33 protein-coding genes, 1 tRNA gene and 1 rRNA gene are annotated in these 44159 nt (G+C 58.9%); 32 read left to right on the forward strand and 3 right to left on the reverse strand.

Annotated elements, in window-relative coordinates:
* The first annotated feature begins 104 nt into the window (after nucleotides 1–104).
* From rrf to uvrB, 4 genes are all read left to right on the forward strand, one after another.
* A 5S ribosomal RNA gene (gene rrf / locus SFLMC1_RS05725) occupies nucleotides 105–220 on the forward strand.
* A 193-nt stretch (nucleotides 221–413) separates the two neighbouring features.
* The gene (coaE, locus tag SFLMC1_RS05730; protein WP_152074901.1) at nucleotides 414–1055 is read left to right on the forward strand and encodes a dephospho-CoA kinase; all 642 of its coding nucleotides are present in this window, start codon (nucleotides 414–416) and stop codon (nucleotides 1053–1055) included.
* Nucleotides 1048–1629, forward strand: coding sequence for a lytic transglycosylase domain-containing protein (locus tag SFLMC1_RS05735; RefSeq protein ID WP_152074900.1), 582 nt, complete (start codon nucleotides 1048–1050; stop codon nucleotides 1627–1629). The genes coaE and SFLMC1_RS05735 overlap by 8 nt, the downstream gene beginning before the upstream one ends.
* Nucleotides 1630–1680: 51 nt before the next feature.
* Nucleotides 1681–3921: an excinuclease ABC subunit UvrB gene (gene uvrB / locus SFLMC1_RS05740; protein WP_152074899.1), complete on the forward strand. Its 2241-nt coding sequence runs from the start codon at nucleotides 1681–1683 to the stop codon at nucleotides 3919–3921.
* 65 nt (nucleotides 3922–3986) lie between these two features.
* On the opposite strand, the gene SFLMC1_RS05745 is transcribed toward uvrB, so the two are convergent.
* From SFLMC1_RS05745 to SFLMC1_RS05755, 3 genes are all read right to left on the reverse strand, one after another.
* A complete protein-coding gene (locus SFLMC1_RS05745; RefSeq protein WP_152074898.1) occupies nucleotides 3987–5627 on the reverse strand; it encodes an NAD(P)/FAD-dependent oxidoreductase in 1641 nt (546 codons plus the stop codon).
* Between the two features lie 79 nt (nucleotides 5628–5706).
* On the reverse strand, nucleotides 5707–6978 hold the full coding sequence (locus SFLMC1_RS05750; RefSeq protein ID WP_152074897.1) for an NAD(P)/FAD-dependent oxidoreductase: 1272 nt from the start codon (nucleotides 6976–6978) through the stop codon (nucleotides 5707–5709).
* A complete protein-coding gene (locus SFLMC1_RS05755) occupies nucleotides 6979–7809 on the reverse strand; it encodes an Mrp/NBP35 family ATP-binding protein (protein WP_152074896.1) in 831 nt (276 codons plus the stop codon).
* A gap of 259 nt (nucleotides 7810–8068) precedes the next feature.
* Here SFLMC1_RS05755 and uvrA point away from each other — a divergent pair, with 259 nt between their 5' ends.
* From uvrA to SFLMC1_RS05895, 28 genes are all read left to right on the forward strand, one after another.
* Entirely contained in the window at nucleotides 8069–10948 is a 2880-nt protein-coding gene (gene uvrA / locus SFLMC1_RS05760; protein WP_152074895.1) for an excinuclease ABC subunit UvrA, read from the forward strand.
* Nucleotides 10949–11081: 133 nt separating this feature from the next.
* On the forward strand, nucleotides 11082–11582 hold the full coding sequence (ybaK, locus tag SFLMC1_RS05765) for a Cys-tRNA(Pro) deacylase (RefSeq protein ID WP_138375029.1): 501 nt from the start codon (nucleotides 11082–11084) through the stop codon (nucleotides 11580–11582).
* A 3-nt stretch (nucleotides 11583–11585) separates the two neighbouring features.
* Nucleotides 11586–13889: a murein biosynthesis integral membrane protein MurJ gene (gene murJ / locus SFLMC1_RS05770; RefSeq protein WP_226814309.1), complete on the forward strand. Its 2304-nt coding sequence runs from the start codon at nucleotides 11586–11588 to the stop codon at nucleotides 13887–13889.
* Between the two features lie 6 nt (nucleotides 13890–13895).
* On the forward strand, nucleotides 13896–15836 hold the full coding sequence (gene uvrC, locus SFLMC1_RS05775) for an excinuclease ABC subunit UvrC (protein ID WP_306437658.1): 1941 nt from the start codon (nucleotides 13896–13898) through the stop codon (nucleotides 15834–15836).
* 365 nt (nucleotides 15837–16201) lie between these two features.
* Nucleotides 16202–17815 (forward strand): ABC transporter substrate-binding protein, encoded by a 1614-nt coding sequence (locus SFLMC1_RS05780; protein WP_152074893.1) that lies wholly within the window; start codon nucleotides 16202–16204, stop codon nucleotides 17813–17815.
* Nucleotides 17816–17970: 155 nt separating this feature from the next.
* Nucleotides 17971–18927, forward strand: a complete 957-nt coding sequence (locus SFLMC1_RS05785; protein WP_152074892.1) for an ABC transporter permease — start codon at nucleotides 17971–17973, stop codon at nucleotides 18925–18927.
* A gap of 3 nt (nucleotides 18928–18930) precedes the next feature.
* Complete coding sequence (locus tag SFLMC1_RS05790; protein WP_152074891.1) at nucleotides 18931–20946, forward strand: dipeptide/oligopeptide/nickel ABC transporter permease/ATP-binding protein; 2016 nt, start codon at nucleotides 18931–18933, stop codon at nucleotides 20944–20946.
* Complete coding sequence (locus SFLMC1_RS05795) at nucleotides 20947–21774, forward strand: ABC transporter ATP-binding protein (protein WP_006236159.1); 828 nt, start codon at nucleotides 20947–20949, stop codon at nucleotides 21772–21774. It begins immediately after the preceding gene.
* A gap of 80 nt (nucleotides 21775–21854) precedes the next feature.
* A complete protein-coding gene (locus SFLMC1_RS05800) occupies nucleotides 21855–22832 on the forward strand; it encodes an acetylxylan esterase (protein WP_152074890.1) in 978 nt (325 codons plus the stop codon).
* Complete coding sequence (locus SFLMC1_RS05805; protein ID WP_152074889.1) at nucleotides 22825–23676, forward strand: acetylxylan esterase; 852 nt, start codon at nucleotides 22825–22827, stop codon at nucleotides 23674–23676. The genes SFLMC1_RS05800 and SFLMC1_RS05805 overlap by 8 nt, the downstream gene beginning before the upstream one ends.
* Nucleotides 23677–23744: 68 nt before the next feature.
* A complete protein-coding gene (locus tag SFLMC1_RS05810; protein WP_089573615.1) occupies nucleotides 23745–24665 on the forward strand; it encodes a dihydrodipicolinate synthase family protein in 921 nt (306 codons plus the stop codon).
* A 171-nt stretch (nucleotides 24666–24836) separates the two neighbouring features.
* Nucleotides 24837–25799: an ROK family protein gene (locus tag SFLMC1_RS05815; RefSeq protein WP_152074888.1), complete on the forward strand. Its 963-nt coding sequence runs from the start codon at nucleotides 24837–24839 to the stop codon at nucleotides 25797–25799.
* A 142-nt stretch (nucleotides 25800–25941) separates the two neighbouring features.
* Nucleotides 25942–26628 (forward strand): N-acetylmannosamine-6-phosphate 2-epimerase, encoded by a 687-nt coding sequence (locus SFLMC1_RS05820; protein WP_152074887.1) that lies wholly within the window; start codon nucleotides 25942–25944, stop codon nucleotides 26626–26628.
* Between the two features lie 101 nt (nucleotides 26629–26729).
* Nucleotides 26730–27650: an RNase adapter RapZ gene (gene rapZ, locus SFLMC1_RS05825; protein ID WP_022094878.1), complete on the forward strand. Its 921-nt coding sequence runs from the start codon at nucleotides 26730–26732 to the stop codon at nucleotides 27648–27650.
* A 6-nt stretch (nucleotides 27651–27656) separates the two neighbouring features.
* The gene (gene whiA / locus SFLMC1_RS05830) at nucleotides 27657–28586 is read left to right on the forward strand and encodes a DNA-binding protein WhiA (protein WP_152074886.1); all 930 of its coding nucleotides are present in this window, start codon (nucleotides 27657–27659) and stop codon (nucleotides 28584–28586) included.
* Nucleotides 28587–28779: 193 nt separating this feature from the next.
* Nucleotides 28780–29805 (forward strand): type I glyceraldehyde-3-phosphate dehydrogenase, encoded by a 1026-nt coding sequence (gene gap, locus SFLMC1_RS05835; RefSeq protein WP_152074885.1) that lies wholly within the window; start codon nucleotides 28780–28782, stop codon nucleotides 29803–29805.
* Between the two features lie 139 nt (nucleotides 29806–29944).
* Nucleotides 29945–31135 carry a phosphoglycerate kinase gene (locus SFLMC1_RS05840; protein WP_022094881.1) on the forward strand — a complete coding sequence of 397 codons (1191 nt, stop codon included), beginning with the start codon at nucleotides 29945–29947 and terminating at the stop codon, nucleotides 31133–31135.
* Complete coding sequence (gene tpiA / locus SFLMC1_RS05845; RefSeq protein WP_152074884.1) at nucleotides 31128–31895, forward strand: triose-phosphate isomerase; 768 nt, start codon at nucleotides 31128–31130, stop codon at nucleotides 31893–31895. The genes SFLMC1_RS05840 and tpiA overlap by 8 nt, the downstream gene beginning before the upstream one ends.
* A 5-nt stretch (nucleotides 31896–31900) precedes the next feature.
* The gene (gpmI, locus tag SFLMC1_RS05850; RefSeq protein WP_152074883.1) at nucleotides 31901–33454 is read left to right on the forward strand and encodes a 2,3-bisphosphoglycerate-independent phosphoglycerate mutase; all 1554 of its coding nucleotides are present in this window, start codon (nucleotides 31901–31903) and stop codon (nucleotides 33452–33454) included.
* A 165-nt stretch (nucleotides 33455–33619) separates the two neighbouring features.
* On the forward strand, nucleotides 33620–33874 hold the full coding sequence (gene secG, locus SFLMC1_RS05855; protein WP_152074882.1) for a preprotein translocase subunit SecG: 255 nt from the start codon (nucleotides 33620–33622) through the stop codon (nucleotides 33872–33874).
* Between the two features lie 292 nt (nucleotides 33875–34166).
* Nucleotides 34167–35843: an ABC transporter substrate-binding protein gene (locus SFLMC1_RS05860; protein WP_226798306.1), complete on the forward strand. Its 1677-nt coding sequence runs from the start codon at nucleotides 34167–34169 to the stop codon at nucleotides 35841–35843.
* 157 nt (nucleotides 35844–36000) lie between these two features.
* Nucleotides 36001–37038 (forward strand): ABC transporter permease, encoded by a 1038-nt coding sequence (locus SFLMC1_RS05865; protein ID WP_152074880.1) that lies wholly within the window; start codon nucleotides 36001–36003, stop codon nucleotides 37036–37038.
* 14 nt (nucleotides 37039–37052) lie between these two features.
* Entirely contained in the window at nucleotides 37053–37988 is a 936-nt protein-coding gene (locus SFLMC1_RS05870; RefSeq protein ID WP_152074879.1) for an ABC transporter permease, read from the forward strand.
* Between the two features lie 2 nt (nucleotides 37989–37990).
* Nucleotides 37991–39082 (forward strand): ABC transporter ATP-binding protein, encoded by a 1092-nt coding sequence (locus SFLMC1_RS05875; RefSeq protein WP_152074878.1) that lies wholly within the window; start codon nucleotides 37991–37993, stop codon nucleotides 39080–39082.
* A complete protein-coding gene (locus SFLMC1_RS05880; RefSeq protein WP_152074877.1) occupies nucleotides 39083–40111 on the forward strand; it encodes an ABC transporter ATP-binding protein in 1029 nt (342 codons plus the stop codon).
* 590 nt (nucleotides 40112–40701) lie between these two features.
* Nucleotides 40702–40791 (forward strand) — tRNA-Leu (locus SFLMC1_RS05885).
* Nucleotides 40792–40850: 59 nt separating this feature from the next.
* Complete coding sequence (locus SFLMC1_RS05890; RefSeq protein WP_152074876.1) at nucleotides 40851–43196, forward strand: GAF domain-containing SpoIIE family protein phosphatase; 2346 nt, start codon at nucleotides 40851–40853, stop codon at nucleotides 43194–43196.
* 81 nt (nucleotides 43197–43277) lie between these two features.
* On the forward strand, nucleotides 43278–44024 hold the full coding sequence (locus SFLMC1_RS05895) for an anti-sigma factor antagonist (RefSeq protein WP_152074875.1): 747 nt from the start codon (nucleotides 43278–43280) through the stop codon (nucleotides 44022–44024).
* Nucleotides 44025–44159: the final 135 nt, after the last annotated feature.

Genomic DNA, 44159 nt, shown 5'->3' on the forward strand with positions numbered 1-44159 from the left:
CGGGCACGAGGATGCCCCCGAGTCAGATCTCCCCTATACGCCATGCGGCCCCCAGGGCACGTGAGTGAGACACCGGACACCGTAACGGTGGGCGCCGCCCACCGGTCAGCGGCCAGAGCATGGGGGGCACGCCCGGTCCCGTTCCGAACCCGGAAGCTAAGCCCCATCGCGCCGAGAGTACTGCGGGTCCGGCCCGTGGGAGGCCAGGGCGCCGCTGACCGGTGGACGGCACCGAGCCGTCATGTGACTTGAAGAAGGGGGAGGCCTCGCGGCCTCCCCCTTCTTTGCGTTTGATAGAGACCTGTAATACAAGAACTCGCCTTCATTTAGCTTGTCTTACTGTTTGGCTGTATTTTGAGCCCTTCTTTTGTATTTGCGCGATAATAACTCCCATTGGCGTTAGGGAGGACTTGATGTTTACCGTTTTTGTCTTGGGCAATATTGCTTCGGGTAAGTCGACTGCCTGCCGCTATCTCGAATCTCATGGCGCCATGCTTATCGATCTGGACGAGCTTGCCAAATCGCTGTATGTGCCAGGCTCCGATATCGTCAATGCCCTCGCGGAAGAATTCGGTTGGGACATTCTGGACGGGGAGGGCGGCATTCGCCGCAATGTCCTCGCTGCTCGAGCTTTCGCCTCTCCTGATACAGTTGCGCGGCTCAATGGCATCGTTCACCCGGTTCTTGTCGAACAGCTGTCACTGAGGATTCTTGATCCGGTCTGCTGCACGGTTTCGTCTCCCCGTTATCCCTTTGCGGTGGTCGAGGTTTCTGCCCCGACTGGTTTTGAGGATGCTTTTGGCCTGGCTGATGAAATTCTGGTTATCAGTGCTCCTTTAGCAGTTCGTCGCGAGCGTGCCATTCATCGTGGTATGGAGCCCACTGATTTTGATGCGCGGTCTGCATGTCAACCTGATGAGGCTTCACTTTGCAATCTCGCTACGACGGTAATCGATAATGCGGCGGGCGACAACTCGCTCTTTGAACAACTGGACGCATGGCTTTTGCACCATGGCTTCGGGGATGTAGTGGATAAGGAGGAGGCCGATGTCTAGGACACGTTTCTTTACGTGGTTTCGCGTGGCGCCACTTGCCGTTGTGTTCGTCTTTGGCCTTATTTCGCTCGTCTACTCGTATGCTCCTGCCGCCTTCTTTAAGCCTTTGTATCCGATTGACTACGAGGCGTACGTAAAGCAATCGAGCATTTCGCACAATCTAGATCCGTATCTGGTGTGTGCTGTCATAAAGTCGGAATCGAATTGGGATCCCGAGGCTGAGTCGAATCAGGGCGCTCGGGGGTTGATGCAGCTGATGCCTGAGACTGCCCAGGATATGATTGCCTTGGGTCTTGTCGATGGTAGTGAGTATTCAGCCGACAATCTTAACGATCCCGCTACGAACATCGAGTTTGGCTGTGCGTATCTTTCGTATCTTCTAACGTATTTTAACGGGTCGACGGACAGCGCTATTGCCGCATATAACGCGGGCATGGGCAATGTAGACGGTTGGGCACAGCAGGACACATCGCTTCACAACGCGATTACCTTTCCCGAGACGCAGGCGTATCTGATTCGCGTCAATAATGCCTGGGTTCGATATAAGACGCTCTATCCCGATCGGTTCGTATAGGACTAGGCCTGCCGCCTGCGTATGCTGCAGATGTATGAGTTAGGAGTATCCATGGCGGAATTTGAAGTTGAGCGTGTTGGAGGAGAGCTCAAACGTTTTGGCGTTGAGGGCTCTGAGGTGCCGTTTAAGGTCGTGTCCCCATACGAGCCCGCTGGTTCCCAGCCTAAGGCCATTGAGTCGCTTGTACAGGGCGTGAGGGATGGAGACCGCTATCAGGTTTTGCTGGGCGTGACTGGTTCGGGCAAGACCTTCACGATGGCTAAGACTATTGAGGCCCTGGGGAAGCCGACGCTGGTCATGGCTCCCAATAAAACGCTTGCCGCTCAGCTCGCGAGCGAGCTCAAGGAATTCTTCCCTGACAACGCCGTGGTCTATTTTGTGTCGTACTACGATTACTATCAACCCGAGGCGTATGTGCCGCAAAGCGATACGTATATCGAGAAGGATTCCTCGATTAACGAAGAGGTCGAGATGCTGCGACATCAGGCGACCGCATCGCTGCTATCTCGACGCGATGTGATCGTCGTCGCATCGGTCTCGTGTATCTATGGCATTGGCTCTCCCGAGGACTATGCGGGCCTAGCTCCGAATGTCGACAAGAAAGTGCCGCTCGAGCGTGATGACTTTATCCATGCGCTTATCGATATCCAGTACGATCGCAATGACTATGATTTGGCACGTGGCACCTTCCGCGTGCGCGGCGATGTCGTTGACGTGTATCCGCCCTATGCCGAGCATCCGTTGCGGTTTGAGTTCTTTGGCGACGAGGTCGAGCTGATTGCCGAGATCGATGAGGTCACCGGCGAGATGCTGCGTGAGTACGAGGCTATTCCCGTGTGGCCGGCCTCGCACTACGTGACTGAGAAGCCCAAGGTCAAAGCGGCTCTGAAATCAATCAGTGAAGAGTGCGAGAAGCGTGTGGCCGAGCTCAAGGCGACCGATAAGCTGCTCGAGGCACAGCGTCTGCAGCAGCGCACCGACTATGATCTCGAGATGCTCGAGACCATGGGTTTTTGTAACGGTATCGAGAACTACTCGCGTCATCTGGACGGTCGAAAACCGGGCGAGCCGCCGTTTACCCTGATCGATTACTTTCCTAAGGACATGCTCTGCATCATCGACGAGAGCCATGTAACGGTGCCGCAGATCCGCGGCATGCACGAAGGCGACCGTTCGCGTAAGGTGACCTTGGTGGAGCATGGTTTTCGTCTGCCTTCGGCACTCGATAACCGTCCGCTTCGTTTCGATGAGTTTGAGGCGAGGATTCCCCAGTTCATCTACGTTTCGGCCACGCCGGGCGACTATGAGCTGCGGGTGAGCCAGAACGACGTTGAGCAGATCATTCGTCCGACCGGTCTGCTCGACCCCAAAATTGACGTGCGTCCGGTTCGTGGCCAGATCGATGATCTCGAGGATGAGATTCGCGAGCGTGTGGCCCGCAAGGAGCGCGTGCTGGTGACCACGCTCACCAAGCGCATGGCCGAGGACCTGACCGACCATCTGCTTGATGCCGGCATTAAGGTCAATTACATGCACTCCGATACAGCGACGATGGACCGTGTCGAGATCCTGCGAACGCTGCGTGAGGGAAAGATTGATGTTCTCGTTGGCATCAACCTGCTTCGCGAGGGTCTAGACCTTCCCGAGGTCTCGCTGGTGGCAATTCTCGACGCTGACAAGGAAGGCTTCTTGCGCAACCGCCGTTCGTTGATTCAGACGATTGGCCGTGCGGCCCGTAATGCCGACGGCGAGGTCATCATGTATGCAGACGTTGTGACCGATTCGATGAAAGAAGCCATCGAGGAGACGCAGCGCCGTCGCGAGATTCAGATGGCATATAACAAAGAGCATGGCATTGTTCCCAAGACGGTCCGCAAGGCCATTAACGACATTTCGAACTTTATTGCCGAGGCCGAAAAGACCGTGGGCTCGAAGGGACGCTCGAGAGGCGATTCGCTGGGTCACGGTGCGTTCTATACACCCGACGAAAACGGCGAGGGCGCCGCGCCGGAGACGGTAGCACCCGAGCAGACGCTTGCCGAGCAGCTGGAAGGGTTACCGCATGACGAGCTCGTGCGGATTGTCGAGACCATGGAGGAGGACATGCGTAACGCTTCCGCCGCCATGGACTTTGAGGAGGCGGCACGTCTGCGCGATGCCGTCGTTCAGATTCGGGCGATGCTTGAGGGCGCATCTGAGGACGAAACGATCGAGCGTTTGCGTTCGCAGGCTCGCAAGGGCTCTACCTTTGCTTCGGGCAGAAAACGTCAGGGTGCACGATTCGGGAAGTAGCAAACAGGCCCCGAGTTCCCTGTGGAGCTCGGGGCCTGTGTCGTTTGGACACGGGAGTCCGTGCACTAGAGGTCTGCTATCAGCGCCTCAGCGCAACGGATGCCGTCGGTGGCGGCACTCATGATGCCGCCGGCATATCCGGCGCCCTCGCCGCAAGGGTAAAGGCCCGGAGTCGACACGGCGTGGCATGTTCGATCGCGGGTGACGGTGACCGGGGAGCTCGAACGCGTCTCCACGCCAGTGAGGACCGCATCGGGGCGGTCGTAGCCACGCAGTTTCTTACCGAGCAGGGGGATTCCCAAACGAAGCGATTCGACGATATGCTGCGGGAGGGCATCGTCGATCGCCGTCCAGGTCACGCCAAGTGGATAGGTTGGTTTTACCTTTCCGGGTGCCGCGCTGGCGCGTCTAGCAAGGAAATCTCCGACGAGCTGTGCCGGCGCGTTCCAGTTGGAACCACCCAGGCGATAGGCGGCTCGCTCGCAGGCGCGCTGGAGCTCAATGCCCGCGAGCGGATCATCGCCGGGAAGGTCGTCAGGTGTGACGTTAACGAGTAGGGCGGCATTTGCGTTGCGCCCGTTGCGGGCATTGAGGCTGGCACCGTTGACGCACAGATGACCCTGCTCGGAAGAAGCCGCGACAACCTGTCCACCCGGGCACATGCAAAACGAGAACACGCTGCGGCCGTTGGGGAGATGGGCGACAAGCTTGTAGGGGGCTGCTCCGAGTGCCGGGTGCCCCGCCGAAGGGCCATATTGGGCACGGTCGATGTCGCGCTGTGGATGCTCGATGCGCACACCCATGGCAAAGGTCTTTTGCGCGAGGGCAACGTTATGTTCTTTGAGAAGATCGAATACGTCGCGGGCGGAATGGCCGCAGGCGAGAATGAGGTGCTTTGTGGCGATTGCCTCGCTTGCGATTTCTTGGGGCGTTTGGACATCGACGCCGGTGATGGCGCCAGATTCATCGGTTCGAATATTGACGAGCTTTGTTCGATAGCGGACGGTTCCACCGAGCTGCTCGATGCGCTGGGAAATGTTGGTGACGACGGTGGGGAGGATGTCGGAGCCAATGTGCGGCTTGGCGTCCCACAGGATGTCGCGAGGTGAGCCCGCTTCGACGAAGGTCTCGAGAATCAGTCGATGGGCAGGATTCTTGGTTCCCGTGTTGAGCTTGCCGTCCGAGAAGGTCCCTGCGCCGCCCAGGCCAAATTGGATATTGCTTTCGGGGTCGAGGATACGCTCCTTAAGAAAGAGATCAATCGTTTCCGAGCGACGAAGTGCCGGGTCGCCGCGCTCGATGAGCAGGGGTTTAAGGCCCGCTTCGGCAAGGGTTAGGGCGGCGAAGAGACCGGCGCAACCGGCGCCGACAACGATGGGGCGCTCCTTGGGTGCATTCGAGACGGGGTTGGGGAATGAAGGAGCCTCGCCGTCTACCATGCGGATGCGCGAGCGGTTGCGCTCGGCGACGCGGTCGACCACCTCCTGCTCGAGTCGGGAGCTTGTCAGCTCAACTCGAAAGCTCAAAATAAAATGGACATCTCGCTTTTTACGGGCGTCGATTGACTTGCGATGGAGCTCAATGGCTTTAATCTGGGAATCCTCGCATCGCAGGGCTCGTTTGACGGCGCGTCTACCAATAGCGAGGCAGGCGGTTTCGTCGCCGGCCTCATCGAGTGACGCGTGGACTTGGGTGATTTCGATCATCGAGGTCTCCTTAGATGCAAGAAAGAGGCCGTCCGGTGTCCCAGACGGCCCGAATGCGCTTTGATTATAGACTGCGCGGCTATAGGCTGCTTGCAGCGCGAATACCCGAGATCCAAGCCCACGCAAGGTTGAAACCGCCGCAATCGGCATCGATGTCGAGCGCCTCGCCACAGATGTAAAGTGGGGCGCCTGCCGCGTTATTCACGCAGAGGCTGGGAGCCGAGACGCTCTCGATGGGCACGCCGCCGCGCGTGACCTGGGCCGAACGCTCCTCTGTCGTTCCCTCGACGAGCAGCTTAAAATGCTTGAGGATTGAGACCAGATGGATGACATCGTTGGAGCCTGGATGACGCTGTTCGAATGCGGTGCAGACAACGTGAGAGAACTGCGGGGCGAGCATGCCGTCGAGCCAGCGGGGGTCGCGGGGTGAAAAGCCGCCGAGCAACTCAACTCGCTGGTTGAGCATATCGAGCAACTCGTCTTTGGAGAGGTCGGGGAAAACGTCGAGCAGAATCGTGTCGCCGCGCTGGACGCGACGGGAGAGGTTAAAGGCGGCAACGCCCGAGATGCCAAAGGTTCGGAAGAGCACTTCGCCGTCTTCGCGCCAGAGCTCCTCGTGATTGCGGGTGAGCGTCAAACGGGCGCGGACGCGCAGGCCATCCAGTGTCTTGAGCGCAGTCTGGTCGCCGAAAACCGATGCCGACACAGGGCAGAGGACAGGGCGCTGCGGTGTGAGGGAAAGATTGAACGTCTTCGCGATGTCGGCAGGGCTGCCGCCTGTAGCGATAATTACGGCCTTTGCCTGCAGCGTCTCGTTCGTGCGAGGGGTGTCGGCGAGCGCCTTCCGAAGCGAGCGGAGTTCCGATTTTCGGTCGTCGTGCTTTTTTGCCTTGAGCGCTCGCGCGGGGCGGTCTATTTGGAGTGCCCAGCCCTCGGGGGCTTTGCATGCCGAGACAACGTTTGCTCCACAGATCAAGGTGATACCCAGGTGATTGCAAGCGTTGAGAAGCGCATCGCGCACCGATTCGGCACGAAGGGAACGCGGATACAGCCGGCCCTCCTCGGAGGTCGTCATGATGCCCAGCGAGGAGAAGAAACTGCTGAGCTCTTGTTCAGGCTGGGGACCCATGAAGGATTCGACGAATGCGGGGTGGTTGTACCGCTGGAAATCAATTGATTCGTTGGAAAGGTTGCAGCGGCCGTTGCCGGTCGTAAGGAGTTTAAGGCCGCAGGCAACATCGCGCTCAACGATGCAGGCGCTTTTGCCAGCGCGTGCGGCCGTAACGGCGGCGGCGAGACCCGAGGCCCCGCCGCCGATTACCAGGACGTCATAGAAGGCGTTCGTGTTCACTTATGCCTCGTCGGTCTCGTGCGGGGCAATGGCCTCGACGGCAGAGACGGCCTTGGGCAGCATGCCATCGGGCAGCGCGGTCTCGACTTCACCCTTATCGCAGGCCTCGGCGAGTGCCGGATTGATGGGAAGCTGACCCAAGATGTCGAGGTTGTAGCGCTCGGCGACTTCGGGGAGCTTGCTCTTGCCAAAGACCTCGATCTTCTTGCCGCAATCGGGGCACTCGATATAGCTCATGTTTTCGACGATTCCCAGAATGGGGACGTTCATCTTCTCGGCCATGTTGACTGCCTTGGCGACGATCATCGAGACCAAGTCTTGCGGGCTCGTGACGATGACGATGCCATCGACGGGCAGCGACTGGAAGACCGTGAGGGCGACGTCGCCCGTTCCCGGAGGCATGTCGACCAGAAGGTAGTCGATGGGGCCCCATGAGGTTTCGCTCCAGAACTGCCTGATGGCACCCGCGATAACCGGACCGCGCCAGAGGACGGGGTCGGTTTCGTTTTGGAGCAGCAGGTTAGAGCTCATAACCTTGACGCCGTGCTCGGAGATTTCGGGCAGCATAAGGTTGCCGAGGGCATGGACGTGACGTCCACTCATGCCGAACATCTTAGGGATAGAGGGGCCGGTAATATCGGCATCGAGGACGCCGACCTTGTGACCGTGGCGGGAAAGCTCCGTGGCGATGGCGCCGGTGACGAATGACTTGCCGACACCGCCCTTACCGGAAAGCACGGCGATAACGCGCTTGACCTCGGACAGCGTATTCTCCTCAAATTGCGACGGCGCCGTTTGCCCGCCGGCTGCCTGTGCGTGCTCGCAACCCATGTTTGACTCCTTTGTATATGTTGGGGCCGGAGCCCCGCGGTGTGACACGAGCGCCATTGTACCCTCGTTTGCGAGCGGGAGTCATTCATGATGCGTGGTAGGCGATCGACGGTATTCGAACGTACGGACCGTGCATGCAGTCTGCGGCGTCAGACAACGCAAAAGGTCTGCGAATCTTGTATTGCGAACATCTGTGCGCGTGGAGTGCGCTAAACTCATCGTCAGTGTGATTTGAAGTTGTAGGAGGCAAGGAGCTTCCATGTCTGATTCTTCTATCGTTATTCGCGGCGCGCGCGAGCATAACCTGCGCGATATCGATGTTTCCATTCCGCGTGACCAGCTCGTGGTCATAACCGGTCTTTCCGGATCGGGCAAGAGCTCACTGGCGTTCGATACCATCTATGCCGAGGGCCAGCGCCGTTACGTCGAGAGCCTTTCGAGCTATGCGCGTCAGTTTTTGGGCCAGATGGACAAGCCCGATCTGGACTCGATTGACGGCCTGTCGCCGGCTGTGTCGATCGATCAGAAGACGACGTCCAAAAACCCACGCTCGACGGTGGGCACCGTAACCGAGATTTACGACTATCTGCGTCTGCTGTTTGCCCGCGTGGGAACGCCGCACTGTCCTGAGTGCGGTCGTGTCATTGAGCGTCAGACGACCGATCAGGTCGCCGATAAGGTGCTGGCGGCGGGGGAGGGCCGTCGCGCGTTTGTGTTGGCGCCGGTGGTTCGTGGACGCAAGGGCGAATATGCCAAGCTGTTTGAGGACCTGCGTGCGGAGGGCTTTAGCCGTGTGCGCGTCGACGGCGAGGTGCGCTCGCTTGACGACCCTATCGACCTGGACAAGAAGTTCAAACACGACATTGAGGTCGTGGTCGACCGTATCGTGATTCGAGAGAACTCCCTGGGTCGCATTGCCGAGTCCGTTGAGCAGGCGACGGCGCTGGCGCACGGTAACGTGAACGTGTACATGCTGCCCGACCGCGACACTCCCGAGGGAACCGAGGGCGAGCTGCTGGAGTATTCGCTGGCACTGGCGTGCCCGGAGCATGGACATTCCATCGATGACCTGCAGCCGCGCGATTTCTCGTTCAACGCGCCCTATGGTGCATGTCCCGAGTGCGATGGCCTGGGCTTTAAAAAGACAGTCGATGCCGAGGCGCTGATTGAAGACCCCTCAAAGTCGATTGCCGACGGAGTCTTTGGCAGCCTGTTCGGCAACTCCAACTATTATCCGCAGATTTTTGCTGCGGTCTGCAAACACTTTAAGGTGAGTGCCGATACGCCATGGGAGGACCTGCCCCCGCGGGTACGTCGTGCGTTTTTGGATGGCATGGGCGACACGAAGATTTCGGTCGACTATCAAAAGCTCGATGGGCGTCGCAGCCAGTGGGACACGAAGTTCTCGGGTGTGCGCAACATCCTGTACGAGCGCTACAGCGAGACGACGAACGAGAACACCAGGGCTCGCTTGGAGAAATACATTCGTGAAGAGCCGTGCTCGAGCTGTCACGGTGCTCGCCTGCGTCCCGAGATGCTTGCCGTCACCGTGGGCGGCAAGTCCATTTACGATGTCTGCTGCCTGTCGTGCCGCGAGTCGCTCGAGTTTTTTGAGGGCCTGGAGCTTACCGAGCGTCAGCAGTTTATCGGCGGGCGCATCGTCAAGGAAATCCTGGAGCGCCTGCGTTTTCTGGTCGATGTCGGACTCGACTACCTGACGCTCGATCGCGCCTCGGCGACGCTTTCCGGCGGCGAGGCCCAGCGTATTCGCCTGGCGACGCAGATCGGCGCCGGCCTCATGGGCGTTCTGTACATTCTGGACGAGCCGTCGATCGGCCTTCACCAACGCGATAACGAGCGCCTGATCAGGACGCTCGAGCGCTTGCGCGATATCGGTAATACCGTTATCGTCGTCGAGCACGACGAAGATACCATTCGTGCTGCCGACTACGTGATCGATATGGGTCCCGGTGCGGGCGTTAACGGCGGACACGTGGTTGCCGCGGGAACGCCTGCCGATATCATGGCGTGCCCCGATTCCATGACGGGTGCTTATTTGACCGGCAAGCGGATGATCCGCGTGCCCGATGAGCGCCGCAAGCCCGGCCGCGGCTGTCTTAAGATCACGGGTGCCCGCGCTAATAACCTCAAAAACGTTACCGCCAAGATTGAGTTCGGTACGCTCACGGTCGTTACCGGTGTTTCGGGATCGGGCAAGAGCTCCCTGGTCACCGATACGATTGCGCCCGCGCTTACGAATGCCATCCATCGTTCGACGCGTCCCGTGGGGCCGTACAAGAAGATTGAGGGCATCGAGTGCATCGATAAGGTAATCGATATCGACCAGTCACCGATCGGTCGCACGCCGCGTTCGAACCCTGCGACCTATATTGGCCTGTGGGATGATCTGCGCGCGCTATTTGCAAGCACGCCGGAGTCGAAGGCGCGCGGCTACTCACCGGGACGTTTCTCCTTTAACGTGAGCGGCGGTCGCTGCGAGGCGTGCAAGGGCGATGGCCAGATCAAGATCGAGATGCACTTCCTTCCCGATATCTATGTCCCCTGTGAGGTATGTGGCGGCAAGCGTTATAACCGTGAGACACTCGAGGTTACCTACCGCGGCAAGACAATCTCGGACGTGCTCGACATGAGTGTCACCGAAGCATTGGCTTTCTTTGGGAATATCCCGCAGATTAAGCGCAAACTGCAGACCCTATATGACGTGGGTCTGGGCTATGTGAGCTTGGGCCAGCCCGCTACGACGCTTTCGGGCGGCGAGGCGCAGCGCGTGAAGCTCGCCAAGGAGCTTCATCGTCGTCAGACAGGCAAGACGTTCTACATTTTGGACGAGCCCACAACCGGGCTTCATTTTGAGGATGTTCGCCAGCTGCTCGACGTGTTGCAGCGTCTGGTCGATGCGGGCAACACGGTTCTGGTGATCGAGCACAACCTTGATGTCATCAAGGTTGCCGACCGCCTGATCGATATGGGCCCCGAGGGTGGCAATGGTGGCGGAACCGTTGTGGTCTCAGGCACGCCGGAGCAAGTCGCGGCATGTTCGCAGAGCTACACGGGCAAGTTCTTGGCGCCGCTGCTCAAGCGTGACCGGGAGCGTCAGGCGCAGCTCGACGCGCAGTAAAGAGACGTTGCAGTACCGACGCGCCACCGATTCCTTCTGATTCGGTGGCGCTTCTGTGTGTCGAGATGGCATATGCGGCGGAATTGGCCCTATACTTAATCCTTGCGTCGCTCTGCGAGGGAAAGGATGTGCCATGGCAAAGGCTGTTAAGACGCCAAAAACCAATGCGATGCGCGAGCTGGAAAGCGCCGGCATCTCCTATGTTCTCCATACGTACGAAGACGATGGCGATGAATCGTCAGGTCTGGGCGTCGCGATTTCCGAGCAGCTTGGCGAGGAGCCCGGTCAGGGATTTAAGACCCTGGTCTGCACGACGCCGTCCAACGACCATGTCGTGTGCTGCATTCCTGTTGCCGACGAGCTCGACCTCAAGGCCGCCGCGCGCGCCGCAGGCGAAAAGTCGCTGACCATGATGCATGTCAAAGATCTGCTTGCCGCGACGGGGTATGTCCGCGGCGGTTGCAGCCCGGTCGGTATGAAAAAACGCTTCCGGACGCTGATCGATGAGACATGCGTCCTTTGGGATACCATTTTTATCTCGGGCGGCAAGCGCGGCTATCAGCTTGAGCTTGCTCCCGATGACTTAGTTGCATTTTGCGGGGCGACGGTTGCCCCGATCACGAGAGAGGACTGAGCGATGCCGCAGGAAGAATCAAAGTCCGGAGCTCACTTTGCAAAAGGGTCGGCTCCTCAGGCGCCTGCGCCCGAGGCCGCTTCGTTCGATGATGAGATTCGAAACGCTTGGTCCGCTGCCGCTGACCCGGGCGAGACGGCCGTGTACTTGCGTGCCGCCGGTGCCGGCACGGCGCTTCCCCGTACGGTTCTTTCTTCGGCTCGTCCCGATGAGACGGCTGTCTTTTTGGCCGCCGCTCAATCTAGCGCCAGCGTGATGCCGATCGCCTCCGAGGCTCCTCGTGCGCCGCGTCCCGATGAGACGGCGGTGTTTTTGATGGCAGCCCAGGGAAAGAGCACGCCGCAGAGCGCTCCTGCCGCTCGTTTTGCCAAGCCCGCGGCTCATGATGATGGCGAACCGCTTCTTTCGGATGACGAATGGTCGCCGCTTGGTTCGACCGATCCCGTCGAGGGCGTGGCCATCGACGGCGATGACGATTGGGACCCTCTGTCGTTTTCTGCCCGAACCGTCGCCGCCAAAGAAGTTGACACGGTGTTTGGCAACCACGCCATATTCGATGATGATGCCGTATCCGGTAACAACATGCCAAACAGCGATGACGCCGCACCTGCTGATGACGCCGTTTTGGTTGACGATCCCTTTTCGATGACCGGCTCCTTTGCCGTCGTGGACGATTTACTGCCACAAGATGAGGTCCATGAGGACTCTCAGGACGACGAGGACGATATGGGTTCGTCGGACTACTCCACGGTTGGTCGTTCTGCTGGCCTCATGACCGTGCTGACCATCGTGTCGCGCGTCACCGGGTTTATCCGCACGTGGGCCATGGCGGCCGCCATCGGCATGTCGCTGCTCTCGTCCTCCTATCAGGTTGCCAACAACCTGCCCAACATGCTCTACGAGCTCGTGATGGGCGGCATGCTCGTTACGGCGTTTTTGCCGGTGTATATGGGAGTGAGGCGCGAGCAGGGCCGCGAGGCATCGAACGAGTATGTCGGCAACCTGCTCGGTATTCTGCTTCTGCTGCTGGGCGGCATCTCGCTGCTGGGCACCGTGTTTGCCCCCGGCTTTATTTGGACGCAGTCGTTCCTTTCGGGCGATGGCGGCAGCATGGACACCGCTGCGTTCATGTTCCGCTTCTTTGCTATCCAAATTCTGTTTTATGGCTTGGGCTCGGTGTTCTCGGGCGTTCTCAACGCACACCGCGACTACTTCTGGTCGACGTTTGCCCCGGTTCTCAACAACGTCATCGTCATCGCCAGCTTTATGGGCTTTGCTCCCGTGTCTGCACAATTTGGCGAGCAGGCCGGTATTATCTTGATCGCAGCTGGTACGACCCTCGGCGTCTTTGTCCAGATGGCCTGCCAGATTCCCGCGCTTGGCAAGCATGGCGTACATCCTCATATCCATATCGACTTTAGGGACCCCGCGCTGCGACAGACGATTGCGCTTGGTATCCCGACGCTGCTCGCCACGGTGTGCATGTTTGTCTCGACCTCCATTACCAATGCCGCCGCGCTGGTGGTGCAGCCCGAGACCGGCCCTTCCGTCATCGCGTATGCGCGCCTGTGGTACACATTGCCCTATGCGCTGATCGCCGCTTCGCTTTCGACGGCACTCTATACCGAACTCTCTCACGATGCGCAGGAGAAGGATTACGACAGCGTCCGCACGGGCATTTCGCGCGGTGTCGCCCAGATGCTCTTTTTCCTGATTCCGTTTGCGCTGTACCTGATCGTCTTCGCCCGTCCGCTCAACATGATCTACTGCGCCGGCAAGTTCGATGAATCCGGGGTGGCGCTGGTGTCGGAGTTCCTTATCTATCTGGCACTTTCCCTGCCGCTCTATGGCGTGGTCGTGCTGATGCAGAAGAGCTTCTCGGCCCTGCTCGATATGAAACCTTATAGCCGCTATTGCCTGTATTCCGCTATCGGTCAGGCCGGTTCGGTGCTGCTGTTTGGCGTGGTGCTGGGCTACGGTATGCCGGCTATTGCGCTTTCGTACGTCGTTGATTACGTGGTCTTGGTCGGATGCTCACTGTGGTGGCTGCGCCGTCGTCTGCATGGCCTTCAGGTCAAGTCTATCCTGCACGGCGGCTTCTTCGGCCTCTTGTTCGGTGGCTTGGGCGCTGCCGTGGGTGCCGGCGTCATGTGGGCACTCGAGCACTTTGTCGGAGTGCTTGGCAGCTCGATCCTCATTACCCTGGGCTACGTTTGTGTTGCAGGCGTCGTCTCGCTTGCTGTAACTTTCGGTCTTGCCTTCGTCTTTAAGATGCCCGAGGTCTCGGCGCTGCTTCGTCGCAAGTAGGTGCGCGTGGCAGGTCACGACAACATTCCAACACTTGCCGAACAGGTTTCGCGCGTTCCCACGCAACCCGGCTGCTACCTTTGGAAAGATGCCAAGGGCGATGTCATCTATGTGGGCAAGGCAAAAAACTTGCGTGCCCGTATGCGTCAATACGTGACGCTGCAGGACGAGCGTCAAAAGATCCCGCTCATGATGCAGCTGGTGGCGAGCTTCGACTATATCGTGGTGGAGACCGAGCACGAGGCACTGGTGCTCGAGCGCAATCTGATTGGCCAGTACCATCCGTACTTTAACGTCGATCTCAAAGACGACAAAAGCTATCCCTTTATCGCCATTACCAAGAGCGACTTGTTTCCGGCTATCAAATACACGCGAGAGCGTCATAAACCGGGAACGCGCTATTTTGGCCCCTATACCGATAGCCGTGCGGCGCGCGAGACCATCGATACGCTACGCAAGGTTATTCCTATTTGCTCGGCATCCTGTGCGGAATGGCGCCGCTGCCGCCGCATCGTCGAATCTCATAAGGGCGAAGAAGACATCGTCAATATGATTTGCGCGCAAAACGGGCGTCCCTGCTTTGACTACCATGTCGGGCGCGGGCCGGGCGCATGCGTCGGCGCGATTTCCCCCGCCGACTATGCCAAGAACGTCAAGCGTGTCGAACGTTTCTTGTCGGGCCATCGCAAGGATGTCGTCGACGAGCTCACGTCCGAGATGACGGAGGCAGCCGAGACGCTTGATTTTGAGCGTGCAGCGCGTGTCAAGCGTCGCCTGGAAGTCATCAGGGGCCTGGACGATCGCCAACAGGTCGTTTTTCCGTCAAGCGTCGATATCGACGTCATCGGCTTCTATCGCGAAGAGACTATCTCTGCCGCCTGTGTCTTTGTCGTTCGCGAGGGCCGAACGGTTCGAACTTGTGAGTTTATCCTCGATAAAGGCCTGGATGTCGACGAGGAAGAGCTTCAATCGGGCTTTCTTAAGCGCTATTACGACGAGACGGCTGATATTCCGGCCGAGATCAACCTCTCTGTCGAGCTTGAGGATGCCGAAGCGTTGGGGGAGTGGCTTGCGGGCAAGCGCGAACGCTCTTGCCATCTCCACAGGCCGCAGCGCGGCGAAAAGCACCGCCTGCTCGATATGGCTTCCAAAAATGCGCGCCATGCCCTCATGCGCTACATGATGCGCACGGGGTATGCTGACGACCGCACCAATCGGGCGCTCCTGGAGCTCGAAAGTGCGCTGGCGCTGCCTGCGCCGCCGTTGCGCATCGAGTGCTTCGATATCTCGACGTTGCACGGTACCTTTACCGTCGCCTCGATGGTGGTATTTACCAACGGCCGTGCCGACAAGGGCCAGTATCGTCGCTTTAAAATTCAGGCCGAATTGGACGAGGCGAACGACTTCGTATCGATGTCCGAGGTCCTGGGGCGCCGCTATGCTCCCGAGCGCATGGCGGACGAGCGCTTTGGCTCGCGCCCCGATTTGCTCGTCGTCGATGGCGGCAAGCCGCAATTGACCGCCGCAATTAAGCAACTTGAAGCGCTCGGCCTCGATATACCAGTTTGCGGCTTGGCAAAGGCCGATGAGGAGGTTTTCGTACCGTGGGACGAGACTCCCGTCGTGCTGCCGACCGGCTCCGCTTCGCTTTATCTGATCAAGCAGGTTCGCGATGAATCCCATCGATTTGCGATTACGTTCCACCGCGAGTTGCGCGATAAGGCGATGACGGTTTCGGTGCTTGACGACGTTCCAGGCGTGGGACCCACCAGAAAACGTGCCATTATGCGCCATTTTGGCTCGATGAAGCGTTTGCGTGCGGCAAGCGAGCAGGAGATTGCAGAAGTGCGAGGCGTTCCGGCCGATGTCGCCAAAGCGGTCCACGAGGCACTTGTTGCATGGAATGCCGAGCGCACCCAGACATCCGCCAACCGTTCCGAAAACTAAACGCGCTTCTAAACAACTGATATACATGATGGGCCGATTTTCAATCATTTGTTTCACGGTTATTACCTGCCGATTTCGGGTTTTATTAACGCTAAAACGTTTGACTAGCTATGGTGAACAACACTGCTATCCTGCGGGTTGACGAAGACTGATATCTCACCTCGCCGATACATACTGTCTGTCGAATCATTTGTCAATGAATTCGGTGAACGGTAGTAAATACCGTTCAAGCGTATGTATGTATCGGTCGCCGAGCGCGACTCCTCAGTTGGGTTTGTCGGTAGGTAAGGTATATGTCGTCCGCAAGTTGCGCGGGGGCAAGTCTAGGTGCTCCCGGGTAAGATTCTCTATTGATAGGAGAAGACATGGCCATCATCAACAAGGGTATGTCCAGGCGTTCGTTTCTCGGCCTCACCGGCAGCGTCGCTGCTGTCGCCGGCCTTGGTCTCACTGGCTGCGGTGGCAGCTCTAGTGACAAGGGTTCCGCTTCTGGGTCCACCGATTCCGCCAACCGTGGCGGCGGCGTGATCACCGCTGGTTCCGCTTACGCTCCGTCCAGCTTCGACCCCGCCAGCACCGGCTCCGCCGTGGGCCTGGGCGCTAACTGGCACGTCATCGAGGGCCTCTACGGCATCGATTACCACGACTACAGCACTTTCAAGGAGCTCGCCACCGATGACCCCAAGTCCGTGGACGACACCACCTTCGAGGTCACCATCCGCAAGGGCGCCAAGTTCTCCGATGGCACCGAGGTCACCGCTGACGACGTCGTCGCCTCCTACACCGCTTGCGCCGCTTCCGCTACCTATGCTCCGTTCTTCAGGCCCTTCGAGTCCATCGAGGCCAAGGACGCCAGCACCGTGACGGTCAAGACCAAGGTCCCCAACTTCTCCCTGCTCAAGGATCGTCTGGCCATCATCCGCGTTACCCCGGCCACACAGACCGAGGAGGATCGCGCCAAGCAGCCGATCGGCTCCGGCCCCTGGATGTACGACTCTATCTCCGATACCGAGATCACCCTGGTTCCCAACCCCGAGTACAACGGTGAGTATGCTGCCGAGGACAAGAAGATCCAGTACAGCATCCTGACCGACCCCACCGCTCGCGTTACCGCGCAGCAGGAGGGCTCCACGCTCGTTATGGAGCTCGTCACCGCCGACGCCGTCGACCAGCTCGAGAGCGCTGGTTGCAAGGTTGACAACGTTCAGGGCTTCGGAACTCGATTCGTTATGTTCAACGTCGCCAAGGGGCCTTGGAACAACGTTAAGGTCCGTCAGGCCGTCATGTATGCGCTCGATACCGAGAAGATGATCAACAACACCTTCGCCGGCCTTGCCACGGCTGCCAGCTGCTATCTGCCCAAGAGCTTCACGAACTACCATGAGGCTTCCACGGTCTACAAGACTGACGCCAAGAAGGCCAAGAAGCTCATTGATGAGTCTGGCATCACCCCGGGCGCCATCACCCTGCGTACCACCGACAACGAGCAGATCAAGGGTATGGCCGCCCAGGTCAAGAACGATCTTGACGCCCTCGGCTTCGATGTGACCATCCAGACCGATACTTCGGCTGCTACCTATGCTGCTATCGATGGCGGCGAGGCCTACGACATCCTTCTCGCTCCTGGCGATCCGTCCTGCTTCGGCGCAGATCCCGACCTGCTGCTCAACTGGTGGTACGGCGACAATGTCTGGATGCAGACCCGTTGCCCGTGGAAGGAGTCCGCTGAGTGGGAGAAGCTCCACGGTCTCATGGACGAGGCTCTTGCTGCCGAGGGCGATGAACAGCAGAAGAAGTGGAACGAGTGCTTCGACATCATTGCCGACAACGCCGTCCTTTACCCTGTCGTACACGTCAAGACCGTCTCCGCTTCCTGGAACGATCCGTCCACCGCGCCCAACGGCGAGGCCCTCGATGGCTTCAAGGGCATCGGCACGACGAGCATGTCCTTCAGGGGCGTTGCGACCGTCAAGGCCTAAGACTCATTTGAGTTGAGTGTGGGATGTTGGACATAGGGACGCATCCTCATATGTGAGTCAACGACCCGGGCGACTTCGATGTCGCCCGGGTCTTGTAATGAGTATCTATACTCATATACCAGTTGGTCCTACCGACAAAAGAAAGGGGAGAGAACGTGAATAGCTTTCTACGTTTGATTGGAAGGCGCCTCGTGGCACTGCCAATCATGGCATTGGGCGTCACCGTATTGGTGTTCTTCCTTATGTCGTTCTCCAAGACCGACCCCGCCTATACGGCGTTGGGTGACGGTGCCTCGCCCGAGGCGGTTGCCGAGTACCATGAGAAGTATGGTCTGGACGACCCCTGGCCCGTGCGCTACGTGCGTTACATGGGCGATCTGATCCACGGTGACATGGGCACTTATGGTGCTGCCCGCAACTCCGTTGCCAAGCGCATCTCCACGGCCCTGCCCGTCACGATGCAGCTGACCTTCATCGGCCTTGCCATCGGCGCGGTTGTCTCGTTTTTGCTCGGTGTCATCGCGGCGCTATATCGCGATAAATGGCCGGACCAAGTGATCCGCGTCTTTTCCATCGCCGGCTTGGCAACCCCGTCGTTCTGGCTTGCCGTTTTGTTGATTCTGCTGTTCTCTTCCTACCTTAAGGTGCTTCCGGCGTCTGGTGCCCTTCCTCACTTCACCACCAACCCGGCTGGTTATATGGGGCGCATGATCATGCCCGCCATTGCTCTTGCCTTCCCGCTGACGGGCCAGATGACCCGTATCGTGCGTACCGCCATGGTCGAGGAGCTCGACAAGGATTACGTCCGCATGGCCCGTGGCGCCGGCGTTCCCGAGAAGGTCGTCGTCGGCATTAACGTTTTGCGTAACGCGCTGATCACCCCGGTTACCACACTCGGTCTTAAAATCGGTTACCTTATGGGCGGTGCTGTCGTCATCGAGGTCATCTTCAACCTCCCCGGCATGGGTACTGCGATCCTGCAGGGCGTTCAGGGCAACGAGGCGAACCTGGTTCAGGGCGTCGTCATCGTCGTTGCTCTTGCCTTCATCATCATCAACATCGTGGTTGACATGCTCTATCTGCTCATCAACCCGCGCATCAGGACGGTGTAGATTATGGTAAAGATTCGAGAGAAGCAAACCGAGCAGCTCGAAAAGGCTGCCTCCAAGGGGCTCAAGCTCGGTGGCTGGAAGAAGATGACACTGTCTTCTAAGATTGCCGCCGTCGTGCTGGTGCTGGTCGCCCTGACCGCGATTCTGGCGCCCCTTCTTGCCCCCTATAGCCCGGTCGAGATCTTTACGGCTCGCCAGGCTCCCGGCAACGGATTTATCTTCGGTACCGACGATAAGGGCCGCGACATTCTGTCGCGTATGCTCTACGGTGGTCGTTACTCGCTGATTATCGGCTTTGGCGCCACTGCCATGGCTCTGGTCTGCGGCTCGGTCGTGGGCGCCCTCGCGGCAGTTTCGCGCAAGGCAGTCTCCGAGACGATCATGCGTATCCTGGACATCATCATGTCCATCCCGGGCATCGCCCTCGCGGCCGTCTTCGTCTCCATCCTGGGCAACTCCGTGCCGTCGATCATCTTCGCCATCGGCTTTATGTATACTCCGCAGATTGCCCGTATCGTGCGCGCCAACATCGTGTCCGAGTACGGTGAGGACTATGTCCGCGCGGTCATCGTGTCCGGTGCCAAGGCTCCGTGGATTTTGATCAGGCACGTCCTGCGTAACTGCATCGCCCCGATCATGGTCTTCACCGTTACCCTGGTCGCCGACGCCATCATCTTCGAGGCCTCGCTGACCTTCATCGGTGCTGGTATTCAGGAGCCTACCGCTACCTGGGGCAACATCCTCGCCGACGCTCGCGGCGGCGTGCTTGCCGGCCGTTGGTGGCAGGCACTGTTCCCGGGCCTGGCCATCATGATCACCTGCCTGGCGCTCAACATCCTGTCCGAGGGCATTACCGACGCCATGGCCGCCGCTCCCTCCGCCGCCCTGGATCCGACCGACTCCTCCAAGCGCCGCGAGGCCGACCTGCTGGTCTCCGACCCCGTTCGCGCCTACAAGGAGCAGGCTCAGTCCCTGTCCGCCCGTCTTGGCGCTCTGCGCGATGTCGAACTCAAGCGTAACGACCGCCATGTGCCCGATGAGTCCGTTGAGCCGATCCTTTCGGTCCGCGATTTCTGCATCCAGTTTGAGCACCACGGTGACATCAACGTCGTCGATCATGTCAACTTTGATGTCCGTCCTGGCCAGACCATGGGCCTGGTCGGTGAGTCCGGCTGCGGTAAGTCCATCACCACGCTGGCCATCATGGGTCTGACCGACGATGATGAGCATCTTTCCGGTGAGGTTCTCTGGGAGGGCCGCGACCTGCTCAAGATGAGCAAGAAGGAGTGGTTCGGCCTGCGCGGTACCGATATCGCCATGGTCTATCAGGACGCCCTGTCCTCGCTCAACCCCTCCATGCTCATTTCCGCCCAGATGAAGCAGCTCACCAAGCGCGGCGGTACCCGTAGCGCCGAGGAACTCCTGGAGCTCGTGGGCCTCGACCCCAAGCGTACGCTCGAGAGCTATCCGCACGAGCTTTCCGGTGGTCAGCGTCAGCGCGTTCTGATCGCTATGGCCCTTACCCGCGACCCCAAGCTGGTCATCTGCGACGAGCCCACGACCGCTCTGGACGTTACCGTCCAGAAGCAGGTCATCAAGCTTCTTAACGACCTTCAGGCCAAGCTCGGCTTTGCCATGATCTTCGTTTCGCACGACCTGGCGCTGGTCGCCGAGGTCGCCCATAACATCACGGTTATGTACGCCGGCCAGGTTATCGAACAGGCGCCTACCAAGGAGCTGCTCACCAACCCGATCCACGAGTACACCCGCGGCCTTCTGGGTTCCGTCCTGTCCATCGAGAGCGGTTCGGGCCGCCTGCACCAGGTACCCGGCGCCGTTCCGAGCCCGCGCGATTTCCCCAAGGGCGATCGTTTCGCGCCCCGCTCGAGCCATCCTCGCATTGGCTTGGACACCCGTCCGGTCTTCAAGCGCGTGCCCGGCACCGAGCACTTCTATTCCGAGCTCCCCGACGAGGTGCTCAAGGCAAATGGTTTGACCCCTCACGCGGAGGTGATGTAGATGAGCGAGACCGCAGTCAACGGCGTCGAGCCGATCATCTTCCTTGATGACGTCCACGTCACCTTTAGGACCCGTACCGGCTCGATTCTGCACCCCAACCTGGTTCACGCCGTCCAGGGTGTAACGATTAAGCTCATGCCCGGCCAGACGATCGGCATCGTCGGCGAGTCCGGTTGCGGAAAGTCCACCACCGCCAACGTCATGTGTGGCCTGCAGGCCCCCACGAGCGGCAAGGTCTACTTTAAGGGCAAGGACGTTACCAAACGTACCGCCGAGGATCGTCGCCACATGGGCCGCGTCATCTCGGTCGTGTTCCAGAACCCGGCCACGGCGCTCAACCCCCGCATGGTCGTTCGCGAGCAGCTGCTCGACCCTATGCGCGTCCACAACCTGGGTACCGAGGCCGAGCAGGAGAAGCGCGTCAAGGAGCTCTTGGAGCTCACCGGTCTGCCCAGCTCCGCCGCCGAGGTTCTTCCCGGCCAGCTTTCGGGCGGCCAGCGCCAGCGCGTCGCAATTGCCCGTGCCCTGTCGCTGAACCCCGATGCCATCATCGCCGACGAGCCCACCTCGGCTCTGGACGTTTCGGTCCGCGCGCAGATTCTGAACCTGCTGACCGACCTTAAGAAGGAGCTCGGCCTGGCCATGGTGTTCATTAGCCATGACATCCAGACGGTCCGCTATATCTCTGACGACATCATCGTTATGAATGGCGGCAAGATCGTCGAGCAGGGCGAGGCCAAGCAGGTCTTCCAGCACCCTCAGGACCCCTACACCAAGATGCTGCTCGGCGCTGCGCCGTCGCTGCTGCATCCCAAGCTCGGCGAGTAGCCTCGCTTTCCCTCCCGTGCGCCCGGCTCCCTTGCCGGGCGCACCTCCGTTGCGATTTCGAAAGGTTGGGTTCACGAGCCATGCCAAGTGCTCAGGAGCTACAACGGCAATTTGGTGGATATCGAGGCGCTATGCCCCGTCCATCGGATTTCGATCTCTTTTGGAAGGACCGCATGGCCGAGGCCGACGCCGTCGAGCTCGACTACGCGATCGAGGCGGCTTCGGTTGCGGATTCTGCGACCTGTTGGTTTTTCGACCTCTGGTATACCGGCATGTGTGGTGCACGCCTGCATGCCAAGTACCTCAAGCCGGTCTCGGAGGAGCCCATGCCGCTGGTGCTTCAGTTCCATGGATATCCGGGTGCGAGCCGCAGCTGGTTTGAGCAGGCGTCGTTTGCGGGTATGGGCATGGCGCTCATCGCGCTCGATTGTCCTGGCCAAGGAGGCCCCTCCGAGGACATTGGCGGATTTGAGGGCACGACGGTCGCGGGCCATATCGTCGCCGGTATCGACGGCGACCCGGCCAACTTCTACTATGTCCGCCTACATCAGGATATACGTATTCTGTGCCGTATCGTTCGCGAGCTCGAGGGCATCGATCTTGCCCGCGTTTTTGTGAACGGCGCATCGCAGGGCGGCGGTTTGGGTATTGCGACCTGCGCGCTCAATAGCGATTTGGTTGACCGCGCGGCCATCCTCTATCCCTTCTTATCGGACTTCCGCCTGGTTTGGGATCTGGACGCCGACGATATTGCCTACGAGGGTCTGCGCTATTGGTCGCGTTGGTTTGACGAGGACTCGACTCGTATCGAGGAGGCCTATGCCAAGCTGGCGTACTTCGATTCCAAGAATTTTGCCCCCATGGTCAAGTGCCCCGTGCTGTTTGGCACGGGCACGGCCGATATCGTCTGTCCGCCGGCAACGCAGTTTGCGGTGTACAACAACCTGTCCTGCGACAAGCGTCATGAGTTCTTTGAAGGCTTTGGCCACGAGGAGATTCAGGATTTTGACGACCTGATCATTCCGTTTTTCTGTGAGGGAGGGGAGGCTCATGTCTAAGTGCGAGAGCAATGTTGACGAGCTGATGGTCCCCGGGCTCGTGGGAATTCCTGGAACGGTTTCGTCAAGGCTCGCAGAATATCGGGACTGGCACGGTGATGTCCAAGCAGATGTTTCTGATTTAGAGACATGCGCTTCGAATCTTGAGATTCAAGGCCTGGCTATTACGGCGATTGATTTTGCCAATCCGTGCGCGCGCTACTCCGAGGTTTCCTTTGAGCTCGGCGGGTATGTCGTGCACGGCCGTTTGATTGAGCCTGCTGGTCGTGCCCGAGTATCTGAGCGCGTGCCGCTGTGCCTGATGTTCCACGACATCGATCGGCCTGTGCGCGGCTGGCATCACATGACGAGATTTGCCGCCATGGGGTATGCCGTCCTCGCGCTGGATGACGATGTTGCCGGTGCGGACGACCTGCAGCGGGGGATTGCTTCGCCCGCTTTTGTCGAGCGCGTCCGTTGGGGTTGCGCGATGGCGAAGGTGGCTCGCGATTTTGACGGCATCGACCCAGGCCGCATCTTTGCGTGCGGCGAGGGCCTTGGTGGCGGTGTCGCTTTGGCGGTCTCCGCCTTGGATACGTGTGGCCTTGTCTGCACGGCGGTTGCCAATCCGCTGCCCGGCGGCCTCGAGGCGCTGTCGTCTCGTGTGCGCGGCTCGGTGCTCATGGGCACATCGCTTATGGATGCCATGAGCGATCCCAAGGGCCAGTTTGCCGTATTCAACGGTCTTGAGTGTGACCGAAGGCATATCATCTATGCCAAATACGCTCACGAGCGTATCAATGCGTTCGAAAACGAAGTCGTCGACTTCTTTAACCAAACGTTTTATCCGTGTTCTTTGGCCTAGACGGCCTGGACACTGCCAACAAGAGTGGGCGGCATAGGGCTGCCCGCCAGACAACTAAGGAGATTCTTGTGGCAACTCAGAAATTCACCGGCGTTATCCCTCCCGTCGTTGTTCCCGATACCGAAGACCACCAGCTCGATGTCGCATCCTTTGAGCGCAGCATCAACCGCATGATCGATGCCGGCGTCGATGGCCTGTTCTTCCTGGGCTCCTCGGGCGAGGTCGTCTTCTCCACCGACGAGCGTCGCCGTCAGATCATCGCCGAGGCGGTGCGCATCGTCGACCACCGCGTTCCCGTTCTGGTCGGCATCATCGACACCGAGACCGAGCGCATGATCGAGCACGGTAAGGTCGCTCAGGAGCTGGGCGCCGATGCGCTTGTCGCCACCTGCCCGTTCTATGCCCTGCAGGGCATGACCGAGGTCGAGGAGCACTTCCGCATCCTTCATGAGGAGCTCGACCTGCCCATCTTTGCCTACGACATCCCCGTGTGCGTCCACACCAAGCTTCCCTGGAAGCTCCTTGCCAAGCTCGGCGCCGAGGGCGTCCTTGCTGGCGTCAAAGATTCCTCGGGTGATGACATCTCGTTCCGCTACCTCGTTCAGGAGAACGAGAAGAACGGCCACCCGATGAGCATCCTCACCGGTCACGAGGTCGTCGTCGATGGTGCTTACCTCGGCGGCGCCGATGGCTCCGTTCCGGGTCTCGCTAACGTTGAGCCCGAGGGCTACGTGCGTCAGTGGAAGGCCGCTCAGGCCGGCGACTGGGCTACCGTCAAGGCCGAGCAGGATCGCCTCAACGAGATTTCGCACATCTGGGATGTTACCTCGGGCGTCCAGGGCTATGCCGGTGGCGTCGGCGCCTTTAAGACCGCTATGAACCTCATGGGCATCTTCGACAGCCCGACCATGCCGCGTCCGGTGAAGGCCATGACCGGCGAGAACGTCGAGGCGATTAGGAAGGTCCTCCAGGACAACGGTCTCCTGTAAAGCTTTCCCAGGAACCCGATCTTGGGGCTCAAGTGGTCGGGCGTGACCCATTAGGTCAACGCCCGACCACTTTCACCCCAACCTCGGGCATCTGGGCAACCTTTATCAACCTGTGGCAATAATTCTGCCCTTATTTCCTGTAGTTGTTTTTTATCTCCGAAGGAGAGCGACATGGAGAACAAGTACGTCTGCTCTGTCGATATCGGCGGAACTAAGATCGCGACCGCCATCATGGAGTACCCGGCTGACGGCAGCGTGCCCCATCCCGTTTTTGAGGCCGAGGTTCCTACCGAGGCCCAGGAGGGCGGCGAAGCCGTCTTCCAGCGTATCGAGGCGTCCATCAAAGCCGCTCTTGAGGCGAATCCCGATGTCGAGGTCCTCGGTGTCGGTATCGGTGCCGCAGGTGTCGTCGATCCCAAGACGGGTGCCATCGCGTATGCCAACGAGATCATGCCCGGCTGGTCCGGCGTTCAGTTGGGGCCGCGCCTGCGCGAGGACCTCGGTCTTCCCGTTGCCGTGGTGGGCGATGTGCAGGCTCATGCGCTGGGCGAGGCCCACTGGGGCGTCGGCAAGGGCAAGTTCTCCGTCTTGTGCCTGGGCATCGGTACGGGCATCGGCGGCGCATATGTCGAGAACGGCCGCGTGATGCAGGGTTTCCATGGTGCCGCCGGCCATATGGGCCACATCGAGTGCTCGGCTGCCGCCGGCATTCCCTGCGCCTGCGGACGTTCCGGTCATCTTGAGTCGGTTGCTTCGGGCACTTCCATTGGTCGTATGTACGATGAGCGCTTTGGCCGTGTCGACCCCAGCCGTCCTTCGGTCGGTCGCGATGTGAACGACCTGTGCCGTGCGGGCGACGCAAAGGCGACCGAGGTCATCCACGATGCCGGCTTTGCTCTGGGTGCCAGCTTAGGCTCGCTTGCCAACATCTTGGATCCCGAGGTCATCGTGCTTTCGGGGGGTGTGATTCACCAGGGTCCCGATTGGCGCTCACAGACGTGGAAGGATTCGGTGCACGAGGGCTACGCCAGCCAGGCGCTCGACCCGCTTCAGGACACGCCGATCCTCATTGGTTCTCTGGAGGGCGACGCGCCGCTCATCGGTGCCGCCGAGCATCTTCTTGCTTCGCTATAGTTTGAAATCTACTAAGTGAGCCTTCTGAGGTGCCGCAGATTGACGTGAAAGAGGAGCGAAGCGTACTTTGGTACGCGAGCGACGGTTTGAACGTCAAGGTGCGGTGCCTCAGAAGGCCGTTTTGAGAAAGGTTGAGATCGAAATGGCCGTTGATCCTTTGATTCAGTCTCTGAAGGGTAAGCTCGTCGTGAGCGTTCAGGCGTATATGGGCGAGCCGCTTCGTACGCCCGAGACCATGGCTCAAATGTCTCGTGCTTGCGAGCTCGGCGGCGCCGCCGCCATTCGCTGCCAGGGCCTTGCCGACATTGCCGCCATTAAGGGTCGCTGTGAGGTTCCTGTTATCGGCCTGTGGAAGGATGGCCACGAGGGCGTTTATATCACGCCGACGCTGCGTCACGCTCGCGCCTGCGTTGCGGCGGGTGCCGATATCGTGGCGATCGACGCCACCGATCGTCCGCGCCCCGATGGCAAGTCGGTCGAGGATACCTTCCGCCCGCTGCACGAGGAGGGCGTGCTCCTGATGGCGGATTGTGCCACCATCGAGGACATTCGCCGTGCGGTTGATATGGGCTTCGACCTGGTATCCACCACGCTTTCTCATGGTGTTGCCGCTATCGATTGCACCATGGCCGACGGTCCCGATCTGCCGCTCCTGCGCCAGGCGACCGAGGAGTTTCCCGGCCTTCCCATCATCTGCGAGGGCCGCGTGCATACGCCCGAGGAGGCCCGTGCCGCGATTGATGCAGGCGCCTGGGCCGTTGTCGTGGGCACCGCCATTACGCACCCCACGAGTATTACGAGTTGGTTCAAAGCTGCGCTTGAGGCGTAAGACGGACCTCGTATCCGCTCGGGGCGGTATACTCAATAAAGGCAATTGACCGCGCGGGATCCGGGTTGCTGGGTCCCGCGCTTGTTTTTAGGAGGCAGCACATGCAAAAGGGAGATGCCATGGATGCGGCGGAGCGCTCGGAGCGCATCCCCGATATCGTCATCATCACCGGGATGTCCGGATCGGGCCGCACACAGGCCATGCACGTGTTCGAGGACATGGGCTACTTTTGCATCGACAACTTGCCTCCGCGTCTCATCGCCCAGCTTGCCGAGCTCGTCGGCATCAATACGGGCGTGGGCAGGCATCTTGCCGTCACCTGCGACCTGCGCAGCCAGGGCTTGTTCGATGAGCTGCTCGATGCGGTCGCCGCGCTCGAAGAGCGCGAGATGAGCTGCGACATCGTGTTTCTCGAGGCCTCTGACGAGGTGCTGATTCGCCGCTACAGCGAAAATCGTCGCCGCCATCCCATTGCCAAGCCGGGGGAGACGACGGCCGATGCGATTCAGCGTGAACGTCTGCAGCTACAGGGCGTGCGCGACCGAGCCGATATGATTATCGACACGAGCCGTCTGCGCACCTCTGCCCTGCGCAACAAGCTGCGTATGGCGTTCTCCGAGTTGTCCGACCAGCAGCTCATGGACGTCCACGTGTTCTCGTTTGGCTTTAAGCACGGCATGCCCGTCGAGGCGGACATTATGATCGACGTCCGCTTCCTGCCCAATCCGTTCTACGATCCCGAGATGCGCACGATGACCGGTCTCGATAAGAAAGTCTCCGACTTTGTTCTGGACCATCCCAAGACCCAGGAGTTTTGGAAGGCCTGGACGCAGCTACTCGATACGGTCATGCCCGGCTATATCGCGGAGGGCAAGCCGCAGCTTTCCATTGCCATCGGTTGCACGGGCGGCCAGCACCGCAGCGTTGCCATCGCCGAGGCCACGGCACGTTATTTGGAAGGCGCCCAGTATCACGTGAGCATTTCCCATCGCGACCTGTCGCGCGCCAACACGAAAGCATAGGCCTGCATGTCGTTTACCGCCGAGGTGCGTGACGAGCTCGCGCGCTGCGAACCCGAATGTGAATACTGCGATTTGTCGACGCTTGCCGCCCTGACGCGCGTGAGCGGTACACTTTCGCTGGCCGGCTCCGGGCGGTATCGTTTGACGGTCGCGACCGAGACGGGCGCCGTCGCGCGCACGATGATCACGCTGACGCATCGCATCCTTAAGCTCAAAACGGAATTCACCGTTCGTAAATCGGTTTTGCACAAGGTCCGTAACTATCTCATTACCCTGCCCGATCAACCCGACCTGGACAAGGCTCTGGTGCTGCTGGGCATTCTCGAGCGCAGGGGAGGGCTCGTCGCTGGTGTTCCCCGGCACGTCGTTGCCCGTCCCTGCTGCAGGCTTGCCTACATCCGCGGCGCGCTCATCGCCGGCGGTTTCGTGGCCGATCCCCGCGGCGACTTTCATTTGGAGATCGCGGTGCAGGGCGAGCAGTATGCCCGGGGGATTTGTGATCTATTGGAGCAGATTGGGGTCCATGCGCGCGTTAACGCGCGACGTGGATCCTTTGCCGTCTACATTAAGAGCGCCGAGGAGATCGAGCAGCTCCTAAAGCTGGTCGGCGCCAAGCGCAGCGTTGCCGAGATCGAGGAAGCGCGCGCGGTAAAATTGGTTAAGAACGACGTAAACCGTCGCGTGAATGCCGAGCTGGCCAATCAGACCAGAAGTGCGGGTGCCGCCCAGCATCAGCTTGCGTTGATCGATGAGCTCGAACAGCGGGGTTTGCGTGACACGCTTCCGGACGCCTTGGCGGTCTTTTGTGACCTGCGCGAGCACTATCCCGATCTGTCGCTGCGTGATTTGGGGGAGATGGCTGACCCTCCCTTGTCGAAGTCGGCCCTCTACCATCGAGTTTTGAGGCTTGAAAAGCTCATTGAAGCGAGCAGGTAGTTTAAAGCGCCTGCTTATATAGGGATTGAACTGCTGTTTTACTCTTTAAAACGTTTTAACGCAAATTTGATTTTCAATTTCGAGCATTCTCGTGAAATTCAAGTCAAAAAAAAGGTATATTAGGCGAGTGGTTAGTTTGTGGGCCTCAACGGCGGGCGCTGTAGCTTGCGGGGGCCTTACGAAAGGAGACACAATGGCAGTAAAGGTTGCTATTAACGGCTTCGGTCGCATCGGTCGTCTGGCTTTCCGTCAGATGTTCGGTCATGAGGGCTCCGAGATCGTCGCTATCAACGACCTCACCTCTCCCGATATGCTCGCTTACCTGCTGAAGTACGACTCCACGCAGGGCAACTACGCTCGCAATCACGAGGTCGTTGCTGGCGAGGATTCCATCACCGTTGACGGCAAGGAGATCAAGATCTACAAGGAGGCCGACGCCAACAACCTGCCTTGGGGCGACCTCGACGTCGACGTCGTTCTCGAGTGCACCGGCTTCTACACCAGCAAGGCTAAGGCCCAGGCCCACATCAACGCTGGCGCCAAGAAGGTCGTCATCTCCGCTCCGGCCGGCAATGATCTGCCCACCATCGTGTACAACGTCAACCACGAGACGCTGACCGCTGAGGACAACATCATCTCCGCTGCTTCCTGCACCACCAACTGCCTCGCCCCGATGGCCAAGGGTCTGAACGACTTCGCCCCCATCGTGTCCGGCATCATGACCACCATTCACGCCTGGACCGGCGACCAGATGCCGCTCGACGGCCCGCAGCGCAAGGGCAACAAGCGTCGTAGCCGTGCCTGCGCCGTTAACATCGTCCCCAACACCACCGGTGCTGCCAAGGCTATCGGCCTGGTCCTCCCCGAGCTCAACGGTAAGCTCATCGGTGCCGCCCAGCGCGTCCCGACGCCGACCGGCTCCATCACCAACCTCTACGCTGTCGTTGACAAGAAGGTCACTGTCGACGAGGTCAACGCCGCTATGAAGGCCTACGCTGCCACCATCTCCGAGACCTTCGGCTACAACGAGGACGACATCGTCTCCACCGACATCATCGGCGAGACCCACGGCTCCATCTTCGACGCCACTCAGACCATGTGCTCCGACCTTGGCAACGGCCAGACCCTCGTTCAGGTCACCTCTTGGTACGACAACGAGAACTCCTACACCTCTCAGATGGTCCGCACCATCAAGTACTTCGAGAAGTTCGTTGCCTAATTTGGCTTTTGCGAATAGCTCGTTGAGCGTCTAAAGAAGGGCGCGGCCTTATAGGGCTTACACCCTAGGGTCGCGCCCTTTTTATAAGAAATCGTCTGCCGTAATGGGAGGCAGACACGTACGAAAGGTAGAAGCAAACATGGCCTTTACCAAGAAGACCGTCCGCGACATCGATGTCGACGGCAAGCGCGTTCTCGTCCGCGTTGACTTTAACGTGCCTATTAAGGATGGCGTCGTTGGCGACACCACCCGCATCAAGGCTGCCCTGCCCACCATCAACTACCTCGTTGAGCACAACGCTCGCGTCATCCTCATGAGCCACCTCGGCCGTCCCGATGGCACCGGCTTCCAGCCTGAGCTCTCCCTTGAGCCTGTCGCCAAGAAGCTCGCTGAGCTCTCTGGCCTCGATGTTGCCTTTGTCGCCGACACCTACGGCGAGAAGGCTGCCGAGGCTGTCGCCGCTGTCGAGCCGGGCAAGGTCCTCGTTCTCGAGAACGTCCGTTTCGACAAGCGTGAGAAGAAGAACGATCCCGAGATCGCCAAGAAGCTCGCTTCCTATGGTGACGTCTTCGTTCTCGATGCCTTCGGCACCGCTCACCGCGCCCAGGGTTCCGTCGTGGGCCCCGCCGCTTACCTGCCTGCCGTCGCCGGCTTCCTGCTCGAGAAGGAGGTCGACACGCTGACCGGCATCTTCGCCGAGCCCGAGCGTCCTTTCGTCGCTATCGTCGGCGGTTCCAAGGTTTCCTCCAAGATCGGCGTTCTCGATCACCTCATCGACTCCGCTGACACCCTGATTATCGGTGGCGGTATGGCCTACACCTTCTTCCTGGCTCAGGGCCTGTCCGTTGGTCAGTCCCTCAAGGAAGAGGACTGGGTCGAGCGCGCCGGCGAGATGCTCAAGAAGGCCGAGGAGAAGGGCGTCAAGATCCTGCTCCCCATCGACAACCGCGTTGCCGATCACTTTGGCGAGGACGCTGTCCCCGAGGTTGTCGCTTCCGACGCTATCCCCGACGATCGTGAGGGCATGGACATCGGCCCCAAGACCGAGGAGCTTTACGCCGAGGCCGTCAAGGGCGCCAAGACCGTGTTCTGGAACGGCCCCATGGGCGTCTTCGAGTTCGACAACTTCGCTCACGGCACCCAGGCTATCGCCGAGGCTGTTGCCGAGGCCGACTGCACCTCGATCATCGGCGGTGGCGACTCTGTCGCAGCTGTCAACAAGTTCAACCTGGCCGACAAGATGAGCTGGATCTCCACCGGTGGTGGCGCTTCCATGGAGCTCGTCGAGGGTAAGGCCCTGCCCGGAGTGGAGGCGCTTCTCGATGCCTAATCGCACCCTTCTTATCGCTGGCAACTGGAAGATGAACAACGACGTCGCCGAGGCCGCCAAGCTCGCCGACGAGCTGGCTCAGGCTCTGCCCGAGGTTCCGGCTGGCGTCGAGGTACTCGTCTGCCCTCCGACCATCGACATCACCACGGTTCATGACCGCATTCAGGCTGCCCCCATCGCCCTCGGTGCACAGAACGTGTACTGGGAGGCCAAGGGTGCCTTCACCGGTGAGTCCTCTTGCGACATGCTCAAGTCCGCTGGCTGCACCTACTGCATCATCGGTCACTCCGAGCGTCGCGACTACTTCCACGAGACCGACGAGGACCAGAACAAGAAGGCCAAGGCTCTCGTTGCCGCCGGTCTTGTTCCCGTCTTCTGCTGCGGCGAGTCCCTCGAGGTCCGCGAGGCCGGCACCTATGTCGAGCACGTCGTGAACCAGGTCAAGGCTGGCCTTGCTGGTCTTGAGATCACCTGCCCCAAGCAGATCGTCGTCGCTTACGAGCCCATCTGGGCCATCGGTACCGGCAAGACCGCTACCGCCGAGGACGCTCAGGAGGTCTGCGGCGCTATCCGTGAGACTCTTAAGGAGATGTTCGGCGAGGAGCTCGCCGATGGCATCCGTGTTCTCTACGGTGGCTCTGCCAAGCCTGGCAACATCGCCGAGCTCGTCGCCAAGCCCGACGTCGACGGCGCCCTCGTGGGCGGCGCTTCGCTCAAGGCTGCCGACTTTGCCTCTATGGTTGTTAAGGCAGGCGAGTAGGTCATATGGCACAGCGTCATCTTCCTGCACTCCTGATTATCATGGACGGCTGCGGCCTGGCCCCGGACGACGGCGAGAACGCCGTCGCCGCTGCCAAGACGCCTTTCCTCGATAGCCTGTATGAGAAGTATCCCCACACCACGCTCGGCGCTTCGGGCGAGGACGTGGGCCTTCCTGACGGTCAGATGGGCAACTCCGAGGTGGGTCACCTCAACATCGGTGCCGGCCGCATCGTGTTCCAGGAGCTTTCGCGCATCAACAAAGCCATCCAGGACGGATCCATCGCCAAGAACGAGGTTTTCGTCAAGGCTATGGATGATGTCAAGGCCGAGGGCAAGACCCTTCACCTTATGGGCCTTATGAGCCCTGGCGGCGTTCACTCCCACATGAACCACGTCGAGGCTTTGGTCAAAATGGCTGCCCAGCATGGCGTCAAGACCGTTCGCGTCCATGCCTTCATGGACGGCCGTGACGTCGACCCGCAGTCCGGTGCCGGCTACATGAGCGAGTTCTGCGCCTTCCTGGCCAAGATCTCCGAGGAGACCGGTTGCGACGCTCGCGTTGCCACCGTCTCGGGCCGTTATTGGGCCATGGACCGCGATAACCGCTGGGAACGCATTCAGCGCGCCTACGACGTCATGGTCAATGCGTCCGATGCCGATACCGACCCCGTTGCCGGTATCAAGGCCTACTACGAGAAGGATCCGCGCGGCGACGAGTTCGTCGAGCCCTTTGCTGCCCACAATGAGGGCATCCATGAGGGCGACGCGGCTATCTTCTTCAACTTCCGTCCCGACCGCGCCCGTCAGATGACCCGCGTGTTCACGGACAAGGAGTTCGACGGCTTTGAGCGCGAGCAGATCAAGCTTTCGCATTTTGTGACGATGACCGAGTACGATCCGACGTTTGATGTGGAGGTCGCCTTCCCCAAGACGTTCCCCGAGAACGTCCTGGCCGACGTCATCGCCGCCAATGGCCTGAAGCAGCTGCACACCGCCGAGACCGAGAAGTACGCCCACGTGACGTTCTTCCTCAACGGCGGCATCGAGGAGCCCAAGGAGGGCGAGGAGCGCGTACTCGTCGCTTCCCCCAAGGTTGCTACCTACGATCTGCAGCCCGAGATGAGCGCTCCCGAGGTTACCGAGAAGCTCGTCGCCGCTATTAACGAGGATCGCGCTGATTTCTACATCGTGAACTTCGCGAACTGCGACATGGTTGGCCATACCGGCGTGTTCGATGCTGCCGTCAAGGCTGTCGAGGCCGTTGACGATGCCCTGTCCAAGGTTGTCCCGGCGATTCTCGCCAAGGACGGCTTTGCGCTGATCACCGCCGACCACGGCAACGCCGACCACATGTTTGACATCGCTTCCGACGGTTCCAAGCATCCGTTCACGGCTCACACCACCAACCGTGTGCCGTTCATCATCGTTGATGAGAAGGCCAAGCTCACCGGTATCGAGGACGGCCGTCTTTCCGATATCGCTCCGACCATGCTCACCATGGCCGGTCTTGAGCCTTCCGCCGAGATGACGGGTCGCGTGCTCGCCACCGAGGCCTAAGAGAAAGCTCCAAGCGTTTCTTTGCAAAGGGGGTTGCCCATATTCGGGCAACCCCCTTTTTGGTATTTCTGCCATTTCTACCCCGTCCCCAAATGGCAGGTGGGGGAGTGTCGGGGGTTGTGGTACAGTACTGGCGTTTGAATTGTTCTATTAAGGAGCTTATCTATGGGTCCGTTCCAGATTCTTCTGTTTGTCGTTTGGGCTGTCTCTGCCGTGGCGCTGACGATTCTCGTCCTGATGCATTCCGGTAAGGGCACCGGCGTTTCGGATATAATCGCTAGCTCGCTGTATAACTCCAGCTCTGCCACGGGCGTCATGGAACAGAACCTCGATCGCCTGACGGTAATTATGGCCATCGTTTTTGCCGTGTGTGTCGTCCTGTGTATGTTCTTCTTCCCGCAGGGCATCGTCGGCTACTAAGTACGAACCACATAAATACATGAAAGGGTTCCGCAGTGCGGGACCCTTTTTGTTTACAAATTTGTAACAGAGCCAAAATATCCCCACATACTTCGCCCAACTAAAGAAATTCTCGACCGTTAACCGGAATCAGCGCCAAATCGTGCATAAAATGCGCTACTGTATTGCAAAACGTTGTCCTGTTGTGCATAACCAGCCATAGCAGCGGGCGGCGTTTTGATGGTTCGGATCGGATTGTCTCGACATATGTCCGGCTGAACATTTCTTTGTCCTATCTCATAAGGAGGATGGCATGGCTGATTCTATGTTCCACCAGCCCGTTATGGGTCGTCGCGCCTTTGTCGGCGGCACCCTTGCTGCGAGCTCCATGGCTTTTCTTGCCGCATGCGGCAAGAAGGGCGGCGACGCTTCCGGTTCTGAGTCCGGTTCGACGCTGAACTTCTACATCAACAACCCGGTCTGCATCGACCCCTACAACGTCCAGGAGGATCAGGGCACTCAGGTCGAGTACCAGCTGTTTGACGCTCTGACCGAGTACGACTTCGAGAAGGGCGAGATCGTCCCGCTGGCTTGCGAGTCCTTCGAGGCCAACGACGACGCCACCGAGTTCACCTTCAAGCTCAAGAAGGCCAAGTTCCATAACGGCGACGACGTCACCTCCAAGTCCTTCAAGCTTGGCTGGGAGCGTCTGGTCAACACCAAGTCGGCCATCGCTAAAGAGTATGGTCCTTCCGAGATCTCCTATCACCTTTCCATGGTCGAGGGCTATGACGATCTGGTCGCTGGCAATGCTACCGAGCTGACCGGTGTCACCTGCCCCGATGATAAGACCCTCGTCGTTAAGTTGTCCTCTGCTTACGCCGATTTCCCCTACGTCGCCTCTCATCCGGCTCTGTCCCCGGTTCCCGAGTGCGCCGAGTCCGATGCCAAGTCGTTCTACCTCGCCCCGATCGGCAATGGTCCCTTCCAGATGGACGGCAAGTGGGAGGATGGTCAGGAGATCAACCTCAAGAAGTTCGACGATTACTATGGCGACAAGGCCAAGATCGACGCCATCCACTTCCAGATCATCAAGGACGTTGAGACCGCTTACAAGGAGTTCCAGGCTGGCAACCTCGATGTCTGCGACGTTCCCGTTGCACAGATCGATGCCGCCAAGAAGGATCGTGGCGAGTCCAAGGATGGCTACACCATGGGTGACGGCCAGCATATGCTGCTCGGCGCCGCGCCTGCCACCTACTATCTGGCCTGCAACAACACGGCCGAGCCGTTCAACAACGCCGACCTGCGCAAGGGTATCTCCCTTGCTATCAACCGTGAGGCCATCTGCAAGACCATCTTCAAGGGTACCCGCACCCCCGCCGACGGTATCGTTCCTCCGGGAATCGCCGGCTACAAAGAGGGCGCTTGGGAGTTTGCTGCCTACGACGTCGACAAGGCTAAAGAGTACCTCGATAAAGTTGCTCCTGCTGGCGCCAATGGCGACCGTGGCATTAACGTGACCCTGTCCTACAATCAGGACGGTGGCCACAAGGAGATCATGGAGTCCATTATCGGCGACCTCGCCAAGGTTGGCATTAACGTTACTTCCGATACCCCCGAGTGGTCTGCCTTGCTCGAGCAGTATTCGAACATGAACTATCAGTTTGGTCGTCTGGGTTGGACCGCTGACTATCCGATCATGGACAACTTCCTGTACCCGCTGTTCGACTCCGACTCTCTCGGTGGCGACAACAAATCCGGTTACAATAACCCCGCGTTTGATGCCAAGGTCAATGAGGCTCGCACTACCGTTGATGACAAGGAGCGTATCGCCAAGATGCAGGAGGCCGACGCAATGGTCTCCGCCGACTGCCCGGTCATCCCGGTGATGTTCTATACGCACACCCTCGCCGGCTCCGATCGCATCAAGCACCTCTATGTCGATCCGCAGAAGCACGCCGATCTGAGTACCGCTGAGCTCGCCTAAGGGTTTTGCAGCTTCCATGATGGTCAAGTTTTTACGTAGACCTCATGGGAAACATACAGTTCTCCCTAACCTAGGGTAGACTGGCTTGTGGTAATTTTGGGATGCCGGTCTGGCGATCGGCATCCCATTTAGGTTAATCCCTAGATAGGGGAGTGGTATGGGTAAGTACATCGTTAAACGTGTGCTTCAGTTCATCCCGGTATTTTTGGGCGTTACGCTGATTCTGTTCGCCCTCCAGAATATCGTGCCGGGAGATCCGATCAAGCTGATCGGTGGAGACAAGGCTCTGTCCCCCGAGGTGGAGCTTCAGCTTCGCGTCCGCTATCACCTGGTCCAGTCGGACGAGGACGGCAACGCGATCCTTGACGAGAACGGCGACCCCGTTCAAACGTCGCTCGTGGACCGTTACTTGTATTACATGAACGGCCTGCTTCATGGCGATTTGGGCAATTCGTATCAGCGCAAGCTGCCGGTTACGGAAATCTTTGCCCAGAAGTATCCGTATACGATCAAACTTGCCGCGTGCGCCATCGTACTCGAGGCAATCATGGGTATCGGTGCGGGTATCATTTCGGCGGTAAAGCGTTATTCCTTCTGGGATATTTTGGTAACGCTCACCACGTCGATCCTCGTTGCCGTCCCGGCCTTCTGGCTCGGTATGTTGCTGCAGCTGTTCTTTGGCGTCGTGCTCAAGGACGCCACGGGCGGTGCGTTCTCCATGCCGATCTCGGGTGCCGGCGGTGCCAGCTCTCAGTATCAAGATTGGATGCACTATGTGCTTCCGACCATTACGCTGGCTTCGGTTTCGACCGCCTATGCCGCCCGCATTATGCGCTCGCAGCTGCTCGACGTCATGAACCAGGATTACATCCGTACGGCAAAGGCCAAGGGACTCTCCAATCGCGCGATCATCATCAAGCATGCGCTTAAGAATGCACTCATCCCGGTCGTTACCTATATTGGTGTCGACTTTGGCGCCATGCTTTCGGGCGCCATCCTGACCGAGACGGTCTTTAACTGGCCCGGCATCGGTTTTGAGGTCTACCGCGCTATCAGCATGCGCGACTGGCCCGTCGTGATGGGCGGCGTTACGCTCATCGTCGTCGTCGTTATGGTGATTAACCTGCTCGTCGACATCAGCTATGCATTCCTCGACCCGCGCATCCGCCTTGGCGGTCCGTCGGATAAGGCCTAAGGGAGGTACGTCTCATGCAGGAAACTGATTCTCAGTCTCAGGAGCAGGCTACCGCCACCGAGGCCGCGTCTGCTCCCGCTAAGTCCCGCACACTGTGGGGTGACGCTTTCAAGCGTCTTCGTAAGAACAAGCTCGCCGTCATCGGCGTCTGTTGGATCGTCATCGTCGTTCTCATTGCGCTGACTGCCGATCTGTGGGCCCAGCCTTGGCTCGGTTCTCCGACTGCCTCCGACTCGACCACCATGGCGAAGACGGCGCTTATGGCTCCGTGTGCCGAGCATCCGTTTGGCACCGACGCTCTTGGCCGCGACATTTTGGTCCGTGTTATCTACGGTGCACGCGTTTCGCTTTCCGTCGGTATTATGGCGACTGCCATCTCGACGGTCATCGGTCTAGTCATGGGCGCCCTCGCCGGTTTCTACGGCGGCATCTGGGATACGATCATCATGCGCTGTGCGGACATCTTCCTGGCGTTCCCGTACGTGCTGTTCGTCGTCGCCATGATCGCCGTCATCGGCCGTGGCCTTCAGAACGTCTTTATCGCCATCGGTATTCTCGGCTGGCCTTCGATTGCGCGTGTCTTCCGCTCTGCAATTTTGACGGTCAAGGAAAACGACTATGTTGACGCTGCGCGCGCGATGGGTGCATCTGATGCTCGTATTGTCGTGCGTCACATCTTCCCGAACTCCGTTGCCTCCATCGTGGTCTACGCGACCATGAATATCGGTGGTGCCATTCTGACCGAGTCCGCTCTGTCCTACCTTGGGATGGGCGTTATTCCGCCTACGCCTTCTTGGGGCTCGATGATTCAGGACGGTCAGCAATATCTGATGACCGCCCCCTGGATGATGATCATGCCCGGTCTGGCAATTCTTACGACGGTGCTCGCCTTCACCCTGCTGGGTGACGGTCTGCGCGACGCCCTCGACGTCAAGATGAAGGACGCATAAGGATGAAGAAGAACAAGAACTATGTGGACCTGAAGGACCAGCCGGTTCCCGAGGGCCAGCATCTGCTCGAGGTCGATGACCTTAAGATGTATTTTCATACCGAGGATGGCGTCGTTCGCGCTGTCGACGGTGTGTCCTACACGCTCGATCGCGGCGAGACCCTTGGTGTCGTCGGTGAGTCCGGCTCCGGTAAGTCCGTGACCGCCATGACCATCATGGGCCTTATCTCGATGCCTCCGGGAAAGATCGAGGGCGGTGACGTTCGCTATCGCGGTCGCTCCATCCTCGAGATGACCGAGGAAGAGATGCAGCACATTCGCGGCAACGATATCGCGATGATCTTCCAGGATCCTATGACCTCCTTGAACCCGGTCTATAAGATCGGCAAGCAGGTAGGCGAGGGCCTTCGTCTGCACCGTGGCTACTCCAAGCAGGAGGCACTCAAGCGCGCCACCGAGCTTTTGGAACTCGTTGGCATTCCTGAGCCCGAGAAGCGCGTCAATGAGTATCCGCACCAGTTCTCTGGTGGCATGCGTCAGCGTGTCATGATCGCCATGGCCCTTGCCTGCGACCCCGATATTCTGATTGCCGACGAACCCACGACTGCTCTGGACGTTACCATTCAGGCTCAGATTATTGAGCTTATGCAGGAAATGCAGAAGAAGAACGGCAACGCCATCATCATGATTACCCATGACCTGGGCGTTGTCGCCGATATGGCCGACAAGATCATGGTTATGTACGCCGGCCGTCCCGTCGAGTTCGGTACTGCTGAGGAAATCTTCTACGAGAGCCGCCATCCCTACACCTGGGGCCTTATCCGCTCCATCCCGGAGCAGGCTATCGATGAGAAGAAGCCGCTGACGCCGATTCACGGCAACCCGCCTTCGCTCATGAACCTGCCCGAGGGCTGCGTGTTCTCGCCTCGTTGTCCCTATGCGACCGATAAGTGCCGCAAGCAGCGCCCCGAGCGTGTTGTCATCGAATCCGGTCACTATTCTGCGTGCCACTACGCCGGCGACCCCGAGTTCCTCAAGAACGCTCCTGAGACGTCCCGTACGCGCAGGGATTTCAAGAAGGGAGGCGAGGCGTAAATGGCAGACAAAAACACGCGCACTCCGCTGCTGAAGGTCGAGCACCTCTCTAAGGAGTTCCCTGCAGAGTCCGGCATGTTCGCCAAGCGTTTTTCCAAGCGCGTCGTCTCTGCTGTAAATGACATCTCTTTTGAGATTTATCCTGGCGAGACCTTTGGTCTGGTTGGCGAGTCTGGTTGCGGCAAGTCCACGACGGGCCGCACCATCATGCGCTTGACCAAGCCGACCGCTGGTAAGGTGTTCTTCCAGGGCAAAGATGTTGCCGAGATGAGCAAGCACGAGATCAAGGACATGCGTCGTGAGATGCAGTTTATCTTCCAGGATCCTTATGCTTCGCTCAACCCTCGTATGACTATCGGCGAGATCGTCTCCGAGCCCATGACCATCCACGGCGTGGGAACCAAGGAGGAGCGCATTGAGCGTGTCCGCGAGCTTCTCGACGTTGTCGGACTGAACCCCGAGCACATCAACCGCTATCCTCATGAGTTCTCTGGCGGTCAGCGTCAGCGTGTCGGCATTGCCCGCGCATTTGCGCTGAAGCCCAAGCTGATTATCTGCGACGAGCCGGTTTCCGCTCTGGATGTATCCATTCAGGCCCAGGTTTTAAACCTGCTCAAGGAGCTCCAGGACAAGTTTGGCACGGCGTATTTGTTTATCGCCCACGACTTGTCCGTCGTGCAGCATATCTCCGATCGCGTTGCCGTCATGTATCTGGGTAAGATGGTCGAGGTCTCGGACTGGAAGACGCTCTACAGCGAGCCTCACCATCCGTACACGCAGTCGCTGCTGTCTGCCGTGCCGGTTCCCGATCCCGATATCCAGAAGACCCGTAAGCGCATCATTCTCGCTGGCGATCCGCCGTCGCCGCTGGATCCGCCGACCGGCTGCCGTTTCCACACGCGCTGCCCGATCGCGCAGGGTATCTGCTCCGAGAAGCTTCCCGAGTTTAAGGAAGTTGCCCCGGGCCACTGCTGCGCGTGCCACTTCGCGGAGCCGTTCCCGATCAAGGAATCGCACATCGACCTGTAGTCGGTTGTTCTCGTCCGGGCCCGCCCTGGTGTTACTTTTCAGAACGTCCTCGGACATGTCGGAAGCCCCGCTGCGCGCTACGCGCTGCGGGGCTTCCTCCGTCCTGCGGGATGTTCTGAAAAGTAACACCAGCGCGGGCCCTACGTTAACGCGGCAGTGGGGAGTGTGATTCCTTGATCGCTCACTTAATCTAAATAGAAATTGAGCGAGGCCGGAGCTTTCGCTCCGGCCTCCCCATATAAGGGCTCGGCAAAGCCGAGCCACTAAATTCTTGTCAGCCCCAGAATATGTTTAGGAACTATGCCTGGAGTACGTGCCCCTAGGGCAGGAATGAGGTTGCTTTCCAACGCATTCCGCAGGGGGCGGCATTATTTTGTAGCGCGAAGCGCGGATCAAAATAATGCTGCATGCCCGAGGACGCGTTGGAAAGCAACCTCATTCCTGCCCGAACAGGTCAGTCTACCTGCGCATTTACAAATTCGTAAACTTTTTTGAAAAAAGTGCTTGCACAGTTCTCGAATCATAGGTTATTATCTACCTCGTTGAACGCGCGGGTCCAACAGAACGAATCGCGATCAACAACATAGCATGTCGGAGTGGCGGAATTGGCAGACGCGCTAGCTTGAGGTGCTAGTGACCGCTTTTTGGTCATGCGGGTTCAAGTCCCGCCTCCGACACCATCGCATTTGAAAAGCCTCTTTGGAGGTTTTTTTGTTACCGATAGACGGTGAGGTTCACGATGGAAACGCTTGAGCGCAACGAGTGGGCAGACGTTGCCCAATTGGTCGAGATTACGAGCGATGCTGTCATTGTCTGTGAGCTTGACGGAACCATTTTGCATGTAAATAATCGTTTGCTCGACTTGATGTGCGAGGAGCGTTCCGATGTGATCAACGGAGATGTTAAAGACCTCCTGTACTCGTCGGCATTTGAACGCGCGGCAGCGCATCGTCTTCCTTTTGAGATCAATGGAACAAAGAGCGAGTTGATGCTCAAGCTGAGTGACGGCTCATTTATTCCCGTCCTGGTGTGTGCCGGCTCGGTTACACCGTCTCGCATCTTTGGCCGCCGTGCACCGCGTGTTCTGGTGGCGCTCCATAGCATCGAAGAACAGTATTCGCACGACCGCCAGCTCAAGCGTGCACTTTCGGAACTGAGAGTGGCGAATAAGCGCCTCTCGGGCACGCTCTCGGTCATTATGAGCACGGTGGGCTCCGATGAGCTGCCTAGTTTGTTAGATACCGTTTTGAACCAGCTTGTAGGAACCCTCGATGCCTCGGGCGCTGCCATTTATTTTTCTGAGAGCGGCGGTTTTAAGCTTCGCGGTGTTTCCAAGGAGCTGCATGGCAGCTACCTGCCCGAGTTTCTGCCGTATGGCGCTGGCATTCCGACGTATGTTCTTCGCGAGTCGCGTGCCTGTCGCTTGTCGATTCAACAGGACCTCGAGGGCGATAGGGCCGCCTCCGGTATGTTCATGGACCTGGACAATCGTTCTAAGCACCTGTTGCGCGTGCAGGATATGCCTCCGTACCGCAGCGAGATCTGTCTTCCCGTTTTTTACGGTACGCAGATCCTTGGCGTGCTGGAAGTTGGTTGGAAACGCCCCCAGGCACCGCTCGCCTATGACGTTAATGTGCTCGAGGTTATTTGCGATTACCTGTCTATCCAGCTGGTCGGCATGGCATCGAGCCTTCGCTCTCGTCGCACGGCCGAGCTTGGCCGCTCGCTCAATGTCTTGCGTGATGAGTTGTTTACCTTTCTAGACGATCCCGCCGCGGCTACCCAGGCGGTATCGTCCGAGATCTGCAATATGCTCAACTGCCATTTTTGTCCTGTTGAGTATGACGCCAGTCTGGATTCCTACGTCATAGATTTTGAAGGCGGCAGTCGCGTTGCTTTGCCGGACGATCCCGAGAAGCTTTTCTTTTCCACGATGGCGCCAGCGGCACGTCTGGGGGCTGGCCCTGATGGCTTTGAGGCATCTGTTTTGGGCGGCACGAGTGCCGAGGACCTTAAACACGTCCGTATAACGCGCGTTGACGAATCGATGCCTATGGGAGGCTGGCTTAGGGCACATGGCCTGCCTTGTCAAGGTCTCTACGTCGACACCGGCATCGAGGCGGGGCGCCCGCGCTCTGAGGGTGATGGCAAGCACAGTAACGACGCGATTGTTCCTGCTTCCGTTGCGAAGAGGCCGACGACGCGCGCCTTGCTGCTCCGTGATGGTAGCCAAGAGCCGATTGATGACCTTGAATACGACTACTTGGTGCACTTGGCGCATGACTTTGAACTGATCTACGAAGGAGAATCTCAAAAGCGCGAGGAGTGCCATATCGCTCAGACCCTCCAGATCGGCATGAGAAATTCCCTGGGGGATGTTCCGGGTATCGCAACCGATTCGGTGTACCTGTCGGCCACGAACTCGGCGTTGGTCGGCGGCGATTTCTATACGCTCATCCGTCTTCCCGACGATTGCGCCGTCATGATTCTGGGTGATGTGTCTGGCAAGGGCATTGAGGCCGCATCGATGTCCGCGCTCGTCAAGACGGCCCTGACGGCCTATGCCTGGGAGGGCGCTGGACCGACCCGCATGGCACGCTCCCTTAACAGCATGCTCATGGGCTTTTCGAGGGTCGAGACGTTTGTGACGGCGTTTATCGCCAAGATCGATCTTAAAGCGGGTCGCGCTACCTATTGCTCTGCGGGACATCCTCCCACTATGGTCATTAGGCCGTCGTCGACGCCGCTTGGTGGCGGCGAGACCTGCGGGGGAGAAGTGGAGCTCCTTGGGTGCCAATCGGGCGTGATCGGTGCCTTTGAGAGCATGGTGTACGAGACAGGCGTGTTTACGTTCGCCCCCGGTGACATGCTCTTCATGTATACGGATGGAACGATTGAGGCCCGCGACCGCACCGGAGCGTTCTTTGGCGAGCAGCGCTTGCGTGATCTTCTGCTTTCTGTTTCGGGGGAGGGCGTGTCGGGCATTTGCGGCAAGGTCTTGGGCGAGCTTGACCGATTTACCGAATCGGCGCTGGACGATGACATCGCGCTGGTCTCCCTTGAGTTTTTACGAGGTCGATTGTAGGCCGCGGCGTTTGATGGGCAAAATCTGCGCAGTTGCAGATACGTATGCATCGAGCGAGCTCTTTTGGGGAACCATGGTCGTATGAATGAGTGGAATGACATAGCGGTTTTGACGCCACCAGGCGATATCGACATCGCCACGGTGCCTGCGCTGCGTCGGCGGTTGGATGCTTTGATTGGCCGCGGCGTGCGTCGTGTCGTCTTCAACTGTCAGGCTGTTAGCTTTATCGATTCGACGGGCTTGGCATTTCTGCTTACGCACGCTCGTGAGCTCATGAGACGAGAAGGCCTGCTTTCGCTCGTCAATGCATCAGATGAAGTTGTTCGCTTTTTGAAGATTGCTCGTCTTGTCGATATCCTTCATGTCGCAGGGCCGGCACGGGAGTCTATTCCCGCCATTCCGGTGGGGGAGCTGCCTCGCTGGAGTAAGAGCGTCGAGGTCCGTCAGGGTATCGAGAATCTTCCATACTACCGACATCGCATCGCCGAACTCCTTGAGTCGCTTCCGTTGCGCCGTGACGAGCGCTACGATGTCGCGTTGGCGTCGGGGGAGGCGCTGGGTAATGCCTATGATCATGCGGGCGGTATCGGGTGCATCCTGACGGTTCAGGCCTATGGCGATCGCGTTGTGATTGAGGTGCTTGATCGAGGTGCCGGCTATTCTATCGATGAAACGAGCGAGCCGGTCGCATCTGAGGAGCGCGGCCGTGGTATCAAGCTTATGCGTATGCTCGTCGATAACGTGGAGGTTGGTCGTCGTACGGACGGCGCCGGCACGCGCGTGCAGATGGTGAAGATGTTTAGTGGAGCGCTGGAATCGCGTGCCTAGCCAATCGCTTTAGCGCGTTTAGCCACTAAGAACATGCGGCAGACAACTTTTTTGAAAAAAGTACTTGCGTCTTTTGGACAACTCGCGTAAATTAATAACCCGCAAGCGGACATGGCTCAGTTGGTAGAGCACAAC

The sequence above is a fragment of the Collinsella aerofaciens genome (genome assembly GCF_901212495.1).
GTDB lineage: Bacteria > Actinomycetota > Coriobacteriia > Coriobacteriales > Coriobacteriaceae > Collinsella > Collinsella aerofaciens_H.

Excerpts from the sequence above, each read along its gene's own strand:
- coaE (WP_152074901.1), top strand. The coding sequence starts at position 414 with ATGTTTACCGTTTTTGTCTTGGGCAATATTGCTTCGGGTAAGTCGACT.
- SFLMC1_RS05735 (WP_152074900.1), top strand. The coding sequence starts at position 1,048 with ATGTCTAGGACACGTTTCTTTACGTGGTTTCGCGTGGCGCCACTTGCC.
- uvrB (WP_152074899.1), top strand. The coding sequence starts at position 1,681 with ATGGCGGAATTTGAAGTTGAGCGTGTTGGAGGAGAGCTCAAACGTTTT.
- SFLMC1_RS05745 (WP_152074898.1), bottom strand. The coding sequence starts at position 5,627 with ATGATCGAAATCACCCAAGTCCACGCGTCACTCGATGAGGCCGGCGAC.
- SFLMC1_RS05755 (WP_152074896.1), bottom strand. The coding sequence starts at position 7,809 with ATGGGTTGCGAGCACGCACAGGCAGCCGGCGGGCAAACGGCGCCGTCG.
- uvrA (WP_152074895.1), top strand. The coding sequence starts at position 8,069 with ATGTCTGATTCTTCTATCGTTATTCGCGGCGCGCGCGAGCATAACCTG.
- ybaK (WP_138375029.1), top strand. The coding sequence starts at position 11,082 with ATGGCAAAGGCTGTTAAGACGCCAAAAACCAATGCGATGCGCGAGCTG.
- murJ (WP_226814309.1), top strand. The coding sequence starts at position 11,586 with ATGCCGCAGGAAGAATCAAAGTCCGGAGCTCACTTTGCAAAAGGGTCG.
- SFLMC1_RS05780 (WP_152074893.1), top strand. The coding sequence starts at position 16,202 with ATGGCCATCATCAACAAGGGTATGTCCAGGCGTTCGTTTCTCGGCCTC.
- SFLMC1_RS05790 (WP_152074891.1), top strand. The coding sequence starts at position 18,931 with ATGGTAAAGATTCGAGAGAAGCAAACCGAGCAGCTCGAAAAGGCTGCC.
- SFLMC1_RS05795 (WP_006236159.1), top strand. The coding sequence starts at position 20,947 with ATGAGCGAGACCGCAGTCAACGGCGTCGAGCCGATCATCTTCCTTGAT.
- SFLMC1_RS05800 (WP_152074890.1), top strand. The coding sequence starts at position 21,855 with ATGCCAAGTGCTCAGGAGCTACAACGGCAATTTGGTGGATATCGAGGC.
- SFLMC1_RS05805 (WP_152074889.1), top strand. The coding sequence starts at position 22,825 with ATGTCTAAGTGCGAGAGCAATGTTGACGAGCTGATGGTCCCCGGGCTC.
- SFLMC1_RS05815 (WP_152074888.1), top strand. The coding sequence starts at position 24,837 with ATGGAGAACAAGTACGTCTGCTCTGTCGATATCGGCGGAACTAAGATC.
- SFLMC1_RS05820 (WP_152074887.1), top strand. The coding sequence starts at position 25,942 with ATGGCCGTTGATCCTTTGATTCAGTCTCTGAAGGGTAAGCTCGTCGTG.
- rapZ (WP_022094878.1), top strand. The coding sequence starts at position 26,730 with ATGCAAAAGGGAGATGCCATGGATGCGGCGGAGCGCTCGGAGCGCATC.
- whiA (WP_152074886.1), top strand. The coding sequence starts at position 27,657 with ATGTCGTTTACCGCCGAGGTGCGTGACGAGCTCGCGCGCTGCGAACCC.
- gap (WP_152074885.1), top strand. The coding sequence starts at position 28,780 with ATGGCAGTAAAGGTTGCTATTAACGGCTTCGGTCGCATCGGTCGTCTG.
- SFLMC1_RS05840 (WP_022094881.1), top strand. The coding sequence starts at position 29,945 with ATGGCCTTTACCAAGAAGACCGTCCGCGACATCGATGTCGACGGCAAG.
- tpiA (WP_152074884.1), top strand. The coding sequence starts at position 31,128 with ATGCCTAATCGCACCCTTCTTATCGCTGGCAACTGGAAGATGAACAAC.
- gpmI (WP_152074883.1), top strand. The coding sequence starts at position 31,901 with ATGGCACAGCGTCATCTTCCTGCACTCCTGATTATCATGGACGGCTGC.
- secG (WP_152074882.1), top strand. The coding sequence starts at position 33,620 with ATGGGTCCGTTCCAGATTCTTCTGTTTGTCGTTTGGGCTGTCTCTGCC.
- SFLMC1_RS05860 (WP_226798306.1), top strand. The coding sequence starts at position 34,167 with ATGGCTGATTCTATGTTCCACCAGCCCGTTATGGGTCGTCGCGCCTTT.
- SFLMC1_RS05865 (WP_152074880.1), top strand. The coding sequence starts at position 36,001 with ATGGGTAAGTACATCGTTAAACGTGTGCTTCAGTTCATCCCGGTATTT.
- SFLMC1_RS05870 (WP_152074879.1), top strand. The coding sequence starts at position 37,053 with ATGCAGGAAACTGATTCTCAGTCTCAGGAGCAGGCTACCGCCACCGAG.
- SFLMC1_RS05875 (WP_152074878.1), top strand. The coding sequence starts at position 37,991 with ATGAAGAAGAACAAGAACTATGTGGACCTGAAGGACCAGCCGGTTCCC.
- SFLMC1_RS05880 (WP_152074877.1), top strand. The coding sequence starts at position 39,083 with ATGGCAGACAAAAACACGCGCACTCCGCTGCTGAAGGTCGAGCACCTC.
- SFLMC1_RS05890 (WP_152074876.1), top strand. The coding sequence starts at position 40,851 with ATGGAAACGCTTGAGCGCAACGAGTGGGCAGACGTTGCCCAATTGGTC.
- SFLMC1_RS05895 (WP_152074875.1), top strand. The coding sequence starts at position 43,278 with ATGAATGAGTGGAATGACATAGCGGTTTTGACGCCACCAGGCGATATC.